The 57671-nt window shown below is 42.3% G+C and carries 52 protein-coding genes and 1 pseudogene (1 of these 53 only partly in view); 27 read left to right on the top strand and 26 right to left on the bottom strand.

Translation table 11 applies throughout. The features are described from left to right. Nucleotides 1-404 precede the first annotated feature (404 nt). Nucleotides 405-3035 (top strand): valine--tRNA ligase, encoded by a 2631-nt coding sequence (locus D0T57_RS05520; RefSeq protein WP_163271697.1) that lies wholly within the window; start codon nucleotides 405-407, stop codon nucleotides 3033-3035. A gap of 124 nt (nucleotides 3036-3159) precedes the next feature. Here the strand turns inward: D0T57_RS05520 and D0T57_RS05515 are convergent, their stop codons facing one another. From D0T57_RS05515 to D0T57_RS05495, 5 genes are all read right to left on the bottom strand, one after another. Further along, nucleotides 3160-4392 (bottom strand): sialate O-acetylesterase, encoded by a 1233-nt coding sequence (locus tag D0T57_RS05515; protein ID WP_163271695.1) that lies wholly within the window; start codon nucleotides 4390-4392, stop codon nucleotides 3160-3162. Nucleotides 4393-4484: 92 nt separating this feature from the next. Continuing rightward, nucleotides 4485-5174: a DKNYY domain-containing protein gene (locus tag D0T57_RS05510; RefSeq protein ID WP_255490510.1), complete on the bottom strand. Its 690-nt coding sequence runs from the start codon at nucleotides 5172-5174 to the stop codon at nucleotides 4485-4487. After that, entirely contained in the window at nucleotides 5158-7740 is a 2583-nt protein-coding gene (mutS, locus tag D0T57_RS05505; RefSeq protein WP_185154636.1) for a DNA mismatch repair protein MutS, read from the bottom strand. Before mutS ends, D0T57_RS05510 begins: the two co-directional genes overlap by 17 nt. A gap of 307 nt (nucleotides 7741-8047) precedes the next feature. Continuing rightward, a complete protein-coding gene (locus D0T57_RS05500; RefSeq protein ID WP_221412289.1) occupies nucleotides 8048-8815 on the bottom strand; it encodes a hypothetical protein in 768 nt (255 codons plus the stop codon). A 148-nt stretch (nucleotides 8816-8963) separates the two neighbouring features. Next, a complete protein-coding gene (locus D0T57_RS05495) occupies nucleotides 8964-9158 on the bottom strand; it encodes a hypothetical protein (protein ID WP_163271687.1) in 195 nt (64 codons plus the stop codon). Between the two features lie 78 nt (nucleotides 9159-9236). On the opposite strand from D0T57_RS05495, the gene D0T57_RS05490 reads away from it, so the two are divergent. Continuing rightward, nucleotides 9237-11339, top strand: a complete 2103-nt coding sequence (locus D0T57_RS05490; RefSeq protein WP_163271685.1) for a hypothetical protein — start codon at nucleotides 9237-9239, stop codon at nucleotides 11337-11339. A gap of 52 nt (nucleotides 11340-11391) precedes the next feature. On the opposite strand, the gene D0T57_RS05485 is transcribed toward D0T57_RS05490, so the two are convergent. Further along, complete coding sequence (locus D0T57_RS05485) at nucleotides 11392-12171, bottom strand: hypothetical protein (RefSeq protein ID WP_163271683.1); 780 nt, start codon at nucleotides 12169-12171, stop codon at nucleotides 11392-11394. Nucleotides 12172-12391: 220 nt separating this feature from the next. Here D0T57_RS05485 and D0T57_RS05480 point away from each other — a divergent pair, with 220 nt between their 5' ends. Then, the gene (locus tag D0T57_RS05480; RefSeq protein WP_163271681.1) at nucleotides 12392-14689 is read left to right on the top strand and encodes a BamA/TamA family outer membrane protein; all 2298 of its coding nucleotides are present in this window, start codon (nucleotides 12392-12394) and stop codon (nucleotides 14687-14689) included. Between the two features lie 252 nt (nucleotides 14690-14941). On the opposite strand, the gene D0T57_RS05475 is transcribed toward D0T57_RS05480, so the two are convergent. The 7 genes from D0T57_RS05475 to D0T57_RS05445 all read right to left on the bottom strand — a co-directional run bounded on the left by D0T57_RS05475 (nucleotide 14942) and on the right by D0T57_RS05445 (nucleotide 22627). Continuing rightward, the gene (locus D0T57_RS05475; protein WP_163271679.1) at nucleotides 14942-16153 is read right to left on the bottom strand and encodes a cofactor-independent phosphoglycerate mutase; all 1212 of its coding nucleotides are present in this window, start codon (nucleotides 16151-16153) and stop codon (nucleotides 14942-14944) included. 12 nt (nucleotides 16154-16165) lie between these two features. Next, on the bottom strand, nucleotides 16166-17242 hold the full coding sequence (locus tag D0T57_RS05470) for an acyltransferase family protein (RefSeq protein ID WP_163271677.1): 1077 nt from the start codon (nucleotides 17240-17242) through the stop codon (nucleotides 16166-16168). A gap of 20 nt (nucleotides 17243-17262) precedes the next feature. Then, nucleotides 17263-17625 carry a hypothetical protein gene (locus D0T57_RS05465; RefSeq protein ID WP_163271675.1) on the bottom strand — a complete coding sequence of 121 codons (363 nt, stop codon included), beginning with the start codon at nucleotides 17623-17625 and terminating at the stop codon, nucleotides 17263-17265. 3 nt (nucleotides 17626-17628) lie between these two features. Next, nucleotides 17629-20070, bottom strand: coding sequence for a bifunctional aspartate kinase/homoserine dehydrogenase I (thrA, locus tag D0T57_RS05460; RefSeq protein ID WP_163271673.1), 2442 nt, complete (start codon nucleotides 20068-20070; stop codon nucleotides 17629-17631). Nucleotides 20071-20091: 21 nt separating this feature from the next. Next, entirely contained in the window at nucleotides 20092-21615 is a 1524-nt protein-coding gene (locus tag D0T57_RS05455; protein ID WP_163271671.1) for a S41 family peptidase, read from the bottom strand. Between the two features lie 91 nt (nucleotides 21616-21706). After that, complete coding sequence (locus tag D0T57_RS05450; protein ID WP_163271669.1) at nucleotides 21707-22315, bottom strand: L-threonylcarbamoyladenylate synthase; 609 nt, start codon at nucleotides 22313-22315, stop codon at nucleotides 21707-21709. A gap of 6 nt (nucleotides 22316-22321) precedes the next feature. Then, nucleotides 22322-22627 (bottom strand): hypothetical protein, encoded by a 306-nt coding sequence (locus tag D0T57_RS05445; protein ID WP_163271667.1) that lies wholly within the window; start codon nucleotides 22625-22627, stop codon nucleotides 22322-22324. 15 nt (nucleotides 22628-22642) lie between these two features. Here D0T57_RS05445 and D0T57_RS05440 point away from each other — a divergent pair, with 15 nt between their 5' ends. From D0T57_RS05440 to ubiE, 4 genes are all read left to right on the top strand, one after another. After that, nucleotides 22643-23482 carry a hypothetical protein gene (locus tag D0T57_RS05440; RefSeq protein WP_163271665.1) on the top strand — a complete coding sequence of 280 codons (840 nt, stop codon included), beginning with the start codon at nucleotides 22643-22645 and terminating at the stop codon, nucleotides 23480-23482. A 230-nt stretch (nucleotides 23483-23712) separates the two neighbouring features. Continuing rightward, complete coding sequence (locus D0T57_RS05435; protein ID WP_163271663.1) at nucleotides 23713-24660, top strand: phosphoribosylaminoimidazolesuccinocarboxamide synthase; 948 nt, start codon at nucleotides 23713-23715, stop codon at nucleotides 24658-24660. Between the two features lie 35 nt (nucleotides 24661-24695). After that, entirely contained in the window at nucleotides 24696-25292 is a 597-nt protein-coding gene (locus D0T57_RS05430) for a zeta toxin family protein (protein ID WP_163271661.1), read from the top strand. Between the two features lies 1 nt (nucleotide 25293). Then, entirely contained in the window at nucleotides 25294-26031 is a 738-nt protein-coding gene (ubiE, locus tag D0T57_RS05425; protein ID WP_163271659.1) for a bifunctional demethylmenaquinone methyltransferase/2-methoxy-6-polyprenyl-1,4-benzoquinol methylase UbiE, read from the top strand. A gap of 105 nt (nucleotides 26032-26136) precedes the next feature. Here ubiE and D0T57_RS05420 read toward each other — a convergent pair whose 3' ends face one another. Next, nucleotides 26137-27486 (bottom strand): DUF6056 family protein, encoded by a 1350-nt coding sequence (locus D0T57_RS05420; RefSeq protein WP_163271657.1) that lies wholly within the window; start codon nucleotides 27484-27486, stop codon nucleotides 26137-26139. A gap of 443 nt (nucleotides 27487-27929) precedes the next feature. Then, complete coding sequence (gene ffh, locus D0T57_RS05415; protein ID WP_163271655.1) at nucleotides 27930-29252, bottom strand: signal recognition particle protein; 1323 nt, start codon at nucleotides 29250-29252, stop codon at nucleotides 27930-27932. 605 nt (nucleotides 29253-29857) lie between these two features. On the opposite strand from ffh, the gene D0T57_RS05410 reads away from it, so the two are divergent. The 11 genes from D0T57_RS05410 (at nucleotide 29858) to D0T57_RS05360 (ending at nucleotide 37277) form a co-directional block, all read left to right on the top strand. Beyond that, nucleotides 29858-30391 carry a hypothetical protein gene (locus D0T57_RS05410; protein ID WP_163271653.1) on the top strand — a complete coding sequence of 178 codons (534 nt, stop codon included), beginning with the start codon at nucleotides 29858-29860 and terminating at the stop codon, nucleotides 30389-30391. Nucleotides 30392-30446: 55 nt separating this feature from the next. After that, nucleotides 30447-30920 (top strand): hypothetical protein, encoded by a 474-nt coding sequence (locus D0T57_RS05405; protein ID WP_163271651.1) that lies wholly within the window; start codon nucleotides 30447-30449, stop codon nucleotides 30918-30920. A 217-nt stretch (nucleotides 30921-31137) separates the two neighbouring features. Beyond that, nucleotides 31138-31512 (top strand): carboxypeptidase-like regulatory domain-containing protein, encoded by a 375-nt coding sequence (locus D0T57_RS05400; protein ID WP_163271649.1) that lies wholly within the window; start codon nucleotides 31138-31140, stop codon nucleotides 31510-31512. 18 nt (nucleotides 31513-31530) lie between these two features. Then, nucleotides 31531-32586 (top strand): TIGR04133 family radical SAM/SPASM protein, encoded by a 1056-nt coding sequence (locus D0T57_RS05395; RefSeq protein ID WP_163271646.1) that lies wholly within the window; start codon nucleotides 31531-31533, stop codon nucleotides 32584-32586. Nucleotides 32587-32671: 85 nt separating this feature from the next. After that, the gene (locus D0T57_RS05390) at nucleotides 32672-33265 is read left to right on the top strand and encodes a sugar O-acetyltransferase (protein WP_163271644.1); all 594 of its coding nucleotides are present in this window, start codon (nucleotides 32672-32674) and stop codon (nucleotides 33263-33265) included. Nucleotides 33266-33291: 26 nt separating this feature from the next. After that, nucleotides 33292-33429 carry an energy transducer TonB gene (locus D0T57_RS05385; RefSeq protein WP_163271643.1) on the top strand — a complete coding sequence of 46 codons (138 nt, stop codon included), beginning with the start codon at nucleotides 33292-33294 and terminating at the stop codon, nucleotides 33427-33429. A 496-nt stretch (nucleotides 33430-33925) separates the two neighbouring features. Then, nucleotides 33926-34666 carry a DUF5131 family protein gene (locus tag D0T57_RS05380; protein ID WP_163271641.1) on the top strand — a complete coding sequence of 247 codons (741 nt, stop codon included), beginning with the start codon at nucleotides 33926-33928 and terminating at the stop codon, nucleotides 34664-34666. Nucleotides 34667-34775: 109 nt separating this feature from the next. Further along, a complete protein-coding gene (locus D0T57_RS05375; RefSeq protein WP_163271639.1) occupies nucleotides 34776-35351 on the top strand; it encodes a DUF5063 domain-containing protein in 576 nt (191 codons plus the stop codon). After that, nucleotides 35345-35935 (top strand): 3'-5' exonuclease, encoded by a 591-nt coding sequence (locus D0T57_RS05370; protein WP_163271637.1) that lies wholly within the window; start codon nucleotides 35345-35347, stop codon nucleotides 35933-35935. Before D0T57_RS05375 ends, D0T57_RS05370 begins: the two co-directional genes overlap by 7 nt. A 105-nt stretch (nucleotides 35936-36040) precedes the next feature. Further along, nucleotides 36041-36964 (top strand): DnaJ C-terminal domain-containing protein, encoded by a 924-nt coding sequence (locus D0T57_RS05365; protein ID WP_163271635.1) that lies wholly within the window; start codon nucleotides 36041-36043, stop codon nucleotides 36962-36964. A 22-nt stretch (nucleotides 36965-36986) separates the two neighbouring features. Next, a complete protein-coding gene (locus tag D0T57_RS05360; RefSeq protein ID WP_163271634.1) occupies nucleotides 36987-37277 on the top strand; it encodes a chaperone modulator CbpM in 291 nt (96 codons plus the stop codon). A 5-nt stretch (nucleotides 37278-37282) separates the two neighbouring features. On the opposite strand, the gene D0T57_RS05355 is transcribed toward D0T57_RS05360, so the two are convergent. The 3 genes from D0T57_RS05355 to uvrA are packed head-to-tail and all read right to left on the bottom strand — an operon-like array spanning nucleotide 37283 to nucleotide 41103. Then, nucleotides 37283-37774 (bottom strand): low molecular weight protein-tyrosine-phosphatase, encoded by a 492-nt coding sequence (locus D0T57_RS05355; RefSeq protein WP_185154633.1) that lies wholly within the window; start codon nucleotides 37772-37774, stop codon nucleotides 37283-37285. Continuing rightward, the gene (locus D0T57_RS05350; protein WP_163271632.1) at nucleotides 37764-38288 is read right to left on the bottom strand and encodes an endonuclease V; all 525 of its coding nucleotides are present in this window, start codon (nucleotides 38286-38288) and stop codon (nucleotides 37764-37766) included. The genes D0T57_RS05355 and D0T57_RS05350 overlap by 11 nt, the downstream gene beginning before the upstream one ends. 28 nt (nucleotides 38289-38316) lie before the next feature. Then, on the bottom strand, nucleotides 38317-41103 hold the full coding sequence (gene uvrA, locus D0T57_RS05345) for an excinuclease ABC subunit UvrA (RefSeq protein ID WP_163271630.1): 2787 nt from the start codon (nucleotides 41101-41103) through the stop codon (nucleotides 38317-38319). Nucleotides 41104-41659: 556 nt separating this feature from the next. On the opposite strand from uvrA, the gene D0T57_RS05340 reads away from it, so the two are divergent. From D0T57_RS05340 to D0T57_RS05330, 3 genes are all read left to right on the top strand, one after another. Continuing rightward, the gene (locus D0T57_RS05340) at nucleotides 41660-43423 is read left to right on the top strand and encodes a glycosyltransferase family 39 protein (protein WP_163271628.1); all 1764 of its coding nucleotides are present in this window, start codon (nucleotides 41660-41662) and stop codon (nucleotides 43421-43423) included. Nucleotides 43424-43458: 35 nt separating this feature from the next. Then, nucleotides 43459-43938, top strand: a complete 480-nt coding sequence (locus D0T57_RS05335; RefSeq protein ID WP_163271626.1) for a GtrA family protein — start codon at nucleotides 43459-43461, stop codon at nucleotides 43936-43938. Nucleotides 43939-44079: 141 nt separating this feature from the next. After that, nucleotides 44080-45207, top strand: coding sequence for a hypothetical protein (locus tag D0T57_RS05330; protein ID WP_163271624.1), 1128 nt, complete (start codon nucleotides 44080-44082; stop codon nucleotides 45205-45207). On the opposite strand, the gene D0T57_RS05325 is transcribed toward D0T57_RS05330, so the two are convergent. Further along, on the bottom strand, nucleotides 45204-46106 hold the full coding sequence (locus D0T57_RS05325; RefSeq protein ID WP_255490506.1) for a transporter: 903 nt from the start codon (nucleotides 46104-46106) through the stop codon (nucleotides 45204-45206). The genes D0T57_RS05330 and D0T57_RS05325 overlap by 4 nt on opposite strands. A 100-nt stretch (nucleotides 46107-46206) precedes the next feature. Further along, a complete protein-coding gene (locus D0T57_RS05320; RefSeq protein WP_163271622.1) occupies nucleotides 46207-46458 on the bottom strand; it encodes a hypothetical protein in 252 nt (83 codons plus the stop codon). Between the two features lie 381 nt (nucleotides 46459-46839). On the opposite strand from D0T57_RS05320, the gene D0T57_RS05315 reads away from it, so the two are divergent. Then, nucleotides 46840-48303: a hypothetical protein gene (locus D0T57_RS05315; RefSeq protein WP_163271620.1), complete on the top strand. Its 1464-nt coding sequence runs from the start codon at nucleotides 46840-46842 to the stop codon at nucleotides 48301-48303. On the opposite strand, the gene D0T57_RS15800 is transcribed toward D0T57_RS05315, so the two are convergent. Further along, the gene (locus tag D0T57_RS15800; RefSeq protein WP_255490505.1) at nucleotides 48300-48422 is read right to left on the bottom strand and encodes a hypothetical protein; all 123 of its coding nucleotides are present in this window, start codon (nucleotides 48420-48422) and stop codon (nucleotides 48300-48302) included. The genes D0T57_RS05315 and D0T57_RS15800 overlap by 4 nt on opposite strands. A gap of 100 nt (nucleotides 48423-48522) precedes the next feature. Here D0T57_RS15800 and D0T57_RS05310 point away from each other — a divergent pair, with 100 nt between their 5' ends. Together D0T57_RS05310 and D0T57_RS05305 are read left to right on the top strand one after the other, a co-directional pair. Continuing rightward, entirely contained in the window at nucleotides 48523-49521 is a 999-nt protein-coding gene (locus D0T57_RS05310; protein WP_163271618.1) for an acyltransferase family protein, read from the top strand. A gap of 205 nt (nucleotides 49522-49726) precedes the next feature. Then, the gene (locus tag D0T57_RS05305) at nucleotides 49727-50866 is read left to right on the top strand and encodes an ROK family protein (protein WP_163271616.1); all 1140 of its coding nucleotides are present in this window, start codon (nucleotides 49727-49729) and stop codon (nucleotides 50864-50866) included. A 70-nt stretch (nucleotides 50867-50936) separates the two neighbouring features. Here the strand turns inward: D0T57_RS05305 and D0T57_RS05300 are convergent, their stop codons facing one another. From D0T57_RS05300 to dacB, 3 genes are all read right to left on the bottom strand, one after another. Next, nucleotides 50937-51266: a zinc ribbon domain-containing protein YjdM gene (locus D0T57_RS05300; RefSeq protein ID WP_163271614.1), complete on the bottom strand. Its 330-nt coding sequence runs from the start codon at nucleotides 51264-51266 to the stop codon at nucleotides 50937-50939. A 206-nt stretch (nucleotides 51267-51472) separates the two neighbouring features. After that, nucleotides 51473-52507: a UDP-glucose 4-epimerase GalE gene (gene galE, locus D0T57_RS05295; protein WP_163271612.1), complete on the bottom strand. Its 1035-nt coding sequence runs from the start codon at nucleotides 52505-52507 to the stop codon at nucleotides 51473-51475. Nucleotides 52508-52604: 97 nt separating this feature from the next. Continuing rightward, the gene (dacB, locus tag D0T57_RS05290; RefSeq protein ID WP_163271610.1) at nucleotides 52605-54056 is read right to left on the bottom strand and encodes a D-alanyl-D-alanine carboxypeptidase/D-alanyl-D-alanine-endopeptidase; all 1452 of its coding nucleotides are present in this window, start codon (nucleotides 54054-54056) and stop codon (nucleotides 52605-52607) included. An 80-nt stretch (nucleotides 54057-54136) separates the two neighbouring features. On the opposite strand from dacB, the gene D0T57_RS05285 reads away from it, so the two are divergent. Further along, the gene (locus tag D0T57_RS05285) at nucleotides 54137-55276 is read left to right on the top strand and encodes an AI-2E family transporter (RefSeq protein ID WP_163271608.1); all 1140 of its coding nucleotides are present in this window, start codon (nucleotides 54137-54139) and stop codon (nucleotides 55274-55276) included. On the opposite strand, the gene D0T57_RS05280 is transcribed toward D0T57_RS05285, so the two are convergent. Both D0T57_RS05280 and D0T57_RS05275 read right to left on the bottom strand, forming a co-directional pair. Further along, nucleotides 55273-55812: an acyltransferase family protein gene (locus D0T57_RS05280; RefSeq protein ID WP_163271606.1), complete on the bottom strand. Its 540-nt coding sequence runs from the start codon at nucleotides 55810-55812 to the stop codon at nucleotides 55273-55275. The two genes, D0T57_RS05285 and D0T57_RS05280, sit on opposite strands and share 4 nt — an antisense overlap. Nucleotide 55813: 1 nt before the next feature. Further along, the gene (locus tag D0T57_RS05275; protein WP_163271604.1) at nucleotides 55814-56260 is read right to left on the bottom strand and encodes an acyltransferase family protein; all 447 of its coding nucleotides are present in this window, start codon (nucleotides 56258-56260) and stop codon (nucleotides 55814-55816) included. Nucleotides 56261-56427: 167 nt separating this feature from the next. Here D0T57_RS05275 and D0T57_RS05270 point away from each other — a divergent pair, with 167 nt between their 5' ends. Both D0T57_RS05270 and D0T57_RS05265 read left to right on the top strand, forming a co-directional pair. Continuing rightward, nucleotides 56428-56802 (top strand): DUF3127 domain-containing protein, encoded by a 375-nt coding sequence (locus tag D0T57_RS05270; RefSeq protein ID WP_163271602.1) that lies wholly within the window; start codon nucleotides 56428-56430, stop codon nucleotides 56800-56802. Nucleotides 56803-56875: 73 nt separating this feature from the next. Further along, nucleotides 56876-57671, top strand: a pseudogene (locus D0T57_RS05265) (DNA polymerase III subunit gamma/tau) (it continues 948 nt past the right edge of the window).

Below are 57671 nucleotides of genomic sequence, written 5' to 3'. Positions count from 1 at the left end.
TTAGTAATGCTTTTTTGTGATGGAGAAGGGTGGGGATGTGTTAAAATGGGGGATTCACTCTGTTTTTATAAAAGTTATTGGGTTATCATTTTTATAAATAATTATTTTCTATTTATCTATTATAAGCCCCTATAACCAGAACTTAACAGCACCCCCTTTTAGAGAGATACAAGGTACCAGTAGACGAGTAAACGAGTTGGTTCTTGATAAAATATGAACTCGTGTCTCGTATCTTGTTTACTTGTATCTAAAGATATTGTTGACTGATAACTGAAAAAGAGTTACTTTTTAACTAAATAGCCTGGCTATACAATAGAATTTTGCACGAGCGTATTAATAAACAGGAGCAAATAGAAAACTATTTCGTATTTTTGTTCCCTCAAAAACGATAATGAACTATTAATATGGAAATTGCAAGTAAGTACAATCCTGCCGAAGTAGAGGACAAATGGTACAAATACTGGCTCGAAAAGAAATTCTTTCACTCCGAGCCCGATAGTCGCGAACCTTATACAATCGTGATCCCGCCGCCAAACGTCACCGGCGTCCTGCACATGGGACATATGCTCAACAACACTATACAGGATATACTTGTACGCCGCGCCCGTATGCAAGGCAAGAATGCCTGCTGGGTTCCCGGCACCGACCACGCTTCTATCGCCACCGAAGCAAAAGTTGTGGCAAAGCTTGCTTCCGAAGGTATCAACAAGAACGACCTTACCCGCGAGGAGTTTCTCAAGCATGCTTGGGACTGGACTCACAAGCATGGCGGCATCATCCTCGAACAGCTAAAAAAACTAGGTGCTTCGTGCGACTGGGATCGTACCTGTTTCACGATGGACGAGAAGCGTTCCGAAAGCGTTATCAAGGTTTTTGTCGATTTATACAACAAGGGGCTTATCTATCGCGGCATCCGTATGGTCAATTGGGATCCTGCTGCAAAGACCGCAGTATCGGACGAAGAGGTTATCCATAAGGAAGAACACGGAAAGCTGTATTATGTAAGGTATGAAATAGCCCCCCCGACCCCCCAAGGGGGGAGTACATACATTGTAGTTGCCACTACCCGACCCGAAACCATCTTTGGCGATATAGCCGTATGTATCAATCCTAACGATCCGAAAACAGCTCATATGAAAGGCAAGAAGGTGATAGTGCCTATCGCCAACCGCGTAGTGCCTATCATAGAAGACGAATATGTGGATATGGAATTTGGTACGGGATTCCTGAAAGTGACCCCTGCCCACGATGTAAACGACTATATGCTGGGGCAGAAGCACAACCTCGAAGGAATTGATATACTCAACGACGATGGCACACTCAACGAGCATGGACTGCAATATGCAGGAATGGATCGTTTCGAAGTGCGTAAGAAGATAGAGAAAGACCTCGATGAACTGGGATTGCTCGAAAAAGTAGAAGCTTATACCAACAGTGTAGGTTATTCGGAGCGTACACATGTACCTATCGAGCCGAAACTGTCGATGCAATGGTTCCTCAAAATGGAGAATCTGGCAAAGCCTGCGCTCGATGCAGTAGAAAGCGATACTATAAAGTTCCATCCTGCCAAGTTCAAAAACATGTACCGTCACTGGATGGAAAATATCAAGGACTGGAATATCAGCCGCCAGCTATGGTGGGGACATCAAATACCTGCATATTATCTGCCGGAAGGTGGATTTGTAGTAGGTGAAACGCCTGAGAAAGCATTGGAAGAAGCACATAAGATAAATCCCAATCTCAAGATGGAAGATCTCCGTCAGGATGAAGATTGCCTCGACACATGGTTTTCATCGTGGCTATGGCCTATCTCTGTTTTCGATGGCATCAATAACCCAGACAACGAAGATATCAGCTATTACTATCCTACCAACGACCTGGTGACTGCCCCTGAAATCATATTCTTCTGGGTGGCGCGCATGATTATGGCGGGATATGAATACCGTGGCGAGGCTTGTTTCCACAATGTATATTTCACAGGTATTGTACGCGACAAGCAGGGACGCAAGATGTCGAAATCGCTCGGCAACTCGCCCGACCCTATCGAACTGATGGAGAAATATGGTGCAGACGGCGTGCGTATGGGTATGCTGTTGACTTCGCCTGCCGGAAACGACTTGCCATTCGACGAAGGGCTTTGCGAACAGGGACGTAATTTCAATAACAAGATATGGAATGCTTTCCGCTTGGTGAAAGGCTGGGAAGTAAGCGACAGTATAGCGCAACCCGAATCGGCAAAGATAGCTATCGACTGGTTCGAAAACGTATTGGCTAAGACACTCGGTGAAATGGACGACTTGTTTGGCAAATACCGTCTGTCGGAAGCCCTGATGGCAGTATATAAGCTTTTCTGGGACGAGTTTTCGTCGTGGTATCTTGAGATGGTGAAACCTGCTTACCAACAGCCGATAGACAGGAAAACCTACGAAGCTACACTTGGCTTCTTCGATTCGTTGCTTCGTTTGCTTCATCCGTTTATGCCGTTCATCACCGAAGAACTATGGCAGGCACTGACCGAAAGGAAAGACGGTGAAAGCATTATGATATCGGCAATGCCAAAAGATATAACATTTGATAGCAGTTTGCTCGATGCCTTCGAGAAAGTGAAAGAGACTATTGCCGGAGTACGCACAATACGCCTGCAAAAGAATATTCCTAACAAGGAGCAGCTAGGGCTCGATGTTATCGGTGAATACAACAATGCATTCGATAGCGTCATTGCCAAGATGGCAAACCTATCGGAGATTAAATCCGTGAGCGAAAAGGATGCGACAGCAGCTTCGTTTCTTGTAGGTACAACCGAGTTCTCCGTTCCATTGGGCAATAACATTGATATTGAGGCAGAATTGAAGAAGCTCAACGAAGAACTTATCTACCTCGAAGGCTTCTTAAAATCGGTAGCGAAGAAGCTAAGCAACGAGAAGTTTGTGGCCAATGCCAAGCCTGAGATCGTAGAAAACGAACGCAAGAAACAAGCGGATGCCGAAAGCAAGATAAAGACTATAAAGGAGAGTATAGCTAATCTGAGCAAGTAGATCTATATAAAGCAAGAAGGTGTCCTAAAAGTAATAAAGGACACCTTTCTTTTTTGTGTTGAATTTGATAAAAATGCTCCAATATGTATAGCCGATAAAACAGCGATATTACAGCATAAACGGGCTACAACTTATACTCGAAGATGGAGCACCAGTTATACATACTGAAAGTAGTCCCGCCAATTTTCATTTTCACACTACTACTGTCATGCAGTTCCCCGGCATTCCGGTTATTAGTATTAGAAAATCCGTATGTCACGGTCACATCCCTTGGCGTATCCACACATTCTATCTTGATGGTATTGTCAGATACTATAATAACAAACTTTATTAGTTCTTTTCCTTCGCTGTTCTTTACAGAAAATCCATGATTTGGTATATTTTCCGTCAGATAATCTGGTTTGCTGAATGCCAAGCCTCCCTTATTAAAAACAAGCAGGATATTATCTCCACTTACCGTATGAGAAACCGGTCGCAGCGGCTCCCATTCATTTCCTGATAAGATCTCGCTCAGGACATGTCCATAATAAGCACCCAACAACTTAGAACTTACATTCACCAGATGCCACTTGTCAAAATATTGCATATGATAGATAGGCGTTGCCATATAAAAACCATTGCCGGCTTCAATACCAAGTTCGTACAGAGCAAGCCCTATATCCGGATAAGACTTACCTGCCGAATAAGATGACGAAACCTGGTAAGTAATAAATGGCAATTTAGAATAGTCCTCTCCTGTTATGACTTCAACATCGGCAATTAAATCGGCTCTCAGTTGCTTTAATTTTGTTTTGTAATACTCAATACCATTACCATAATCATATTCTCCCTGAGACCATGTAACAGCCAAAAGCTTGTATGATTTACCCTGCTCATCTGCCAGCCTCTTTGCATTTGTCACATCAGCCAACATATTATTATACCATTCGGAACCCTTAGACAACTGAGCGATAGTTGTTGACCCTTTTGCACAACACGATGATAAAATGTAAGCTTCTCCGGGCTTATAGTCTATGATGAATTTTTGAGCTGTACCGGCAGCAGGAGTCTCCCCGTTTTCTTCGTTAAGCTGTTCTATATGAGGTACGAAAAAACGATACATGGGATTTAAACCATAATGGGTCTTTATGCCATGATTAAACATCAATGCATTATCAGCAAAAGGACTTGTCGTTAAAACGGGACTGCTGTGCGAACCCTCGCCTAGCGATTGTCCATAAGTGATAATATGGTTAATATCTGCAAGTTCAAATTTAGCAGGCTCTTCGGGTACTTCGTTGTTATCGTTATCGTCGCCTCCACAAGAATAGAATGCCATTATTGCAAAGCTCGCAAATAAGGCTAAAATCTTTTTCATAAAATTACTCTCCTTAAAGTTTTGTCTGGTTTAGTGAATAGTTTGTAATTCAGAATTTGCCAACCTTTAATTTTAATTGTATTTCAATTATTCTATTTTCTATTTTTTTCTATTTCAGTTCTGGCTTTATTCACTTCTGCCCCTTTGAGTAAATCGCTCCCTGCATAAAAGTTTTCGCCATCAGTACTAAAAATATCAACATTTATCCATGTAGCCGGATTTGCATTTTTCAACTTCCTCCCATTCCAAAATACAGAATTTTTATCTTTACCAAAGTCATGGTCAACGACAACAAAAGAATCAAAATCCGCATCTTTCAAAATCTGCGTTTTGCCACCATAAGCATAATGAAAAATATGATTTTTGTCTCTACCAAATCCGGTAGGTGCAATCCATACATACCTTAAATAGCCATCATCCAATACCTCAAAAGTGTTAGGGTCTGCATCTTTTAATATTCCTCTGTTGGTATATACATGATTCCTGTCTTTGGCAAAAGCCCAGTTGAGGACTTCGAAGGTTTCGGGATCAGCTTTTTTAAAAGCAGAGCCTTCAAAATAGCATCGATTCTTGTCTTTAGCAAACCAACCTGTATAGAGTGTGAATGATTTGATATCGGCTTTTTTAATTATAAAATCTGGTCCAGCATAGAAAATGTTTGCCCCATCTGTCCAATAACGTATGTCCATGTCGTAAGTTTGGGGTATTTGTATCTCATTCATGTTCCGTTTGTAATTTATGAAAACTTCCTTATTTAAATATGTCTTATTTCCCCTTAACAATCTTCTTTATCTCGTTCAACTTATTCAAAGCCTCCATAGGAGTAAGATTGTCGATATCCAGCGATTTTATTTCGTCGCGCACCTGACTGAGCACCGGGTCGTCCAACTGGAAGAAGTTTAGTTGATATCCTTCCCTATTCTCTTGTATATCAGTTATAGGCTTCGCGATTCCCTGTTTGCGATTGTCCGATTCCAGTTGCTTAAGTATGCTATTCGCACGCTTGACAATGCTCTGCGGCATACCTGCCATCTTGGCTACGTGGATACCGAAGCTGTGTTCGCTACCGCCTTTTACAAGCTTGCGCAGGAAGATCACCTTATTGTCTACTTCTTTTACCGAAACGTTGTAATTCTTTATCCGTTTGAAGGATTTCTCCATCTCATTCAGTTCGTGGTAGTGGGTGGCAAACAGCGTTTTGGCATTCGCCTTCGGATGTTCGTGTATGTATTCTACTATTGCCCATGCTATGGAGATGCCATCGTAGGTACTTGTGCCGCGTCCCAGCTCGTCGAAGAGTACAAGGCTTTTGGGCGATAGGTTGTTGAGTATATCGGCAGCCTCGTTCATTTCCACCATAAAGGTAGATTCGCCCAGCGATATATTGTCGGAAGCCCCTACACGGGTGAATATCTTGTCTACCAGCCCTATCTGTGCAGCTTCGGCCGGTACAAAACAGCCTGCCTGAGCCATCAGGGTGATAAGTGCCGTTTGGCGGAGCAATGCGGACTTACCCGCCATATTAGGCCCGGTAATCATAATTATCTGTTGCGAATCGCTGTCAAGATATACATCATTGGTTATATACTGTTCGCCCGGAGGCAGTTGCTTTTCGATTACAGGATGCCGTCCGGCCTTGATATTCAGCACATCGGTGTCGTTGATTTCGGGGCGGATATACTTGTTCTCTTTTGCTATTTTGGCATACGACAGCAGGCAGTCTACCTGCGCTATCAGGTTTGCATTCAACTGTATGGTAGGGATATAGTCTACCAGGCTGATTACAAGATCGTTGAATATATTTGTTTCCAGTGCTAATATCTTCTCTTCGGCTCCCAGTATCTTCTCTTCGTACTCCTTCAATTCCTGCGTAATGTAGCGTTCGGCATTTACAAGGGTCTGCTTACGTATCCAGTCGGCAGGCACTTTATCTTTATGCGTATTGCGCACTTCTATGTAGTAGCCAAACACGTTGTTGAAGCTGATTTTGAGTGACGAAATGCCCGTAGCGTCCATCTCACGCTGTTGCAGCTTCACCAGGTAGTCTTTTCCCGAATAGGCAATTTCCCTCAACTCGTCGAGTTCGGTGTTCACTCCTTTGTTGATTACATTGCCCCTGTTGAGCAATGAAGGCGGATCGGCCTGCACTTCTTTTTCTATCCTGTCGCGGATTACAGGGCAGGGGTTCAGTTTCTCGCCTATCTCCCTGAGGCTCATCTCGTCGGAAGCGAGGAAGGCTTCGCGAATGGGGTCTATTGCTTTCAGTGCTACCTTTAGTTGCATTACCTCGCGGGGCGAAATACGCCCTACTGCCACTTTAGAGATGATACGTTCAAGATCGCCAATCAGCGAAAGCTGTTCTTCGAGCCGGTTTTTGAGTTCTATGTCTTTGAAGAAATACTCTACTACCGACAGGCGGTTGTTGATGGGTTTCACATCTTTCAGTGGGAATACAAGCCAGCGGCGCAACATGCGCGCACCCATAGGCGACACGGTGCGGTCTATAATATCCAAGAGGCTTTTGCCGCCCTCGTTCATAGTGGATATGAGTTCGAGGCTGCGTACCGTAAACTTGTCGAGGCGCACATATTTGTCTTCTTCTATGCGCGACAGCGAGGTTATATGCCCTATCTGCGTATGCTGTGTGATGTCGAGGTAATGCAATATGGTTCCTGCTGCTATAACGCCATTGTTGAGATGCTGCACGCCGAAGCCTTTCAGGTTCTTTGTCTCGAAATGTTTTAGCAGGCGGTCGCGGGCGGTATCTTCGGTAAATACCCAGTCTTCGAGTTCGAAGACGAAGAAGCGCGGGCCGAAGTATTCTTCAAACTGCTTTTTCTTGCTTCTTTCTATCAGCACTTCCTTGGGCGAAAAGTTAGCCAGCAACTTGTCGATATACTCCTTCGCACCTTCGGCCACAAGAAATTCGCCTGTGGAAATATCGAGCAACGATATGCCGCAAACTCCTTTGGCAAAGTGTATTGCGCACAGGAAATTATTTTCTTTGTGGTTTAGTATATTGTCGTTGATAGATACTCCGGGAGTAACCAGTTCGGTGATGCCCCTTTTTACCAGAGTTTTGGTTTGCTTGGGATCTTCGAGTTGGTCGCAAATGGCAACCCTCTTGCCTGCACGCACCAGTTTGGGCAGGTAGGTATCGAGCGCATGGTGGGGAAATCCTGCAAGTTCGACCGACTGGGCACTGCCGTTTGCCCTGCGGGTGAGCGTGATGCCCAGTATTTCGGATGTATCAATGGCATCTTGCAGGAAGGTTTCGTAGAAATCGCCTACACGAAACAGGAGTATGGCATCAGGGTGCTTGCCCTTGATTTCGAAGTACTGTTTCATTAAAGGGGTTTCGGCTACTTTTTTCGACACGGCTTTTTCTTATTTTGATAGATTGTTACTTATTTTTCAAATTTCACTGTATTGCTTATACATTTTCAGTCAACAGTTATCAGTTAACAATATCTTTAGATACAAGCAAACAAGATACGAGGCCGGAGCAAATTTGTATAAGCAAACAAAGATAGGAAAAAATTCGGCGGGGAAATTAACAGTTTTCATTTAACAAAGAAAACTTACGATTCGTTAAGGGAAAGGGGGGCTTGTCTGGTCAATAGCTATAGGTCAACTTTTTTATTGGTAATAATTTTTACCTATAAAAAATCTTTCTTTTTGTTATTCTGGTTCTGTGATTGCTATCATCTTTCATCATACACTCTATCCAGTTACCTTTTTCATCAGTCTTGTAAGTATATATTTCATGACTGATGCCAAGACCGGTTCCTTTAAAAGTTTCTTCTACAATTAAGTTGTTCGCATCATACCTGCTTTTTGATGTTGTATAGCTTTTATCATCTGCTGATACACTTGTTAATATATTTCCTTTGTTATCGAAGGTTAACCGTTTTTCTAAATTATGTCTTTTGTTTGTTATGATCATTATATTTCGGGTATATTCTGTATATGTAGTGTCGGTACCCATGTCTGGATTATCTTCATATTTTAAGACTCCCATTAATTTGTTTTTTTCAATTTCGAAATAATATTCAGTAGCTTTTCCAAAATCTTTACTATGAGACATTATGGATGTAATATATTTTCCATTTTCGGATACATAGCTTGCAGTCGATTCCCAATCGCCTTCACTATCATACTCCTTCGCTGTATATACTATATTTCGATCGGGTGCAAAATGATAAGAACAAGTCCAATCTATGTTCATCCGGTCATTTTTATCGATGCTATAGAGGGAACAATATATGGAATCGACTTCTCCTGATATTGTTGTCGCATTGGCAGGCAAAATAATGCGGTAATAGTCATCTTCAGGCTTTTCTTTTCCTTGTAGTTTATTTTTACAACCTGTTAATATTAAAGCCATAAGGAAAAAATAAGTCATTCGCTTTAGCATCATCATTTTGTTAAATTTTATTCGTTAAAGTCAATCAAAAGTACAAAAGTTTATCTATAGAATAAAATTATGGCAAATGAGGAAAATACGATAAAGGTAAACGGAGTAGAGCAAAGTATAAAGAGTACTGAAAGGATAGGGAAACGGATAAATTTTAATTTTTCTTTATTTTCTTCTCTACAACGATAATTTTTTCTTCTCCCGTTTCTTTATCCTTTACTTTATATTCTTCTTTTTCGTATTTATCTGGTTCTAAGAAAGTTTCACCAAAGCTGGCAAGAGTTTCGCATCCTGAAAATATGAATAAGCAGGAAAAGGATAATGTTATAATTACAAATCTTTTTTTCATGGTTTTTCTTTTTTAACATTTTTGCGAATGTAAGGAATAAATTAAAAATAAAAAAATTATCTATAGAATAAAAACATTATGGCAAATAAAGAATTAAAATTTGAAGTTAAAAGTGTTGGTTTTGAGCCTCTTTACAAAAACTTAAATAAAGTAAATGATAGATCGAAAGAATTAGTCGATAATTATAAAAAAATCAACGATGCCTTTAAATCTGTGCTTAATCCGGCAGCAAAGAGTATAGAAAGTGTTGATAAACTTTTAAAAGCCTCAGTAAAACATATTTTACCGAATATGGAAAAAATCGCCCAGCTTAATGAGAAGATGGCGAAATCAGATTTGGAAACCAATGCTTTGAAAAATAAGAACCTATCAGTTGAAATAGCAGGGTTGGAACAAAAGAAAACGGTTATGTCTCAATTATATGAGTATTATGACAATGAAGAAAAAAAAATATTAGAAAAAGGAAAGAAACGGCAAAAAGAGCAATTAAAAGGAATAGATAATTATATTATCGCCCAGAAAGCGGCAGGAAAAGATACGACTGAAGCTGAAAAAGATAGGGCTGAATTTATAAAAAATTCAGACAATGCTATTTTAAATGCTGTAAAGGCGAATAATGAAAAGCGCAAGGAAGCTATAACTGCATCAGTAAAAGAAACATCGAAAAGTATAACTGAGATGTACACAAAACAAAAAGCTCTTATTCTGGAAGCAGCAGAGCTAGAAAGACAAAAGGCTCGCAATACATATGATACTGCTATTGAACAAGCTAAGACCGATGAAGAACGTATAGCATTAGAATCATCAAAGTCTGAGCGCATCAAGGCTATTGATGAAGATATGAATAATCAGCTGGCAGCAAACTCTAAAACTCAACTGGATGCTACAACAAAATTTGTAGATGATGCTATAAAACAAGTAACTGACAGGGTTGCAGAAAATAAGAAAAATGGAAATGGAATTACTGACATTGTTATGACCAAGGAGAATATAGCAGCATCTAAAGAACAGTTAGAGGAATATAAGAAAATGCTTGAGGACTCGCGAAATGCTGCTATCCTACATTATGCCGCTTTAGAAGCGGCAAATAAAGATGATGCCAGCAAGCTAAAACAGATACAGGCTGAAAAGGCTAAAACAATGGCTACTTACACCGACGGAATAAGTAAGATTGATAAGGCAATGACCGAAACCTCCCAAAAAGAGAATGGTTTAAGGACACAACAAATAAAAGATTTTGTCAACGTTGCAGAAAAATCACTAAAAGAACATAAAAAATCATTGGATAAATTAAAGGAATACAAAGAAAAATTTAATGAAGGTGCAGATTGGCTTGCCGATAAATTCATTCCCAAAGTAGAAGATATAGAAGGCGAAATTAAAAAGCTAGATGAAAAGCAGGCAGAAGTAGCAAAAAATAGAGAAAGTTATTCTGACGAACTCAAAATGCTAAGATACAAACAAGCTGATAATAGCCAACAAATGACAGATTATGAAATAGAACAATTAAAAAAATTGGAAGATGCCGAACAGGAAAATTTGAAAAAAGAACAGGAAATAGAAAAAGAGAAAGAAAAAAAGAAAAAAGAAAAAGAAAAAGCAGAGAGAGATAGGAAAAAGGTTGAATTAGGGAAAAAAATAGTGGAGGCAACAGCCGATGTAGCAGCTAGTGTTGCAAAAGCTCTTACGGCAGGCCCTTTTATCGGGCAGGCTATAGCAGCAATATATGCTGCTTATGGCACTGTTCAAATTGGCATTATGACAAAACAGTTATCTAAACTCGAAGACGGCGGCCTCCTCCGTGGCAAACGTCACTCGCAAGGCGGCATGCGCATAGAAGGCACAAATATAGAAGTGGAAGGCGGCGAATATGTTATCAACCGCGAATCGACAAGCAAAAACCTGGGACTAGTGCGCTATATCAATTCGCAGCGCAAAGCACTTACGCGATCAGACCTTAGCGGCTTTTTTTCTTCCGTGCCCTATAATTACGAGATGCCCTTTAGCCGCGAGTTTGCAGCAGGGCGCGAATTACCTGCGATAGAAGCCCCCGACACGGCTGATAATAAAGGGTTGTTGGATGCTATAAAATCTATCCGCATAGAGCCCAAAGTGGCAGTAACGGATATCCTTCGCGTGCAGGACGAAATGGTACAGGTGGATAGGTGGTCGGGGATATGATATTAATTGCTATTCGTTTACCAGAGACTACAAGATTCTGGTAAACGAGTTTTTATTTATATACCTTTCCAGTATATAAATCACCATTAAGCGAAGAAAAGGAAAGGTCATACAATAAAGTATTACCTACATAGACTTTACCAGTATACAAATCACCATTAAGCGAAGAAAAAGAAAGATCATACAATAAAGTATTATCTACATAGACTTTACCAGTATATAAATCACCATTAAGCGAAGAAAAGGAAAGGTCATACAATAAAGTATTACCTACATAGGCTTTACCAGTATATAAATCACCATTAAGCGAAGAAAAAGAAAAGTCATACAATAAAGTATTACCTACATAGGCTTTACCAGCATACAAATCACCATTAAGCGAAGAAAATGTCATTAAATAAATCACGTTATTATACCTATCCTTTCCCCCTCTTACATACTCCCCCTCTATATTAAAAACAATATCCCCTGTTGCAGTCGCCCCAGCGCGTATATAATTATCGTCGATATTGAAAACCACATCGCCCGATTTCTCTTTTCCTGCGCGGATAAGGTTGCCGTCACGATTGAAAACGATGTCACCGGTCTTGCTGCCGCCCGCACGTATATAGTCGCCATCGATATTGAAAACTGCATCGCCAGTCTTCAATTTTCCGGCACGCACCAGGTTGCCATCGATATTGAAAACGATATTGTCTGTTACCACAGGTGGGGTAGGAGGCTTGGGTGCGGGTTCGGGTATTATGGGTTCGTCATCGCCACAGGCCGCAAGGAGCAGGCAGAATATCAATAAACATCCGTATTTGTGTAAGGTATTCGATAGCGTTTTCATAATCGTTTTATTTTATACTTACCCGCCGCGCTGGAATGCAGCTGAAGAACAGTAGAAATCATATCTACAAATATAGACTAAATGATTTAACAAATGGTTTAATTTACCCTTTGAAAAAGTTAGGATAAGCGCAAAATAAAGTGGCAGTTATTAAGTTTCTTTCTATAAAGATCAGGCAGTTTGTTAAACATTGTATATTTGCAATCTGTTTATATTCCGTATGAAAAAACTTAACTATACCCTCGCCACATCATTGCTGTTTGCTTTTATAGCATGCAGCACTACAAAAAACATCCCCGAAGGCAAATACCTGCTCGATGAAATTGAGATAAAACACGATACAAAAAATGCCACTGCCGACCTCGAAGACTATGTGCGTCAGCAGCCCAACTCCAGTTTGCCCCTGTTGGGCAAATTCAGGTTGAAAATATACAATATGGCCGGCCAAGACACTGCCAGGTGGATGACCAGGGCTATCCGCAAAATAGGGCAGGCTCCTGTCGTTTTCAGCAATTCGCAAACAGCCATTTCGGCAACACAACTCCGCAAACAGCTCAATAACCAGGGATACCTGAATGCAGAGGTAGACACTGCCTTGCAAATAAAAGGCAAGAAGATATCCGTAACATACAACCTCAAAGGGAACGAACCATATAAGATACGGAACTATACCTATGCCATTTCCGACACCACCATTGCGCGCATTATGGGGCGCATCCCTATGGAGCCACTGCTGAAGCAAGGCGATTTCTACGATAAGGATATGCTCGAAGAAGAGCGCATCCGCGTGAACAATATAATGCGCAATGTGGGATATTACAATTTTTCGAAAGAATTTGTCTATTTCAAAGTAGACAGTACGCTCAACTCGCATCAGGCAGACTTGTATCTCGATGTCTATCCCCGCAGAGACAGCCTGCCTTATTCGCGCTACAGGATCAACGACATTACGGTAGTTTCGGGTATAAACACCATGACCAGTACCACCGACCGCGACCAACGCCGTACACGGTGGTTTTTCCGCAATGCCGATACTACAGAATACCACGGCATGAAAATCATACGGGGAAGGAATAAATTCCTTCGAAACTCGTCTGTTGCCCGCAACAATTTCCTTCGCAAAGGCTCTTACTACTCCGATCTCGCACAAAGCTATACCTATCAGGCATATACGAAGATGAGCGCGGTAAAACAGGTGAATATTGCCTTCAGCCAGTCGCCTGCCGACAGCACCAAGCTCGATGCCACCATTATCCTTTTGCCTGCCAACGCCCACTGGTTCAAGGCAGGGCTCGACGGCACAAACTCTGCCGGGGATATCGGTATTGCGCCAAGCGTTTCGTACAGCCATCAGAATTTGTTCAATGGTTCCGAGCAGTTGAATATACGGTTGAAAGGCGCATATGAGTTTGTTTCGGGCGATAAGTCCGACCTCTTGAGCCAGAATTTCTACGAGTACGGGGTAGAAACCAGCCTTACCTTTCCTATGTTCCTTTTCCCGTGGCTCAAAAAAAGCTGGCGCGAACAGCCGTCTGCTACTACACGTATCTCTTTGGGGCTTACCAATCAGCATCGGAAAGAGTACGACCGCCAGTTTTTCAATGCCGCTATCAATTATGGATGGGTGAGCAAGCGGGGGCGTATGACACATAGCCTCGATTTTCTCGATATCAACTATATACGTATGCCGTGGGTTTCCGAGCAATTCGACAGCCTTTACCTCAGCAATAACAACAATCCCATCCTGCGCGAAAGCTACAGGGATCAGCTGGTTGCCCGCACGGGATATACAATAACACTGACAAACAGAAGGCGTATCAATGCACTTTACCCTACATACAGCCTGCGCGGTTCTGTCGAGGTTTCGGGTGCTTTGCCTCGCCTTGTCACTACCCTCAACGGAGCAGATAGGGACCAGTTTGGGCAGAAGAAAATAGTGGGTGTTGCCTATGCCGAATATCTGAAAGGAACGATCGATTATGCCCGTACGTTCTATTTGTCGAAGAAGCATTCGCTGGCATATCACGTAGGGCTGGGCTTGGCTCACCCTTATGGCAACTCGGATGTTTTGCCGTTCGAAAGGCGTTTTTTTGCAGGAGGAACCAACAGTATCCGGGGCTGGTCTACACGTTCGCTCGGTCCGGGTTCGTACAGGCGAAAAACCGGAGGAAGCGACTTTGTAAACCAGACAGGCGATATGAAGTTCGAATTTAGTGTCGAAAACCGTATGAAAATAAGTCCCCTATTCGAATTTGCCCAATTCATCGATGCCGGTAATATCTGGACACTAAAAGATTATCCCGACCAGGAAGGCGGGCAGTTTAAGTTCAATTCCTTCTATAAGGAGCTGGCAGTAGCTTATGGAGTAGGGCTTCGCCTCGACCTCAGTTTCCTTCTCCTCCGCTTCGATGTAGGTGCGCGGGCTTATGACCCCGAAGAAGGCTCCCGCCATTTTGTGCTTTTCAGGCCGGCATGGAAACGGGCTGCATTTCACTTTGGTATAGGCTATCCATTTTGATAAGAGAGGCGGCTATCGCAAAAAAATAACAGGAAACCGCGACCTGTTTGCTTCAGGGCAAACGTATGAAATCTATCCGAACTCAATTCTGAGTTTTGTAGGGGCGAATTATCATTCGCCCGAAATAGAAAAAACCTGCGGGCGAATGATAATTCGCCCCTACAGTAGTCAAAACTGGAATATCATTTTTTCATGCGTTTGCCCTGCTGTTTGCTTGTTGTAGCTTCCTGTTGTTTTGTATAATCAGGCTGTTTATTTGTTATTAAACAATAATTCCATAAACTCCCTGCCTTTGATTAAACCATATGTTCCTTTTGGAGACTCGAATTCATCGTAAACCTGTACATTGTCGCTTTCTCCATCCGGACGGTATATCAGGAAGGGAACAGGCTTGCTGGTATGCGTTTTTATCGCACATGGCGTAGGATGGTCGGGCAGGATGGCGATAGTAACCGGTTCGTCCCAGTCTTTTGTTGCCTCATAGATTGTACGTACTACGCGATTGTCGAGATATTCGATAGTTTTCACCTTCAATTCGTAATCGCCTTCGTGACCGGCTTCGTCGCTGGCTTCTATGTGCAGATAGACGAAATCATCGGTTTTTAAGGCGTCGATGGCGGCCTGAGCCTTTCCTTCGTAATTGGTATCATAAAGCCCTGTCGCGCCTTCTACATGTATTTGTTTCAGCCCGGCATAAACGCCGATACCCATAATCAGGTCGACAGCCGAAATGACCGATCCGCTTTTTACCCCGAACAATTCCTGCAAGGTTTGCATTTGCGGACGATAGCCCGGCGACCAGGGCCAAATACTGTTGGCAGGGTCTTTGCCTTCTGCCATACGCTTGAGGTTTACCGGATGGTCTTTCAGTAGTTCCTGCGATTTCAATATCAGGCTGTTCAGGTAATCGGCAGTTTCCTGTGCTTCGGGTGTTTCGGCCTTTATCATCACATCGCCGAATGGCGTACCTATTTCGTCGTGCGGAGCGGCACAGTCGATATTCTTATTGCCTCCTTTTAGTTTCAGCAGGTGGCGGTACGATACTCCGGGGTAGAAACTTACCTTTCCATCGTTCAATTTCTCATCCAGAAAGCGGATAAGCTCGGCAGCTTCTTCATTCGAAATATGCCCTGCCGAATGGTTTTTTATCTTACCATCTTTGATACAGATAATATTGCAACGCATCGCCATTTCACCGGGAAGAATATCTACCCCCATACTGGCTGCTTCGAGCGAACCACGTCCTTCGAACACTTTGGGCACATCGTATCCCAATACCGACAAGTTGGCTATCTCGCTACCCGGTTTAAATCCGGGAGGGATAGTATCCAGTTCGCCACTCTTCCCTTTTGCTGCCAGCATATCAATATATGGCTTTTTTGCCGCTTGCAGGGGAGTTTTCCCCCCTAGTGCTGCGATGGGTTCGTCTGCTGCGCCATCGGCTAGTATTATGATTGTTTTCATGTTTAATTATTATTATTTAATATAAGCTGTTAGTTTATCTATAAATTTACTGAAATATATGTCTAAATTCATTTTAGCAATTAATCGTTCGATAGGGTCGGTTATCAGCATTCTTACTTTGTCTATTAAGATGCAGGTTATTACGATAAAAGCAGCTAAAAAGAATAAGAAAATAACATAAAGCCATTCACTTTCGATAACTGGAGCCAGTCTGCCGGTCAATTGGTGTATATATTGTGAAATATGGCTGTTTTCGTGAATCAGGTAAATAGGGAGGCAAGATGAAGCCGCCCAGTTTACTGTTTTGCTGCTGAAACGAAATTTCCTAAAAAACAGAAAAAAAGAGATTGCAGCAACTATAATAAACGGATTGTTGTAGGAGAGAGCGAATTGCCTCACCCACCTGATTCCGGTATCGAAATGAATGCCAAGTGCCATAAAGTGATATATTGCAAGCCCGATACCTGCCGTTATCAGGGAGAATAGGATATACATACCCATGTAAAATGCCCGCGATTTATTCCCGGCTATATACAGGGCTATAAACCTGCCAATCAGGTAGAGGAAGATAAAATTCACGGCATTGTAACCGCTTACATTAATCCCCTCGTTCCAAAAATAGCCGAAGTAGAATGTTACGATGCCCCATGCTCCAAGAAGTATTACAAACTCCCTTTTTGTGCAATTATCTACCACCTTATTCAGCATGGGAGATAACAGAAAGAGGATAATGTAGCTGGTAACAAACCACATGCCCGATCGCGAAAACGGGAAGAAGCTATAGATAATGGATTTGATGTCATACTCATTATTGCAAACGGAGAATATAATTAGTATGGCCAAAGAATAGAACACGCAAGTAAGGTACAGCTTGAAAAAGCCTTTGAATGTAGCACGGATGCCGAAAAAGCCGGATATAAGGATAAAACAATTTACAGCGATGAATAGAAAACTGCTGATGAATATTCCCGAGGCATTCATGCCATGCATCGGGCTGGAAGCAACCAGGTGAAGCAGCACGATAAGAAACATACAAACCAGCCTCAGTAGTTCGAAATTTGATTGTCTTGGTTTAGATATCTTATTCATAGCCTCTTTTCAATTAATCCTTAATGCGATGATGTTGCAGAATGCGGTTCGACAAAGGTACCTCTCAGTGTATCGAGGGGTAGCAACGCGCCTATCGGCACTGTATCGAATACTTCCTTTTTTGCAAAAAACTCGAGCGTGTCGTTTTCATCCGATATTACATAGAGTACCCATCTGTTGGGATAGGCTACCCTTCGTGTAACATTGTATTCTGTTACAACCGAATAGTTCCGCCTTACCTGTGTCTTAGTCCGCTTTTCTATCTTAGTTCCTTTCTTAGCCTTGCGAAACTCCTTCTTATAGACAATTCCCTCTTTGGGGTAATTTCCGGAGCAACAGGTGAGCAATAGTCCGGTGATAGCCAAAACCAAGAAATTTCTCATCGCTTACCGCACATTGGCTATACTGATAATATCGGAGAATACGCCTGCTGCCGTAACGCTGGCGCCGGCTCCGTATCCTTTTATTATCATCGGGTATTCGTTGTACCTTTCGGTAGTGATCTGAATAATATTGTTGCTGCCTTCGAGGTCGTAGAACGGATGGTTTTGTCCTACTTCCTGCAATCCTACTTCACATTTCCCGTTTTCGTATTTGGCAACAAAGCGCAAGTGTTTATGTTCTGCCTCCAGTTTCTTCCTTCTCGACTCAAATTCACCGTCCATTTCATCTATTGTCTGCCAAAACTCATCGAGCGAACCGTCGAAGTATTTCTTCGGTATAAACAGGTTTTTTACCACATCCTGCTGCTCTACGCAGTAGCCGGCTTCGCGGGTGAGTATAACCAACTTCCTTACCACATCCATACCGCTGAGGTCGATACGCGGGTCGGGTTCGGCATAGCCGTATTCTTTGGCCAGATGGATGGCTTTGCTGAATGGGATTTCGGCACTGATGGTATTGAAGATAAAATTCAGTGTTCCGGACAATACGGCTTCTATTTTCACGATTTTATCGCCGGAGTTAACCAGAGAGTTCATTGTGTTTATAATAGGCAATCCTGCCCCTACATTCGTTTCGAACAGGAACTTTATATTGCGTTCGCGCGCTGTATTTTTCAGTTTCAGGTAATTGTCGTACGACGACGAAGCAGCTACCTTATTTGCCGTAACCACCGATATATTGTTTGCCATCAGGTCGCCGTATATCTTTGCCACATCTTCGCTGGCTGTACAATCTACAAATACGGCGTTGAATATATTCATATTGACAATATTATCTCTCAATATCGCAGGGCTGCTGTCAATGCCTTTTGCATTGAGCTCTTCCCTGTAGTTGTCAAGGTTCAGCCCCTCGCGGCAGAATAAAGCTTTGCGTCCGCGTGCGATGCCTACTACATTCAGCTTCAAGCCGTATTGTTCCATAAGTTTTGGTTGCTGATGTTTGATTTGCCCGATGAGATCGTTGCCTACTGTACCGATACCTGTGATGAAAAGGTTCAGTGCTTTATAATCTGAAAGGAAAAAAGAATCGTGTATCGAGTTCAACGCTTTGCGCAGATGCTTATTCTTGATTACAAAAGAAATATTCACCTCCGATGCCCCTTGTGCGCAGGCAATGACGCTGATACCGCTTTTGCCAAGCGTTTCGAACAATTTACCGGCGATGCCCGGTGTATATTTCATATTCTCGCCTACGATGGCGACAGTTGCCAGTTCGGTTTCGAGCAATACCCGGTTGATGCTGCCCAGCGCAATCTCTTTCTCAAATTCTTCTTCGAGTACATGCACTGCCAGTTCGGCGTCTACCGAACGTACACCGATAGATGTACTGTTTTCGGACGATGCCTGCGAAACAAGGAATACGCTGATGCCATTCTTTGCCAAAGCGCGGAATATACGGAAGTTTACGCCGATGATACCAACCATACCCAGCCCTTGCACTGTTATCAGGCACGAGTCGGCAATAGAAGATATACCCTTTATCAACGCCTTGCTTTTTTTCTGCTCGCCGTTGTGTGATATATATGTACCCGGTGCATCGGGGCGGAATGTATTTTTTATCCTGATAGGGATGTTTTTGTGATAGACAGGGAAAATTGTCGGTGGATAGATAATTTTTGCCCCGAAGTTGCAAAGTTCGGTAGCCTCGGTAAACGATAAGGTTTCTATGACGTGTGCGCCGTTTATCACTTTTGGGTCGGCCGACATAAAACCGTCTACATCTGTCCATATCTCCAGTATATTTGCATCGAGCGCCGAAGCAAATATGGCGGCAGTATAATCGGAACCTCCACGTCCGAGGTTGGTTATCTCGCCTGTAGTTTTACAGGTGGAGATAAATCCTGCGACAAGTATCTTTTGGGAAGAAGACCGGAAAGCATCCTGAATCAATTTGTTCGACAATTCTATATCAGGTGTATGCTTGCCGAAAGCCGAATCGGTCTTTATCAGTTGTGCCGCATCCATTAGTTCGAGTTCATCGAAGGCATAACTGATGATGAGCGAAGACAGCCGCTCGCCGTAACTGACGATCTTATCGGATGTTTTAGGCGACAGGTCGTTGATAAGGAATACTCCTTTGAATATATTGCTGAGCTCTTCGAGCAGCTTGTTTACTTCTTTTTCGAGCATCTGTTTCTTATCGTCCGGCATGTCGAGCTTGCCTACTACCGTAATGTGCTGTTCTACTATCTCGCGAAATTCACGTTCGTACGAATAATCGCCGGCAGCAGCCATTTGCGAGGTGAGCAGCAGTTTGTCCGTTATACCTTTGAAAGCTGAAACAACAATCACTATAGGAGCTTTTACTTCTCCTATTATTTTTTTTACATTGGCTATATTAGCGGCCGAACCAATAGAGGTGCCGCCAAATTTCATTACTTTCATCGGTATATATTCTCTAGCTTGTTAAAATTGTGAGTCTATTAATTGTTGGACTTTATTGTCGTTAATTACCATATCGTACGCTCCCGGTTTCAATCCGAAGGAAGATCCTATCTGCCGGGCAGGAGGTAGGGCGGCGGCCGACTTCAATGTTGCCGATTTTGCTTTTCCGGTTATCATGCTGAGGGCATAGGCGAGCAATGTTTCGTTTTCGTCGCCCAATGGCTTCAGCCCGTTTTCCATAATGCCGGCAAACTCGTTTACTAATGCGCCTTGCACTTGTTTGCCCGGCGTAAATCCTCCTCCGTATTCGGAATCATCGTCGCTGTTGTACGAGCGGGAGACAATCGGCTGAATGCCCCACTTATTACGGTTGTCGTTTTCGCGGTATAGTGTTACCGAACCTACATTCTTGCCATATGTAGTAGCGCCGATCAGCACCATTTTATCGCTCATGTAGGGGATAAGCCCGTTTATAATCAGTTCGCTGGCAGAAGCAGAGTTAGCACCTACCAATATATAAAGCTTATTGATTTTATCGCCAAAATTAGGGATACGGTCGGCAATGGTTACTTTTCCGCGCGAGTTTAGCATTTCGATATTGTCTTTGAAATAATCGTTTACAAAAGTATCATAGTCGCTTCCAAGCTCTTCTTTCGCATAAGCATCGAATACAGAGTTGTAGTCTTTGTAGAAGAAGACATTGCTTGTATTCCTGTTTGGCACAAGTGCGCTACCTATGTTTACAACGCACGAAACATATCCGCCGCCGTTGTAACGGAGGTCGAGGATAACATCTTTTACCCCTTCCGATTCGAACCGCGAGAAAATGCTGTTTATCTGCTTGTCGTAACTGTACGACCCGTCGCCATTGTCCATCGTAAACTGGTTGTACACAATGTAGCCGATAGGGGTGTTATAGCCTGCTATGTTGTAAGTACGGTCGAGGTAGATAGGATTTTCGGCATAAGTGCCTGTTGGTTCTACGGTGATTACCCCGTCGAAGTTGGGGCCTTCGAGCCGGTACGATGATTTGTTTTGATAGAGGGCTGCCGACCAGTTAGATTCGGTGAGGTCTACGCCATCTACTTTCCAGATTATATCGCCGCGTTTGAGCCCCGAGCTCTCAGCTTTCGTTCCTTTCTTGACATATACGACTACAAATTCGGCTTCCGAGCCTGTTTCCGCCCTCATATATGGAATATACTCAAACCCGATCTCCTTTGACGAAACCCCGCTGAGGGAGTTTAGCAAATCGACATAACTCTCCTGTATCCACGAAAAGCGGTCGCCATCGTAGGTACTGGTATTGTAAGCAAATTTCAGCTTTTCGAAGAAATTTTTTGGTGCTAGATTCTTATCGAGGCTTGCATACGAGGGCATCTTATCGCGCCAGTAATAATAGAAATCCATATTTTCGTAAACCCATTTGTTTACGTACTCGTTATTTGTATTACCACGTCCTCCGTCCGAATCTTTATCTTCGCAGGAATAAAGCAATACTAATAATATTGTCATTGATAATAAAAAGAACAATTTTGCTTTCATATGGATTGTTTTTAAGTTTGAAACAGTGATTTTTGATACCTTAAAATGACTATTTCAAAGATGTTTGCAAATATATGGATTAAATATACTTCTACAAAATTAATTCACCCTTGCCCTGACGCACTATTTCAGGCTCGCTGTCTGTGCAATCGACTATCGTAGAGGCTTCTATGCCGCCATATCCTCCGTCGATCACTATGTCTACCTGGCTTTCGTATTTTTCATATATCAGTTCGGGGTCGGTAGTATATTCTATTACTTCGTCGTCGTCTTTCACCGAGGTGGTCAGTACGGGATTGCCCAACACACGGACTATTTCGCGGATAATATTATTGTCGGGAATTCGGATCCCCACCGTTTTCTTGTTCTTGTATATCTTAGGCAGCGAAGAAGTAGTGGGCAGGATGAAGGTAAATGCTCCCGGCAGGTTTTTCTTCATCAGTTTGAAGGTGGCATTGTCTACTTTTGCATATTCGCTGATATTGCTCAGGTCGTAGCAGATGATCGACAGGTTGCTCTTTGCCGGATTTATATTTTTCATCTTGCAGATAGCTTCTACTGCACGTACGTTGAGGGCATCGCACCCAATGGCATATACCGTATCGGTGGGGTAGATAACAAGTCCGCCGTTTTGCAGCACTTCCACCACCTTATCCACCTCTTTGGGGTTGGGATTTTCTTCGTATAGTTTTACAAGCATATCGTACTAGTTTAGAATCTCAAATTTAGTGATTTTAATTTGTGCTTGTTGGATATTTGGTGTTTTTGTTTTGAGAAGCGGGTAAATTGTTGCCGGAATGGCTATGCCATTAATTACGTGGCAGTGAGGGGGGAAGTCAGAAAACAAAAAAGACAAAACAGTTACTAAGATTCTATCTGGTACTGCCAGCAATCCAGAAACTTTGCCAGCAGGTAAAGAGTAATATCGAGATTGTTGCTCTCTAAATGCACCCTTTTCTTCTTGTTGGCTATCGTTATTTCTATTAACTTGCCACTGGTTTTTAATATTCACCTGAAACAATAACTTATGAAACTCAAAACATTGATCTGTTTAGCTTTAACCGGCTCATCATTAGTTGCAAACGTATATTCTTGCAGTTTTCCGAAAGATGAGACAAAGCAGGCTTCCATCCGAAACAGTTATGTAAAAACAACCGACCTCAAAAAAGAAAACCTGAAGGGAAGTGTCAGCCGTGTAGAGGAAAAGGTGGTTTGGGAAAACCATATATATAATAGTACATACTCGTATAATGAGCAGGGCATGCTTCTTCGTTCCGACCAAGATGAATTGGGGACTGTTGTTTGCGAATACGACCACAAGGGCATGCTGGTGAAGAGAAGCATACAGCCGCTGGAAAAGGAAGATGGTTCTTTTTCCGAGATGGAGATTGATGGAAGATCTTTCTTTAGTCCGGCAATCCAAACATTCAGGTATGATGAAAACGATAGGCTGACCGAAAGCTATATCGGGGATGCAAAGACCTCTTATGGGTATTCGAATAAGGGGTTGTTGTCAAAAAGTGTAGACGAGTATAACAGTGTAATTTCATTTTTGTACGATGACAAGGGTAACCTCACAAAAGAATGGAGGGAAGAGGGATTGGAACGTCCCTACCGTTTGGTGAAATATGACGAAAACGAACAGGTTATATTCGAAATGAATCCCGAAGCACGGCTGCATTTCAAATACAATGACAAAGGGGACGTTATTCACATCGAATACTTTACCGCCTGGGACGAAGAAGGTACGGTATTGCTGTTCGAATACGAATACGACCACAATGGCAACTGGATAATCCGCAGGCGCACAAAGCCGGAAGGAGGGCTCGATAATGTGGCGGTGCGGAAGATAGAGTATTATGAGTGAGAAGGTGATGTGTTGTGTACATAGGCAGAATGTTAGAAATATGCTGGGAAAAGATAGGCTGTTTTATTAAATGAAAATTTTTACCATCGCGGGTAATTTTACTCTGTTTCGCCTCTATTTCATCAGATTTATAATCGGAAAATAGATGTTAATTGTATTTTAAGCAACTTTAGTGTAACTTTGGGTGTGCTTTTTTGTTATATAAACAAAACAAATAACAATATATAAAAATGAAGAATACTTTAGTAAGAACCGATTTCAATTTCGCAGGCCAGACAGATGTATATCACGGCAAAGTAAGGGATGTTTATTCCATTGGCGACGACCTGTTGCTGATGATAGCTTCCGACCGCATTTCGGCATTCGATGTTGTTCTGCCTCAGGGCATACCATACAAAGGACAAGTACTGAACCAGATTGCAGCAAAGTTTTTGGATGCTACAGCCGACATCGTTCCCAACTGGAAACTGGCTACTCCCGACCCTATGGTTACAGCAGGATTGCGTTGCGAACAATATAAAGTAGAAATGGTAATCCGCGGATATCTTACCGGAAGTGCATGGCGCGAATATAAGGCCGGAGCAAGAACTCTGTGCGGAGTGCCGCTGCCCGAAGGGATGAAAGAAAATGAAAAGTTCCCTACACCTATCATTACCCCTACCACAAAAGAAGACGTGGGGCACGACGAGAATATATCGAAAGAGGAAATAATATCGCAAGGGTTGGTGAGCAAGGAAGAATACGAGCAATTGGAAAAATATACCTACGCCTTGTTCCAACGCGGTACGGAGATGGCTGCGCAAAAGAACCTGATTCTTGTAGATACCAAATACGAGTTTGGTAAAAAAGACGGTAAAATCTACCTGATAGACGAAATACATACGCCCGATTCTTCGCGTTATTTCTATGCAGATACCTATCAGGAATTGTTCGAAAAAGGAGAAGAGCAACGCCAGCTATCGAAAGAGTTTGTGCGCAAATGGCTTATGGATAACGGATTTCAAGGGAAAGAAGGACAACAAGTACCCGAAATGACCGAGGAATATTGCAACAGCGTATCCGAACGTTATATCGAACTGTACGAGAAAATAGTGGGCGAAAAGTTTGTAAAAGCTGAGGCCGGCGACGTGTTGGCACGTATAGAGAAGAATATAAATGATTATCTGAAACTGAGATAAATACTGTTAACTGTTGACTGTTAACTGACATCAATATGCCGAATCTCTACATCATATCAGGGTGCAATGGTGCGGGAAAAACAACCGCATCGTATGCCATGTTCCCTAAAATGCTCGACTGTAAGGAATTTATCAATGCCGACGAGATAGCTAAAGGCTTGTCTCCATTCCAACCCGAATCGGTGTCGATAGAAGCCGGGCGCATTATGATTATGCGTATGAATGAAATGCTCCACCTACAGGAAGATTTTGCTGTGGAAACGACCTTGGCTACCAAGTCGTATGCCAACTTTATCAGGAGGGCACAAGAACAAGGCTATTTTGTGACACTGATCTATTTCTGGCTCGAATCGCCCGAACTGGCCATCCACAGGGTTGAGCAACGGGTACGTTTCGGTGGGCACTATGTTCCCGAAAATGTCGTGCGCCGCAGGTATTTCGCAGGTATGAAAAACCTGTTTTCCATGTTTGTGCCTATCTGCGATTATTGGCTGTTGGTAGACAATTCTACTGACCCGTTCCAGATGATAGCCGAGGGCAACAAGACTAAGGTGACTGAGATCTACGATGATGAATTATTCGAATATTTGAGATATTTCGGCAAAGAACCCACCTATTACGAGGAAGAATAATATGACATACAATGTAGAAAAGATAGTCCCTTATTCGGGCGATGAAAACAAAGGCGCACAAGTAGAGCGTATGTTCGATTCCATTGCCGAAAATTACGATACGCTGAACCGTACCATGTCAATAGGCTTCGATATAGGGTGGCGCAAGAAAGGGCTGTCTATGCTCAGCAAGCAAAATCCTCAAACGATACTTGATATAGCAACAGGCACGGGCGACCTGGCAATACAGGCATACGATACGCTAAAGCCTCAGTCTATTCTCGGTATCGACATATCGGAAGGCATGATGGATGTGGGCCGTCAGAAAGTAGAGAAGGCAGGGCTGTCGGAGTTTATATTCTTCGATAAACAGGACTGTATGGCTCTCGACTTGCCCGACGATTCGTTCGATGCCGCAATGGTAGCATTCGGCATACGCAATTTCGAAGACCTGGACAAGGGGCTGAAAGAGATTCTTCGGGTATTGAAACCGGGAGGACAACTGATGATACTCGAATTGTCTACTCCGCGCCATTTTCCCATGAAGCAGGGGTACTGGCTTTATTCACGCTTGTTCATTCCTACTATCGGGCGGTTGATATCGAAAGATAAAACAGCGTATTCCTATCTTCCGAAGTCGATAGAGGCATTTATACAAGGCAAGGATATGGTAGCCGCCTTGTTGAAAAACGGCTTCTCTGAGGCTTTTTATAAGACTTATACGATGGGGGTATGTTCGATGTATCTGGCGAGGAAGTAGAGGTTTCCTGATGCTCTATGATGCCTGGAGATATGTGAAACGGGGCGATGGGAGGAGAATAAAAAAAGGGTTGCTTTTGTAAACAACCCTTAACTTGTCTGCAAGTTATTCGTTACTATTGGATTCTATTCTTATAGAATTAATTCCTCTGTATTTTGCATATTGAGGGTTGGGATATTTTAGATGGTCATCACTAAAATCTTTAAACCATATATTTTTCATATTTTTTTCATACGGACTAGCTGGTACAATAATATCTAAATTCCCTTTTTTTATTTCTTCGTCTATCAGTAGCTCTCTATAATTAGCAAATTCGTTAATTTTTATCAAAGAACTAAATATAGTATAATATTTAAGGCAGAAAAGTAGAAAAAGAATACCAATAACACACACACTTATTCTTTTTATGCATATACTATAATTAAATAAAGAATTAAAAATTATACCTATAGCAATAATTGTAGTTATTACTGAGAAAAAGAAGGCAGAATGTTCAGGAAACATAGGTGAAAACAAAAGTGAAATATTTGAAATACAACCAAATGTAAAAAAGGAAATAGAAGAATATATTATTTTCCGATTTGTCTTTTTAGCATAAGCGTATAAAAGATATAATACATAAATCAAATAGAATAAATAAAGTTTAAATGAGTATATAGTATATAATGTAGCTTTTAGGTTATAAAATATACTATTTTTAGCACCAATTAATTCAGCCCTAACAAAATTTCCAGGAGCAAACATCATTAGCAATGCGCCAATAAAAAATGTAAATATTCCTAATATGGCCCATTTCGGAATTCTATTCTTATTTTTTATCTGATAAAAACAATACATAAAAATTACAGCAATTGTAGCACATACTGACGCTTCGTTAGTCCATCCAGCAATTAGACCTAATATAGGGAAAAATATATAGTAATATTTATTAGCAGATATAGGTTTAAAAAAGACGGATTTATAATAAGGATATAAAAATAGCAAAAGGATAAGCGTCCCCCATAAATAATTGGCACTACCTGTAGTCCAAAATATAACACATGATAGATATGGAGTAAAAATCCAAAGTAAAGCTATAATAAGAACTGTCAAATATATATTAAAAGGTTTATTCACATTACAATAGCGATATATTAATGCGACAAAGGCCGCAAAGGCCAAAGAGTTCAGAGAAATCCGCCAGAAAGCAGGTATGGCAAGAAGAACCTGGTCTATAACATGTACAACTGTCCGGCCTCCCCAGTTCATATAATGATTATATTGAGAGGTTATAATGTCTCCTATACTCGAAATCCGATGAGTTGAATACTCTGCTCCTCCAGGACCTTCTATAAAAACGCAAGAATATATCCAATCATCGCCATATAAAGGATAAAAATAATAAATAGCAAAAGCTGATAAGAATATCAGAATAAAGCTGATAACAGGAGGTGCAATTGTTAAATAATTTTTCATTTAGTATAGTTTTAAGGATTCATAGATAGAGATTAGGGAATACTTGTTTTGTAATGGAAAAAATCTGCCCACCAGATATAACGACTCCTTCCACCTGATTAGTAGAAAAAATGAAATACTTTGTTTTTGAGGAAAATTGTTTTACTTTTAGTGATAAAAAAGTAAAATATACCATATTGATATAAGTGGTATATGTATACAAAAAAAGCATATATAAATGATTATATATACTTATTTGAAAAGGGCAGGATTTGTCCTTATTTATTATTAGATTATGCTCTCTCTCTAGTAAAAACAAGCTAACCTCCAAATATTCAGAGGTAAAACACCCGTTTTCTATTGATCTATTTTTGCTAAATTTCATTATGTACTAACTCTTATAGAAAGAGGACTAATTACAAATTAAATAATTATTTTCTGTAATAAAAATCTTAAAGTAAATTTTACCTCCTCTTCATCTTCGGCATCTTACCACCCTTCATCTGCGTCATCATCTTCATCATCTTGCGGGTGTCGTCAAATTGCTTTATCAGCTTATTTACCTCCTGGATAGAAGTTCCGCTACCTTTGGCGATACGTTGGCGGCGGCTGCCATTCAATATTTCAGGGTTCGAACGCTCCTTTGGAGTCATAGAGTAGATGATAGCCTCAATACTTTTGAAAGCATCATCATCTATATCAAGGTCTTTAATTGCCTTGCCCACTCCTGGAATCATGGAAGCCAGTTCCTTGAGGTTACCCATCTTCTTTATCTGCTGTATCTGCCCGATAAAGTCGTTGAAGTCGAACTGGTTCTTGGCTATTTTCTTTTGCAGGCGGCGTGCTTCTTCTTCGTCGTATTGCTCTTGCGCCCTTTCCACGAGTGAAACGATATCACCCATGCCGAGGATACGGTCGGCCATACGTTCAGGATGGAAGACATCAATTGCCTCCATTTTCTCGCCTGTACCCACAAACTTGATAGGCTTGTCTACAACCGAGCGGATAGACAGTGCGGCACCACCACGGGTATCACCATCGAGCTTGGTAAGCACCACCCCATCAAAATTGAGACGGTCGTTAAATTCCTTGGCGGTGTTTACAGCATCCTGTCCCGTCATAGAATCTACCACAAACAATATTTCGTCAGGGTTGACAGCAGCTTTTATTGCAGCTATCTCCTTCATCATCTCCTCGTCTACGGCAAGGCGTCCGGCGGTATCGATAATGACAAGGTCGTTGCCATTTTGTTTCGCCTGCTTAATACCGTTTTGTGCAATCTGTACAGGATTCTTATTATCCTCTTCGAAATATACAGGAACATCGATCTGTGTACCCAGTATTTTCAACTGTTCGATAGCTGCAGGACGGTAAACGTCGCCTGCTACCAGCAACGGGTTTTTGCCTCTCTTCGACTTGAGCATCCTGGCAAGCTTACCCGAAAAGGTAGTCTTACCCGATCCTTGAAGACCCGACATCAGTATAATGGCAGGGCTACCTTTCAGGTTGATGTCTGTAGCCTGTCCGCCCATCAGGCCGGCAAGTTCGTCGTGTACTATTTTTACCATCAATTGCTCAGGCTTCACTGCTGTAAGCACATTCTGGCCCATCGCTTTTTCCTTGACGGTTTCGGTAAACTGCTTCGCTGTTTTATAGTTGACATCGGCGTCGAGCAATGCACGGCGTACGTCTTTGAGGGTTTCCGCAACGTTTATTTCGGTGATCTTACCTTCACCTTTCAGTATCTTAAACGAGCGTTCTAATCTGTTACTTAAACTTTCAAACATATTGTAAGGTTGTTATTATATTCAAAATACAGGAGCACAAAGATATAAACTTTTGGTAGAAAGTAGAAATAGCTTTTCTTATTTCTAGGCTAAATGCATGAAATTTATCTCAATTCAATTCTGGGCTTTGTGCAGGCGAATGATAATTGACTCCGTTGGTTTTTTCAATTCGTCACTACAGTACCAAAACAGTAATATCATTTTTCATGTGTTTACTCTGGTTTGTGCGGGTGTGGCTAATACTATTTTAAAAAAAATACTATTTTTGTAACGAACTCAATTTCTTTTGCCTATGAAATAAAAAGTATCAAGTAATTACATACATTTTAAAATATTAGAAAAAGCGTCTAGCTTTTATTCTGGTTCATGAAACTTCGACAATTTCAAGTCCGCCAAGAGTAAAGTGCTGATGCTCACGCTATATGGCGTGGGCTTTACTCATCTTATTTGGCGGAAAGGTAGTCGAAGACCTCATGAACAGATAATTTAGTATTGTCCGCGCTTTTTTATGTATGTATATCAACGAAAAAAGGACAGTGAGAACCAAATTTATAAAAATATTGCTCCGGAATACCGGCGTAATGGATAACCAAAACAAACAAATTATGAAAAAAATCATTTTACTAAGCCTATTGATACTATCTTTTTTCTCATGCTCGAGCGACGACGAATTGACTGGAAGAGTTACTTATAAAATAGTAAAACCGGAAAGTGTGGTCAGCCGTCCCGAAAATATAACTGTCGAATTTACCGATTTCTTCGATGTATCGGTAACATACAAAGATGCAAGCGGAAAAATGATCACAGAAAACCAAGTGACCCTGCCATGGGAAAAGTCGTTCACTGTAGTTGCCCCATATACGGCAAATGCAAAGATGTCGGTTTCGCTGAAAGCAGGCGTAACGCTTACCAATGAGGTGTGTAATCCGACAGGGAGCGACCTGTTGAGGTTGTATGTAGAATCGGAGGGCACAAAGATGAGCCCCAACAAGATCGGTTACGAAATCACAGGCTCGGGTACACTGTTGTCGAAGCCTGAGAATATAGAATACCTGATCAATAGGTTGCAAAGCAACTACTCGTTCGACTTCAACAGGGAAAACCTTGACTGGTGGAAAAAGGGATCGGGAGCAAACTAAAAATACGTTGCGATTGATTTGATATCCATAAAATTAAAAAGAAAAACATTGACGCATGACAAAAATTTGTAAACTGTTATTATCTGTATTGTCTGCCTGTATCCTGTCTGCCTGTTCAGGTTCATCATCTCCCGAAGATGTTGCCGTGGATACAGTGACCTATATATTTGAGGGGAAATTTGAAAAGGCAATTGAAAATGTACATATACCAAGCGATTTGAAAACAGAAGAAGAAATCAGAAATTTCAAACTGAGTGGTATGAAAGTAGTAATGGAAAACATGACTGACGATTATGGCTATTTTGCCCGGGTAAACAAGAAGATAAAAGAAAACGGAGGATTTAAGAAAGTGAAAGCGATACCTTACGACGACAGCCGTTTTGTTTACTATACCAACTGGTATGGAGACGATGATGAGGTAATAAAAGGCGCATTGGTAAAATTGGTCGTTGTATGCAAAAATGGAGAAGAAATAGAGATGGACACCCAATCGCTGAGGATGGATAACGGGAAGTGGAAGATTAAATAAATAGTTGGTAAATATCCTCCGGATGTTATGTGTAAACGGTTTCAATTTAGATAGTTGAAGCCGTTTACTATTTTATGCCACCTCTCTCCAAAAGAGGAAGCCGCAACGCCATGACGAGAGTGAAAGCAAAAGGCTTTTTGCCGGACTCTATCCCGCACATGAAAAAGATTCACCATTCTCATATATTTTCGTATATTTGAAAAAAATACAAAGCTATATGAAAACTCCTTTTTTCTCCCGCAAATGGGCTATGCGCCTTTTCAAAGGCTTTTCGCTTACGGCAGTTGCCTTTGCTTTTCAGGCATGTTACGGTGTGCCGCGCGATTATGGTTTAGATAGGTATATAGGAGGCAGGGTGGTCGATGCAGAAGGAAAGCCCCTGAAAGATGTTGTTGTGTGGCTTAACGACTCTATCCAATATACGCTAACCGACGAGCTAGGAGGCTTCTATATCTATACAAGGGCAAGAGGAGAGCATAAACTTTCGTTTACCGCACCCGGAAAGAATACTTCATACCTGAAAAAAGACACCTTGATACTTACCTCGACAGACTCTTCGAGCCTTGTCATCACTTTGGAAGAGAAAAAATAACAAGCCCCACCGTATTTTATGATACTCAAATCGCTAAAGCAAGCCGTCTTCCTGCGCCAAAGGGAAGCGACATACCGCAAGCATAGCCTTTTCTACCTGTTTTGGGAATGTACGCAGCGTTGCAACCTTTCGTGCCTGCATTGCGGTAGCGATTGTATTTCCGACAGCCGCCACAGGGATATGCCAAAGGAAGATTTTCTGAAAGTGCTGGACAATATCAACGAATATCCGCACGAGGAGACAACAGTGGTAATAACCGGTGGCGAGCCCCTGCTGAGGAAGGATCTCGAAGAATGTGGATACGCCATTCGCAAACGTGGGTTTCGCTGGGGAATGGTTACCAATGGTTATGCTTATACAAAGGAAAGGCATATATCGCTGCTCAACGCAGGTATGGGTTCTATCACCCTTAGCTTCGACGGGTTGGAGGATAACCACAACTGGCTGCGCAACAGCCCACGGAGCTTCGACAGGGCTTTGAATGCCTTGCAGCTTATCTCTTCTTACGGGCAATTGACATACGATGTAGTTACCTGCGTCAACAAGCGCAATATCCATCAACTGGAAGATATTTACCGCCTCTTGCTCAACAATGGTTGTTCTGCATGGAGACTGTTCACTATCACACCGATAGGTAGAGCGAAGGATAGTAATGAGATGCTGTTGGATGCCCCTGCGTTTACTTTCCTGATGGATTTTATAAAAGGGAAACGCTGCAAGGGAAAGATGGATGTAAAATTCAGCTGCGAAGGCTATGTGGGCAGGTACGAAGGAGATGTGCGCGACGGGTTTTTCTTTTGCCGCGCGGGTATCAATGTAGCCTCCGTTCTGATAGACGGCAGCATAGGCGCTTGCCCGAATGTAGACCGCAGCTTTGTACAGGGCAATATCTACGAAGATACATTCATGGATGTATGGAACAACCGCTATGATCCGTATCGCAACCGCGACTGGACAAGGGTAGGGCCGTGTGCTTCGTGCAATGAGTATAAGCTATGTAAGGGCAACGGTATGCACTATTGGACTGGCGACAGGCAAAATGTGCTGACCTGCCATCGTCGTATGATAGAATAGGGCGTATGTCATCGGCTTGATTAAAGTTTCTTATTTTTGATACTCTTTCTGGTTTGTGGGAGAGGAAAAATAAATTATATACCTAATGGCAAAAACAGAAAAAGAAAAAATGCTTGCCGGCGAATTTTACGAAGGAAGCGGCAAAGAGCTATCCGACCGCTGGCATCTGGCTAAAAAGCTGATGAAAGAGTACTACCTCGCCGATTCCTCCGATAGAGATTTGTTGGATAGCATACTCGACCGCCTGATTGGCTCGCGTGGCAAAAATGTATGGATATCAGCCCCTATCTATGTAGATTATGGCGAAAATATCCATATCGGTAACGACTGCGAGATAAATATGAACTGTACGTTTCTCGATTGCAACAAAATCACCATTGGCGACAATACCGGTATAGGGCCTAATGTGCAGATATATGCAGTCTCCCATCCCGTAAAACCCGGTGAACGCCTTTCGCACAACGAAGAAAACAACGGGTTTCCATCCTTCTGGAAAACTTATTCCGCGCCCGTCACCATCGGTTCGAATGTGTGGATAGGAGGAGGTGCGATCGTATTGGCAGGTGTTACCATTGGCGATGGCTCTACAGTAGCAGCGGGTAGTGTGGTTACGAAAGATGTACCGCCAAACTGCCTTGTGGCGGGTAATCCGGCGAAGGTGATAAAATATTTTGATTAATTACTTTCTTTTCGTCTATTGAAATTTTGCAAAGCGTTTCTTATGGCATCGACAAAGAAGCCAAAAGGATAGTAAGAACAATGCCTAAATGGAATCCGGGTATAAAAGACGGCGAGCCGGTAGATGTATGGTTTACCTTGCCGATAGTATTCCGATTGAAATAGAAAAACTTTATCTATATAGGCTCTCCCTCTCTAAAGGGAAGCCCCCTAATCCCCCTTGGGGGACTTATGAGCGAAGCTGCGCAAGGAGGAGGAAAAGTAACAGTGAAAAAGTGAAGAAAATGTGTTACAAGTGTTACTTTTTAGAGAGATACAAGATACCAGTAGACGAGTTAACGAGTTAGTTTTCGATAAAATATGAACTTGTATCTCGTATCTTGTCTACTTGTATCTAAAGAGAGGGTAACAATAAAAAAAAGAGTAAAATGTGTTACAAGTGCATCGTATATGACAAAAATTTGAATCATTGTAATATCAGCTTTGTAGGGGCGAATTATCTTCGCCCGGAATAGTAAAAGTCTTCGGGCGAATGATAATTGACTCTGTCGATTTTCAATTTGCCCCTACAGTAGACAAAACAGTAATTTTATTTTTCATGCGTTTACCCTGTCCTTGCGACTATCCTGCAGGATAGTTTCAGACATAAACCGACACAACTATGGCTTCTCTATGGAATCCCTGGCATGGATGCCACAAATTGAGCGAAGGCTGCAAACATTGCTATGTATATCGTGGTGATGCCAGACGCGGTATCGACAGTACGATAGTAGCACAAACCAAAAACTTCGATGTCCCCATCCGGAAGAAAAAGAGGAGCGGTGAATACAAAATACCATCGGGAACCAATGTCTATACTTGTTTCACATCCGACTTTTTTATAGATGCCGCCGACCAGTGGCGCGCCCAAGCATGGAAGATGATGAAAGAGCGCAGCGACCTCCATTTCCTGATGATAACCAAGCGGATAGACCGCTTTAGCCAGTGTATTCCCGATGATTGGGGCGACGGGTACGATAATGTGACCATATGCTGCACTGTAGAAAATCAGGATAGAGCCGACTATCGCCTCCCCATATACAGGGAAGCCCCGATAAAACACAAAATGATTATGTGCGAACCGCTTCTCGAACGGATAGACTTGCGCCCTTACAATATCGGAGAATGGGTAGAACACGTCACAGCGGGAGGCGAATCGGGAAAAGACGCCCGCGTATGCCACTTCGACTGGATAATGGAAATACGCGACTTGTGTGTAGAAAACGACATCCCTTTCTGGTTTAAGCAAACAGGGGCAAGGCTCGTAAAAGGCGGGAAATTATACAACATACCGCGCCGTTTGCAACATTCGCAGGCAAGGAAAGCAAACATCAATTACAAATACAGAAGCCTGACAAAATGATATCTCATATTTAAAGAATACTAAATATCATTATATCTTGTATAACACTTAACAAATAATACCCTAAATTTGTTATTGCAACATTAATAATACTACTAACTCCTATCCGATGGAAGAACAATTGAAAGAAATAGTCTATTCGCGAAACACTATAGAATTTGTGACGGTTGCTGTTCAATATTGCGATTTTCTCGAAAATCTGGAAAGTACGACAGAAGACGAACTGACTGATAAACTGACCAAACTACTCCCCTTGTTGTACCTCAAAACGGCTCTTGTGCCCGAAACAGAGATGGTAAACGATGAGGACGAGCCTGAAGTAGCAGTTACAGAAACCAGCTACAATTATATCATGTCTAAAATATACGATATATATCTCAACAACGATACATATCTCGAAGTCTTCATGCAGGACATGAAATACAGCGATAGCCCTATTGCAGCAAGCATAAGCGAAGACCTTGCAGATATCTATCAGGATTTGAAGAACTTTGCTGCCATATTCGAACGCGGGATTACCGAGAACATGAACGATGCCCTGTATGTATGTATGGAAAACTTCAAAACGTATTGGGGACAAAAACTTGTTAACGTATTGCGTGCTCTGCATTCGCTGAAATATAACACAATAGAGATGTCGTCTGACGATGAAGAGTCTCCCGATGAAATCGATGAACTATGGTAAGCACTATAACTAAAGACGAACTGGCCACCATGCCCCGCGAGGTATTCGGGGGAAGAATAATAACTATACAATCCGATAGCGAAGCCGAAAAAGCATGCGAATACCTTAGCTCTTGCAAGGTAATAGGGTTCGATACCGAAACCCGTCCGGCCTTTAAGAAAGGGATAATACATAAGGTAGCTTTGATGCAGCTATCTACCGACGATACTTGTTTCCTGTTCAGGCTCAATCTTATAGGCATTCCTCAGTGCCTTGAGGATATCCTTGTAAATCCGGCTATAAAGAAAATAGGGCTATCGTTGAAAGACGATTTTTCGGCTATGCATAAACGGTCGAGGCTGGCTCCTTCAAACTTTGTGGAACTGCAATCGTTTGTCAAACAATACGGAATAGAAGATACCGGCTTGCAACGTATTTATGGCATACTTTTTGAAAAACGGATATCGAAGGGGCAACGCCTGTCGAACTGGGAAGCCGAAGTCTTGTCGGACGCTCAAAAGATGTATGCGGCGATTGATGCGTGGGCATGCTTTAAGATATACGACGAGCTGAAAGACCGGGAAAAGGTAAAGACTACAAAATAGCAAGCTTCCCTTCATACTGAGATTAAACAAGATGTAAGGTACAGGTGTTCAATATATGATCCTGTACCTTCACTGTCTTTATTATGGATATCAAAATATAATAATATGGCATTTATAGATTATTACAGCATTCTGGGGATACCCAAAACAGCCAATGCCGATGAGATAAAGAAAGCTTACCGGAAGTTGGCTCGCAAACACCACCCGGATATTAACCCAAACGATGAGGAGGCCAAACGCAAATTCCAGCAAGTGAACGAAGCCAACGAAGTATTGTCTGATCCCGACAAAAGGAAGAAATACGATGAATACGGCGAAAACTGGAAGCATGCCGAAGAATACGAGAAAGCCCGCCAGCAACAGTCTCAAAACGGAGGCTTTGCCGATTATGCAAACTTCGGCGGCGGCTTTGGAGGCAGTACATCGTACAGTTTTGGAGGCGATGAAGGCGGATTTTCCGACTTCTTCGAATCTCTTTTCGGCAATATGGGCGGTTCGTCGGGAAGGCGTTCTGCCAGAGGATTCAGAGGGCAGGATTATTCGTCCGAACTGCATCTCAGCCTTCGCGATGTTTACCAAACCCATAAGCGCACCATCTCCATCAACGGCAAGAACCTGCGCATTACTATTCCTGCCGGAGCATCGGACGGGCAGGTAATAAAGCTTGCCGGGCAAGGTGGGCCGGGAAGCAATGGTGGACCCGACGGTGATTTATACATTACGTTTGTAATCAGCGAAGATCCCGACTTCAAAAGGGTAGGGAACGACCTTTATACCACTGTCGGCCTAAACCTATACACTGCTGTATTAGGTGGCGAAGAAATGGTGAATACCTTTACCGGAAAGGTCAAGCTGAAGGTTGCCGCAGGTACACAAAACGGGACGAAGGTGCGGCTCAAAGGCAAAGGTTTTCCCATATATAAGAAAGACGGGCAATTTGGCGACCTCATCATAACTTATTCGGTGCAGATACCGGCAAACTTAACTGACGGGCAAAGAGAGCTGTTCGAGCAGTTGGCAAAGTCTTAATAACCTTAAAAGTATTGGAATTATGAAACCGGATATGATTATTATAAGAGAATACTGCACACAGAGCCAGATAGAACCCGACTTTATCTTCCAGCTGGAAGAAGAAGGCCTTATCGAACTCTACATGGAAGAGAATGAGCCATATATACATCATTCGCAGTTGAAAGAAATAGAGCAGTATGCCCGCTGGTATTACGACCTGTCCATCAATGTGGCCGGGATAGACGTCATCCACAACCTACTAGATAGGATGGAGGAAATGCAGGCAGAGATACAAAGTATGAAAGAACGCCTGAGATTGTTCGAAAGATAAGCTATCTACACTTTACCATCCCTTATCTGTTCGAGCAGGCCGTTACAGCCATCTTCCAAGAGGTCGAGAACCAATTCGAAGCCGTCTGCCCCTGAGTAATAAGGATCGGGAACATGGTCGTGGCTGTACTTCTGTAAGAAATCGACCATACGATATACCTTTCTCTCGGATTCGATATCGGGTGCGAGCCGCATAATGTTGGCATAGTTGCTGTCGTCCATAGCCAGAATGATATCGAAGTCGTCGAAATCATGCACCGTGAATTTCCGCGACAGGCTATCGAATTTATAGCCCCTGCGTGCACCATGTTGCCGCATACGCGAGTCGGGCAGTTCGCCATTATGATAGCCGGAAGTGCCGGCAGAATCGGCGATTATCTTATCTCCAAGCTTGTTTTCTTCGACAAGTTTCTTGAAAATGCCTTCGGCAGCCGGAGAACGGCAGATATTGCCGAGGCAGACAAAGAGGACTTTGTATAATTTAGTGTTATCTTTCATATTCTGAATTATCTTTTGTTAATCTATCCAGTTCCTTTAACAATGTTGGCATCCTGTACTTACCATCCATACTCTTTATTTTTTCGGTAGCGATATCCAAATTTATTCCTATAGATGTTATGTAAAGAGGCCTTTTACTTTCGCCCCGCAACAATTCCCGTTTATTGTGGACTATTGTCGCAAAATTACTTTTTGCAACACCTATAATAGGTATCTCGCCATTTAAAGCTTCGTGCAGGTATCCGCCCAATCCCCATTTATTATTATCATCTAAATAGATAAATCCATCTACAATAATTGTATCTATGTTAACATCTGCTGCATTTATCTTATGCAATAGACTCAATATACAAGGAAGTTCCCTTTTGTAAAACTCGCCCGGAATATAATCGTTTACATTATCTATCGTTTCGGAGAAAACATCGAATTTGTCCTTCTCATCCCAATTTTGGAATGCAAGGCAAACGGTCTTTGCTTTATTATCGAAGTAATATGTATCGAAAGCCAGAATCATATAGGCATTGGTATTTCTTTGATAGATATTACAACTTCTCTTTCAGAAAACGCCCCGTATGCGATCCTTTGCATTTGGCTATTGTCTCGGGGGTACCCTCGCAAACGATACGGCCACCCTGTTTTCCTCCTTCGGGACCTATGTCGATAATATGGTCGGCACATTTTATCACATCCATGTTGTGTTCGATGATAATGATTGTATGCCCGCGCTCAATGAGTGAATTGAAGGCTTTCAGCAAGGTTTTTATATCGTGGAAGTGAAGCCCTGTTGTCGGTTCGTCGAAGATAAACAAAGTAGGCTGAGGCTTTTCGTCAGCCAGATGGAACGCGAGCTTCACACGCTGGTTTTCACCACCCGAAAGCGATGATGAAGACTGCCCAAGCTTCACATAGCCCAACCCTACATCCTGTAAAGGTTTCAGGCGTTTGACTATCTTTTTCTCGGTGCTTCCTTTTCCGGCTTCGAAAAATTCGATAGCCTGGTCGATGGTCATTTCCAACACATCGTATATACTTGCTCCGCGATACTGCACATCGAGTATATCCTGTTTGAAACGCTTGCCTTTACAAACTTCGCATTCTAACAGTACATCGGCCATGAACTGCATTTCAACCAGAATCTTACCTTCTCCTGCGCACTCTTCGCAGCGGCCGCCTTCTACATTGAACGAGAAATAAGCCGGGGTAAAATGCATTTGCTTAGCCAATGCCTGTTCTGCAAACAGCTTACGTATCTCATCGTATGCCTTGATGTAAGTCACCGGATTGGAACGCGACGACTTACCGATAGGGTTCTGGTCTACCATCTCAATCTCTTTGATAAGGTTGAGGTCGCCCTCAAGGCTGCTGAATTGCACGATCTGGTCGCCCTTATCCTTATAGTGACGCTGCAAGGCTGTGTAAAGCACATCGCAGATAAGCGATGATTTACCCGAACCGCTGACACCTGTTACCACAGTCATTATGTTCAGCGGGAACTTGACATTGAGGTTTTTCAGGTTGTTCTGCCTTGCCCCTTTTATCTCTATATAGTTGTTCCATTTGCGGCGTATCTTGGGCACTTCTATCTTTTCCTCACCATTCAGATAACGCACCGTATAGCTATCTGTGTGCATCCTCAGTCCGGCTACATCTCCCTGATAGATCACTTCTCCACCCAGCCGTCCGGCTTTTGGCCCCATGTCGATAATATAGTCGGCGGCACGGATTATCTCTTCATCGTGTTCCACTACAACCACGGTATTACCTATATTTTTGAGATCGCGCAGTACTTTTATCAGCAGGTCGGTATCGCGCGAGTGAAGCCCGATACTTGGTTCATCTAAAATATAAAGTGAACCTACAAGGCTGCTGCCCAACGAGGTGGCAAGGTTTATACGCTGGCTTTCCCCTCCCGAAAGCGTATTGGAAATACGATTGAGCGTAAGGTATCCCAATCCTACATTTATCAGGTATTGGATACGGATATTTATATCGGTGAGGAGACGCTTGGCAATAGCAGCATCTGTCTCGTTGAGTTCGAGGCTGTTGAAAAAATCCTGCAACTCGGTAATAGGCATCTGCACAAGGCCGGCAATATTCTTACCGCCTACATGCACATAAAGAGCTTGTGGTTTTAGCCGTGCACCTTTACACGCCGGGCAGGTAGTCTTTCCCCGGTAGCGAGCCTGCATTACACGGTATTGTATTTTATAGAGGTTTTCCTCTACCATCTTGAAGAAATCGTCGATACCATGCAATCCTTTTGCCCCGTGCCACAATAGGTCGCGTTCCTTATTCGTCAGTTCGAAATAAGGGCGGTGGATAGGGAAATCGTATTTGGAGGCTGAGCGGACAAATTCGTTTTTCCATTCGCTCATCTTTTCGCCTTTCCAGCACACTACAGCGTCTTCGTAAACAGATAGGCCTTTGTTGGGAACAACCAGGTCTTCGTCTATACCCATCACTTTACCAAACCCTTCGCATACGGGGCAAGCTCCCACAGGGCTGTTGAAGCTGAACATCATATCGGTAGGTTCTTCAAACTCGATGCCGTCGGCTTCGAAATGGCGCGAATATTCGAAAGATTCTACTTTGTCGCCAACATAAAAGCGCACTGTACAATCGCCTCCCCCCTCGTAATAAGCGGTTTCGATAGATTCCGAAAAGCGGCTGATATTTGCCCCGTCGCGGTCGCAGGTCAGGCGGTCGATAAGCAGCAGCATATCATCGGGACGGTATTCTTTTTTCGATGACAGGATCGTATCTATCTGTTCAAACTTACCATCCAGTTCTACACGCGAGAAACCTTCTTTGGCAAGGATATCGAGTTGCTCGTTCAGTTTGCGTCCGTCTCGTAGTATTATCCTCGTCAGGATGGCTAGCCGTGTGTCTTCGGGATACTCGTGCATCTTGGCGACGATATCGCTTACCTGATGCTTCTTCACCTCCTGCCCCGATACGGGCGATATGGTTTTCCCGATGCGGGCAAACAGCAGGCGCAGGTATTCGTAGATCTCGGTCGATGTACCTACAGTAGAACGCGGATTGCGTGCAGCTACGCGCTGTTCGATAGCGATGGCAGGGGGAATACCCTTGATGTAGTCGCTTTCGGGCTTGTTCATCCGCCCAAGGAACTGGCGGGCATAGGACGAAAGGCTTTCTACATAGCGGCGTTGACCTTCTGCATACAATGTATCGAAGGCAAGGGACGATTTTCCCGAACCCGACAAGCCTGTGATAACTACAAATTTATTGCGGGGTATCTCTACATCTATGTTTTTGAGATTGTTTACTCTTGCCCCCTTGATAAATATATTTTTTTCTTCTGACATACTTTTGTGAAAAATGGATACAAAAATACGAAATAGTTTTCTTAGAGCCTCATAAAGAGACCGACAAGAAAGTAAAATCAATGTGACAATTAGTTAATAATATTTTTAGATACAAGTAAACGAGATACGAGATACAAGTTCATATTTTATCAAGAACCAACTTGTTAACTCGTCTACCGGTATCTTGTATCTCCCTAAAAAGTAACACTTGTAACACATTTTGCTCTTTTTTTATTGTTGCTTTTCCTCTCCCTTGTCGTGGCTTGCAGCCCTCTCTCCCTTTGGAGAGAGCGGGGAGTGAGGTGGCAAAAAGTAACACTTGTAACACATTTTCATTACTTTTTCACTGTTACTTTTCCTCTCTCGTCGCAGCTTCGCTCATAAGTCCCCCTTGGGGGATTAGGGGGCTTCCCCTTGTCGAGAGCGGGGAGGTACAGCTTTTTATTATAGATAAACCTATGGCGATAATATTGCGGGATGTGCCTCTTTTTTGCAGATATAATAATTATGCAATAAGAAATAAATTATCTTTGCAAAAATATTTAATTGCCTACATATGAAGAAGTCCCATTTTCTGCAAACTCTCTATTTGCAAAAACCCCTTCTGCTGATTTTACTCATAGCCACTATTTCCACCTTACCCTGGATAGGTTTGGGTGAGTTTTACACCAAAGGAGAGCCGCGCGAAGCCGTACTTGCGATTTCGATGATAGAAAAAGGAGAATGGGTGATTCCTTCAAACTATGCAGACGAATTTGCATATAAGCCACCACTCAGCCATTGGATGATTGCCGGGCTTTCGCTGGCACTGAACAATGGCGAAGTTACACCGTTTACATCGCGGTTACCCTCTACATTGGCCTTCATAGCCATGATAGGGGTTTGTTTTATGTTTCTGGCCCGCCGTCGCCCCGTACTCGAAGCTTTTGTATCGTGCCTTATAGTCATCACCTGCTTCGAGATACATCGCGCTGCCATGACTGCGCGGGTAGATATGGTACTTACCTTCTTCCTTGTGGCAGGGATGATACAGATGTACACATGGTACGAGAAACGGCGCGTAGGACAGATGATATCAGTATGGTTCCTGCTCAGCATGGCTACCCTGACCAAAGGGCCTGTAGGAATATTGCTGCCGTGTATGATATTTGGTACTTACCTGCTCTTGCAAAAAGAAAATTTCATGAAAGCTACTTTGAAGTGCCTGAAGCTGGGGCTGCCGGCATTGGTTATTCCCTTCGTTTGGTATTACGCTGCTTACCAGATACAGGGCGAAGCATTTTTCAACCTGGCTTTTTATGAAAACTTCGGGCGGTTTCTCCACCTGAAAGTTGCCGGGATGAGCACGGAGTATATGCTGGGGCACGAAGCACCTTTCTGGATATATGCTGTATATCTGCTATCGGGCTTGCTGCCGTGGACTATCTTGCTTGCGATATCGTTGTTCTTCATTAAGTACAGCATGCCTAAGGGATCGCTAAAAGAAACACTGTCGGCATTATGGAAGCGTATATTGTCGATGGACAAGGTGTTGCTGTTCAGCCTTTGTGTTGTTGTAATATCGCTTGTGTTTTATTCCATCCCTGTTTCCAAACGGAGCGTATATATCATGCTGGTATATCCGTTCATAGCCATATTTATAGCACGCTTCTTTATCTATATAGCCGAATATAAATCTGCTGCCGTAAGGATATCTACATGGATATTGGTCGGTATCAGCATCCTTGTACTGGTAATTGTGGGGCTGGCATATACAGGACTGATCGATGTAGAGGAAATCTCGCACAGCCTTTCGAAGCGTGAACGCACATTGCATGATATAAAGATATTTTCCGGCTTGTTTGTCCGTCCCGGCATATACGGGCTGTTGTCTGTTGTCGTATTGCTGTGGGCTGTGGTAAACAGTATATACCTGCTCAGGAAGAAGATGAATATAAAGATACTGATGGCGGGATTTGGTGTTATGCTGGCAATAAATATATTTCTGGATGCTTATCTTCTACAAGGTTTCAAAGATGCGTATTCGTCGAAGCCTTTTGCCACGAAACTATCGGAAAAGTATGAACTCAGGGGCAATGTGTATGTGACTAACGACCTGAGGAAATACCAAAACCTGTACGGATTAAATTTTTATCTGAAGAACATATTTAAAAATATAGATATAGATAAACCCGAAAAGGGATTTTTTATAACTTTGCGCCACTCCTCCGACCAGGTGAAAGAAGAGTACAGCGATTATGAGTTTACATTGCTGGAAACAAGTGACAAATGGAATGATGCAAAAGACGAAATGCTTTTCTATAAAATAGAGAAGAAATAACAGGAAAACAGGAGTAATATCTTATCAGGAAACGGATGAAAGGCAAACTTATAAAACTGTCGAAAAACAAATCTTTCAGGCAACTGGTAAAATACGGCATGGTAGGGGCTGTAGGGGCTGTAATAGACTTGGGTGTGTTCTATATACTGGCAGTAAAACTGTCTGTGCATTATCCGTCCACTGCCTATGTTGGCGAATTGCTGAACAATAGATTTCCCATAGATATTATCGACACCGATACGTCCCATATTATAAGCAATGTGCTGGCAATAATAAATAACTTCGTACTGAACAGTTATTTTACATTCAGGGTAACCGACAACAAGCTGAAACGCTTCGGGTCTTTTGTTGGCATTGCAGCTATAGGGTTGGTTATAAGTACAACTTTGATGACTATATTTATCGGACAGATGGGTATGCCCGAAATGGTGGCGAAAATATTATCCATCGGAATTGTTGCGGCAATGCAATTTATTATAAATAAACTATTTACATTTAAAGAGAGTAAAGCCTGAATATTAATTCCTTTTTTTGTTGCAAAAACCTTAAATAACTATAAACAATATAGCAGGTTAATTGTTCTATCTTTGTCGACAAACTTAATAACTATATCTATAGGCTACAAACTACCTAACTATGAATAACTTTTAACAAAAATGCTAAGTAGAGGAATAAAGAAATATATATCGAATCCGGTCATCGGGCTCTTGCCATTTGTGCTGTTCGTAATATTGCGCTTATTTGGGATGACGGTCGGAACCTGCCTGGTAGTTTCATTGGTGTTTGCCATTGCCGGAGATACTATCCTTAAGTTCTATAATAAAACGAGAGAGCCTAACGTCACATTCTATATCTCCATTATTTCCATCATCATTACACTCATCGTTTGGTTCTTTACCAATAAAATACTGACGCACCAGTTTACCTACATCGTAATTTTAGAGGCGATGATCGTTTGCCTTTTCATGCTGTTGCGCGCCAGCCAGACATATATTACCATTCATTTCTTCAGGAAGAAAAGCCTGCTGCAAAAAACACTGCTGAAAGAGTTTTTCGATTCGTCGGTGCTGATACAATACGGGCTTACCCTGCATATATTCAGCATATTGCTCTACCGTCAGTTCAGGCTATATGCCGAAAATATTCATTTCTACGACATTGTCATATTTGCTATAGTGCCGGCTCTTATAATAATAGTTATAGGTGTTTACCATATGCTGAAAATAAGATACCAGGCGGGCAAACTGCGAAACGAAGAATGGCTGCCTATAGTAAACGAAAAGGGTGAAGTGACCGGTAAAATAGCCAAGAGTGTTTCGCTGAATATGAAAAACAGGTTCTTGCATCCGGTAGTCAGGGTGGCGCTTGTTTCCAATTCGAAGATCTACCTGCAACCCCGCCCTCAGAGTGATATCCTCGATCCGGGTAAACTCGATTACCCTTTCGAAAAATATATGCTCTACAGCCACGAGATAAACCTTGCCGCCCGCAACAGCATTCACCGGATGATAGGGAGCGATATAGACTTCAACCTCAAATTTATATTGAAATATGTTTTCGACAACGATAATACCAAGCGTCTTATCTTCCTGTTTGTGGCCTATGTAGATGACGAGCATTCGATAAAAAGAGAGGGGGGCATCAATGGCAAATTCTGGTCGATAAAACAAATGGAAGAAGGCTTTGCCGACGATATATTCAGCGAATGCTTCCAACTGGAATTTGAGTACCTGAAAAACATGGTGCTCGAACCTACCGATATAATGAGGAAACCTTTAGCCTAAAGGTTCTTCCTGTTGCGCCACACCTGGTAAGAGTTTACAAGGTTTTGCCACAATACATATGTTCCGGGGCCGATAGACGAAACCGGATTCAAGAACGTTTGTGCCATCCAGATAGCCAGGATGGTATTTTTTTGTCCCAATCCCTGCCCTCCGGCAACCGTATCGTTGTAGATGCGCCCCAATCGCCGCCCTGTGGCAAACTGCGTGATACATATAAGCAACGCAGCCACCGAAATGCCGATTTCAACTATATAATTAGAACTATCCTGCTCGGTGATAAACTGTACGGTCTTTCCTGTGATAATAACCAAGGCCACCGACCACAGGTAGAAAGATACAGACTTAGCCTTCTGGATTTGTGAATGCACTCTTGGCAACAATTTCTTGAGCAACAAAGCTGCAAAGAATGGTGTGAGAAGGAGTAAAAATACCTTTTGGAATACCACCCACAGCGATGCCACGAAAGACGATGCCTCTACCTCTCCCACAAATGCAAATATAATCGGTGCGGCAACTACTATTACAAGGTTGCAAAGCAATGTGTAGGTAGTCAGGCTGGCAACATTTCCGCCCAGCATGCCGGCTATTACGGGAGCCGAGGTGGCGGTGGGTGCAAGTATGCAGATCATAGCACCTTGCGCCAGTAGCGGATGCACAGGAAGCAGCAACAGGTAAACCCCGATACTTGCCACAAGCTGTATGAGGATAAGCCATAGGTGAAGCCGCGAAAACCGCAGGTCGGAAAACGAAATATTACAGTAAGTAACAAACAGCATCAGGATGATAAGGTAGGGGGTAAGAAAAGATAGTTGCCCTACATACTGATAGGATACAATGCCCGCAGTCATTGCAATGGGCATCATATACGACTTTATTGTGCTTGCTATTCTATTTGCCATTTTCGGGTTTGGTAAAAAACGCTTAAAGGTACGGTTTTTTTAGAGCTAAGTTGTGTTACCTTCTCTTTAGATACGAGTAAACAAGATACGAGACACAAGTTCATATTTTACCAGAAACCAACTCGTTTACTGGCATCTTGTATTTCTCTAAAAAAGTTCTGGTTATATACTCTCTGTCGTAATCAAGGATATACTCATCTTCCAGTTTTTCATTTCTTTCTCCTGTTTTATTGTCTATGTCTACATTAAATACAGAAATTTTTACCGGCAGTTTCTTTATCGCAGGCTCGTCTTGTGCAGTTAAACTAAAGATAAATGTTGAGAAAAAGAATATCAGTATATAATGTTTCATTCTATGGTGGTTTTGACCCAAAATCAAATAATATGCTTAAGTGAACGGAGTTACACGCCCCCAAAGATATAAAAAACCGGAATAAGAAATATACCTGTCTCTTACTTCGGCTTTTAGTAACTGTTCAAATTTTAGCGAAAATATTTCTTATAGGTTCTTTAGTATAGTTCTTAGCAACTTTTTTATGCTCTTTTTAGCGTATTTTCCACATTTTCCTCTCGGTTTAGCCCGCTAAACCAGCAAGTAAAATACATAAAATCCATCTAAAAACAGCTATAAAAAAGATTTGCCATAAAATTTAAACAGACTCTAAAACAGAACTTCAATGAATTGCTAATTCCCCTTTCTTTTAATAGCTTTGTAAACAGCAACGTAAATAGTATGATTGATACAGAAGTAAAAGTACACGATAATTTTGCATTGGAGTTTAAAATCGGTTTCATCACCAACAACAAGGAGGAAGATGTAAACGAATTTAAAATCAATACATGGATATTTGTGCCCAATAGTCTCGATATCAACCGTTCGACATACAGCAAAGGTGATTTCTATAAAGATGTAAAAAACAACCTTCGCCTTATAACTCCCGTTTATTCGCTCGAAGAGATACTTAAAGCCGGCCGCGGCCCTATTCCCCGCTTGCAAAAGGCAATAGACAGCCTTGTTGCCAATCCTTCCGATGAAATCGAGGTAGAGAGCTATATCTATCAGGTGAAAATGCTCGTTTGTATTGTAAAAAGTGCCTTGCGCCGCCATGTGCAACTGATATATAAGGCGCCATCCGACGATGAGGCGGTTTCCCTTGTCGAATCCTATCTGCGCGATGTTAATGAAATAGCATCCCGTTACAGGGCCGAATTGAATAAGCTGACAGGTGCCGGCATCTCGATGAAGCAAAGGGAGTATTTCTTGTTTGGAGACGATTTTCTCGGCAATATCATCGAGCAATATACATTCCAGATTATAAAGTTTTTCAAGGATAAACCTGTTTTCATCGAAATAAAAGAAGGTCTTAACAGGCTTTTGGAGGAAGAGGCAAACCATAAGAAAAAAAGAGGCTTTATGCTACTCAAGAGAGGGGACGAAAGGCACAACAGCCTTGTGATCACGCAACGCAATGTGCTTAAAAAATTCGTTGAAAGCGACCTTTTCTTGCAAACTCTGAAAAAAAAGGACGGGCTGTTTGTCGAACAATTCTATTATAGTGTCGCAGCCGGTATAGCAATGATATTTGCCACGGTGATTTCGTTCTTTGCTACGCAACGGTTCGGCAATTTTACGACCGACCTTTTTCTTATCCTGGTCTTTAGTTATATGTTCAAAGACCGGATAAAAGAACTGATGCGCTATTACTTTTCGTCGCAGTTGAGCAAAAAATATTTCGATACCAAACTCAAATTAAGCATCCGCAAGCAGGAAATAGGTTGGATAAAAGAAGCATTCGACTACATAGAAGAGAAGAAACTGCCGGAAGAAGTGCGTAATTTCCGTGCCCGCAGCCCTCTGGTAGAAGCCGAAAACCAGATATACGACGAAAAAATAATGCTTTACCGCAAATGGGTGAAACTGTCGAAAGAAGAAATAGAGAAGTATAAAGAATACCGCCTGTCGGGAATAAACGATATCACCCGGTTCAATCTTGTAAACCTTACCCGCAAGATGGATAACCCGTATATTCCTCTTTATATGCCCAACAAAGAGAGTGGTTATGAGAGCCTGACAGGGAATAAGATGTATTCACTGTATTTTATTCTACAGTGCAAATCGGAAGAAGGAGAGTATTATAAAAAATACCGTATATTGTTCAACCGCAACGGAATCAGCGATGTAATAGAACTGGCCTAAACAAAATTGATGGGCATAATCTTACGCCTTCTTTGCTTTTTCCTATTTTGTACATAAGCATATACGGCAACGCTGCTGACAGCTGCTACCAATGTAATGGCTAATACCTTTTTTGTCATATTGCAGAAGTTTTGTTTTATTCGTACTTTTACAGTAAAGATAATAACAAAATTTTAGACCTTGCCTAAATTCTTGGCGAATATTGATTTGTATTTTAAAATGGCTGAACAAAGGATAAATTGGGTAGATTGGGCAAAAGTGATTACGATAATTCTCGTTGTCTTTGGGCATTGCTCTTTTTGGGGAGAAGCTGTCTTTTTCCAGAATTTAGTGTATAGTTTCCATGTGCCGTTGTTTTTTCTTCTGTCGGGTTATTTGCATAAAGATTCATCTGATTTTAAATCGTATATATCGAAAAATGTAAAGTCGCTGGTTGTTCCTTATCTCTTATTGAACATCTTGGTGCTATGTTGTGTAATCCTTCCGGGGATGATTCTCCATAATAATTTTATGCACTTCGAATATTATATAACCTGCATCCTGATAGGATATGGGCATGCACCGGCAGGGCCATGCTGGTTTTTAGTTTGTTTATTCCTTGTGAAAATATACGCTTATGCGATATTGAAATCGAAATTGCCCCTGCAAATTGCTGTAATGGTCGTCGCCCCTCTGATCGCAATTTTTGTGTTGGTGGTAGTCAGCAACGAATCGGTTAACTTTTTATTGAGCAATCCATTATATTCTTTTTGTGCCATTCCGTTCTTCATTGTAGGATATCATTTAAAGAAGGTAGACCTGCCCACTATTCTTACAAGACGGCTTGCAGTATTTATTGCTCTCGTTGCTTTGGCCTTTTTAGTCGCTTTAAACGAGGTTCAAGGATTTGCAGGTCTTGGAGCATTCGGTAGATATCCCCTACTGTATTATCCCGCAGCATTTATCGGTTGCATACTGGTTATATGCGTATGCTTGTTGCTGAATAATAAGCAAAACAAGATGATTATTACTTTATCTTCGGGCACGATACTTATACTGGCCTTACACCCTGTTCTTTATAAAATATTTGCTAAGTTCGGGCAGATGCCCCATAGTGCTTTACCCAATATTGTTGTCTCAATATTGATAACTATATTGCTTTATTATCCCATTGTTATAGTTCAGAAATATATTCCGGTATTGATAGGCAGGCGGAAGATTAAAATAAATCAACCTTGATAATGTGATAGATTTGTTTCTTCAAAACCTTATATTCCCATATTTTTTAAATAAGTTTGTAAGTAACTGTTAGAAAATATCTCGTTCCAATTTTCAGGATTGTTTTTGAGATAGTTTTTTCTTCTGCGAAGCGATGATAGCGGGCTATCTGAGCCTGAGTGTTACTAAGACAACGGACTAATATTAATTTATAAAACACGAATTTATGGAAAACAAGTATGTAGTAGGTATTGATATCGGCGGGCAAGGCAGCACTATTGGCATTGTGGATAAGCGCGGAGAGGTTATACTCTGTAGAGGAGGACAAGGTTTTCTCGCCCCTTGGGATCACAGGGAACAACAAGTGTATGTAGATGCATTATGCAAGGCTTTGGAAGAAATGTTTGCTGATGAGAAAATAGGAGGAAAAGAGAATATTGCCGGGATAGGCATTGGTGCGCCTAGCAGTTCGTACCTTACCGGAAAGATAGAAAAAGCACCGAATCTACCGCCGGAATGGGATAATTTTGAGATTACGAAAATGGTGAGTAAAAAAATAAATCTCGACAATGTTTTTCTTGATAACGATGCAAACGCAGCAATGCTTGGGGAGTGGGCTTATGGAGGAGCTAAAGATACAAACCATTGTATTATGATTACTCTTGGTACGGGTTTAGGAAGTGGCATTGTTGCCGAAGGAAGACTAATAAGAGGCAAGCATGGCTTGGGTGGTGAATTAGGACATACCAGAGCTTATCATTGTGGCGACAGAATTTGTGGCTGTGGCAGAATAGACTGTCTGGAAAGGTATGCCTCGGCTACAGGAATGGCATTTACTGCTGTTCAGTTTGTAAAACAAAAGCAGACTGGTATTTTATATGAAAAATATAAAGAGCGGATAGCTGAAATAAGAGCTGAACTATTGGATAAAAATATCAAACTGAATAGCGAAAAGGATGAAGAAGAGATAAAGAACCTGAAAGCGCAAATCACTGAATTAGAAAGAAAGTATGAATTGCCAATCAGTTCGAAAGATGTTTGTGATGCCGCAGAGAAGAATGATCCTCTAGCGCTTGAAATCTTTGCATTCACCGGCAAAATACTAGGAGAATCCCTCGCTAATTTTGTCGCATTCTCCGATCCGAATAAGATATTTTTATTCGGTGGATTAGCTAAATCCGGTAAATATATATTAGAGCCAACAAGGAAAGCGATGGAGGTTAATTTGCTGAAAAATTATAAAGGATATGATGACGAAGGTAATAAAAAAGTAGACGTCTATCTTTCGGAACTGAACAATAATGCCGATGCCGCCATATTAGGAGCCAGTGCACTGGTTTGGGAAAAGATCAAGTCGGGCAATTAGAAGTCATAGAATAATAAAAATGGTGTGCCTTTCAGCAAAGGCACACCATTTTTTTATACTCATTATCGTATTATTTTTTCAAGAAGCAGGTCTTCAATACAATGCTCGATCCGTCTATCTTGCAGTCTACCTCAGTTGGTTCTTCGGTCAGTCGGATGCTTTTCACCTTTGTGCCGCGTTTGATAACCATCGACGAGCCTTTTACTTTCAGGTCTTTGATTACTGTTACAGCATCGCCGTCGAAGAGTTCCGCACCGTTGCTGTCGCGTGGTGTTGTATCCTCTGTTTCGGCGGTGGCTTCGCCTGTCCATTCGTGGAAACAGTCGGGGCAGACATATGCAGTTCCGTCAAAATAAGTGTTACCCATATCGCAGGCAGGGCAGTTTGGCATTTCTTCCATCAGTAGTTCTTTTATTTATTTATGTTTCAAATTATTTGATGCAAAGATAGGGTAAATATCGGATGGATACAAAAAAAGAAGATGTCTCAAAAGTGATTAGATGCGAAGCCACTCACTTTTTGAACACTCCACAACAGAAACACAAAGAAGGTGTCCTTTATCATTTTCGGGACACCTTCCTTTTATATATGCTGTAGACGGGCGTATTACATTATTCCTTTCTCGCGAAGCTTAAGCTGCCAGTTCCAAGCCGAAAGCATAGTGTCGTCGATATTTTCTTTGGCAGTCCATCCCAGCACAGTGTTGGCATGCTTAGGCTCGGCCCATATCTTCTCTATATCACCTTCGCGGCGTCCTACTATTTTGTAGTTGAGTTTCTTGCCCGATACTTTTTCAAATACATTGATAAGTTCGAGAACCGAAACCCCGCGGCCGGTTCCCAGGTTGAAAACCTCCACTTTATCGGCAGATTTCTCTCCCAACATGCGGTCTATTGCTATTACATGGGCTTTTGCCAAGTCTACCACATTGATAAAGTCGCGGATGCAAGAGCCGTCGGGAGTATTGTAGTCGTCGCCGAAAACGCTCAGTTGCTCGCGCACACCCATAGCCGTTTGTGTGATATACGGCACAAGGTTTTGAGGCACACCATTAGGCAGCTCTCCTATTTCTGCCGATGGATGCGCACCAATCGGGTTGAAGTAGCGGAGTATGATACTGTTTATATCTGCCCCCGAACGAACGAAGTCTTTTATAATCTCTTCGTTTATCTGCTTGGTATTTCCGTAAGGCGATTCTGCCGGTTTCACCGGAGCCGATTCGTCTATCGGGTTGTGGTCGGGCTCGCCATAAACAGTACACGATGACGAGAATACAATGTTTTTGATACCAAACTCAGGCATCAGGTCGAGCAGGTTGATAAGCGAGTTCAGGTTGTTCCTGTAATACAACAATGGTTTTTGTACCGATTCGCCAACAGCCTTGCTTGCTGCAAAATGGATGATCCCTTTGATGTCGGAGTGCTTTTGAAAGAGGTTGCGCAGGCCATCGAGGTCGTTGCAATCGAGTTTTTCGAAAGCAGGCCTTATACCTGTGATACGTTCAACTCCATCGATGGAATCGGTGTTTGAGTTCGATAAATTGTCGATAACGACTACCGAATAGCCGGCATTCTGCAATTCTACTACTGTGTGCGAACCGATGTATCCGGTTCCGCCTGTTACTAGGATTTTGCCTTTCATCTTTAGGTTTTTTAGATTGAGATACAAAGATACAAAATCGTAGAACACAATGGCTTATTGTGTTGCTAAATTCACCAAAATTTAGCAAAAAGGATAATCAGAATAAAGATAATAGCAAATCGTCAATCGCCTTATTTACCTGTGCGGTCGTACCGTTGTATTTATTGACCATCACGGTAAAGGCATACTTTTTCGCACCCTCTACATAATAACCGGAGAAACAGCGTACACCGAATATGCTTCCGCTTTTCATATATACTTTTCCGGCGAGCCTTGTGCCACGCAGGCGGTAGCGTACGGTGCCCTCTTTCCCTGCTTTGGGCAGCGATTCGAGGAAGGCTTTTGCATTTTTGCTTTTTGCCTGCATATAGACCAGCAGTTCGCACATAAAGGCAGGGCTTACAGCATTCGATGGCGAAAGCCCGCTGCCGTCGAACATGGTGAGGGGTTCGGTATTCAGCCCGCGCAGTTTCCACAGGGTTTTGGTTTTGCTGATGCCTTCGTCCAAAGCAGAAGAATAGATGTCGGCGTTTTTTGTCCTTCCTATCGTGCGTATTACATGTTCGGCATAGTGGTTGTTGCTGCGGTAGTTTATGTCTTTTACGATCTCCTTCATCGGATACGATTTGTGACTATAAAATACCTCTTCGTCAAATGCATCCTTTTTCTTGCTGTGCATCTGTTGGCGGTAGCGTTCGAGTGTGGTGTGGGTTGTCGCTATATTATATCCGTTGCTTTTTAATTGGGTGGCTACTACATCAGCCAGCAGTTGCCCCGGATTGGGGATATCGCCTTTTAGGCTGAACCAGGTTTTTCCGCTAGGGATATTACCGGTGAGCAACCTTTCGTTCGATAAGGGTACACCGTGTATATATCCGTTGTCTTTGCCTGTCTTGTTTATTGTTAAAGTATTATGGAAATTCAGGCTTTTTATTTCGGGCTTTGTCCCCCTGATTACCGGGCAGGTATCGGGGCGGGTGGTGTCGAAATAGACTTTGTACAGGTTGTCGTATATGCTGATGCCATAAGTTGCCGCCCCGTAATGGTTGCCTATATCCTGGTAAGTCCAGCGTTGGGCGATGCCATCGTAGCCGAAGTAATTGTCGATTACGGTTATGTCTAATGTGTTGGATGAATCTATGTTGCTTTTTATTGCATTTGTCCAAGCCGGCAGGAATGCTTCGGGTGTGTTGTCCAGGTATTCGGTTCCCAATGTAGGGTCGCCGTAACCATGTATAAGCAAGTGGTTGTTTTTGCCTCTTTCTTTTGCCAGGGTCGTGCGGTATGTATATTCGCTGCCCAGCACTTCCAATGCGGTGGCAGTAGTAATTATCTTGAGGATGGATGCAGGTGTCAGGGCTTTATCCATATTGTGGGAGGCTATGGTCTTGCCTGTCATGTCTTTTACACATACGCCCACCGAGGCATGTTTCAGGGCGGGATTTTTCACAAAAGTGCTGATTGCCGATTGTTGTTTTGTTTGTGCTGCGAGCAGGTAAGGCGTTAAAATGAAGATTATTAGCCAATAGCGGATGTTTATTTTTATCATTACTTATAATATTCTGAATAATTGGAAGAATAAATTATCTTTGTGTAAAGATATATCAAATATTTTAACTTTGATCAAAGATGTCAACAGGACAACCATTCGAACGCCCCTTTACTTTCGACAGGACGATACGCCTGCTTATTAGTGTCTTGGCAATCGGTGGAGCATTATATTTCCTTTATATACTGAGAAATGTGTTACTGCCTTTCCTCATAGCATGGCTGATAGCCTATATGCTGAATCCATTGGTGCGTTTTTTTCAGCGGCGGTTGAAGATGGCGCATTCGCTTGCCGTCATTTTCACTCTGTTGAGTGTAGCGGGGATATTGACCTTGCTCGGGTTTATCCTTGTGCCGATTATCGAAAACGAGATCTGGCAGATAAACAACCTGATCGCTTCTTACGATCTTAGTTCGATAAGCCGCAGCGATGGGGTTCTGCACATAACAGTCACAGAACTTATTGCCGAATATGTCGATTATAAAGCAATACAGCAGAGTTTGTCGAAGGATAATATTATAGAATTGGTGCAATACCTTAGCCCTGCAGTAAAAACATTGCTGTCGAATACTGTTTCCGCCATTTTCGGGCTCGCAGTCATTTTTGTCGTTATTCTTTATATCATATTCATCCTGCTCGACTACGACAAGATTAACGAGCTGTGGCGGTTTCTCATCCCTCCTAAATACCGGCCGGTAGTAGGACGCATCACATTGGATGTAGAAACCAGCATGAACAAGTATTTCCGGCATCAGGCTTTCATCTGCCTTATATTGGCAGGGTTGTATGCAATAGGATTTCAGATTATAGGGCTACCGTTGGCCATACTGTTCGGTATAATCGTCGGTCTGGTTCACATGATTCCTTATCTGCAGGTTATAACGTTCCCTCCGGCAATATTGCTTTGCTGGCTGCATGCTTCGCAAACAAACGATAGCTTCTGGGTGATGATAGGGCTTGTGGCTTTGGTATATGTAATCGTGCAATGTATCATGGACCTGTTTCTTGTGCCACGCATAATGGGTAAGGCAATGGGGCTCAATCCTGCAATTATCCTTCTCTCTTTGTCGGTATGGGGTGCCCTTCTCGGTATTGTCGGTATGATAATTGCAATACCTCTTACAACGCTGTTGTTGTCATACTATAAGCAGTTTATAACTTCGGAAGAAAAGTTGCAGGCAGCTGAAGCCCGCGAACCGCGAATACCTTTCGATAGTTAAGGCAGAGGATGTGAATTGTTTAGCTTCCAATATTTATTTAATATAGCGGCAACCATATTTTGCCATATATATGAGAGGACTATGGAAAAAACAAGGTAGCTTATCGTTGCCAGCAATCTGTTTTCGAAAAAGAAAGTTGCTAAAACCAATACGCGGAAATGGATTATATATATGCACAAGCTGTAATTGCCAAGCATGGTAAGGAACGGGAATTTGTAATTCTGCACCAGTGAAAATAACTTGGATACGAGCAGGCAGGCAGGTGGTACAAGGAAAAAGAAAGCTGTATAGTTGGTATAATATTCCCAAACCTTATTGCCTGTAATTTCGAACCAGTAGTTTATCGCCAGTAGTACAATACCTATAGCTACCGGGATAATCAGATACAGTTTCTTTATCTTCTTCTTGTGCGCCAGTATATCTCCAGCTATGAGCCCCAAGCAATAGAGAGGGAAACGGGATAGCATAATGGTATTGTTGTCTCTGTAAAAAAACAATATGATGAGGGTATAGCAAATCAGGAAAATTGCAAGCAATTTAGGAAAAGGATTTTTTCGACAGGAATTTTATCAATAGGGGGCTTATCAGGTAGAAAAACAATATGACAGGGACAAACCAGTTGTATAAGAAGCCTGCTATCAAGTAATCGAAAAGGGTGATAATCTGGATAAACTCAAACAGGTTTACTTCTCCGAGGTAAAAGAGTGCGATTCCGGTGACCAATATAACTGGGTAAACATAAGGCAGGATACGACGTATGCGCCTCAGGTAAAATTCTTTCAGGTTGTTACGTCTCTTAGTATATGCAAAATATACGCCGAAGCCCGATAGAAAAAGGAATGTATCGCTTCCGAAATAGAAATAATGTTTAATAAGGCTTAAAGGAAAATCGACATGATACCACTCGTGAGGAATATGATATAACAGGATAGAGAGGATAGCTATACCCATCAGTTGGGCGCGATAACGGCTTAATTGTTCCATAAAGGTGTTAATGTCAATTTTTTTCGGAATGCAAGTATACTATATTTACTTAATTTGTGCAATTATTTCCTTTGTAAATAGGGTATAACTGCAGGCGGTATATTGAAAAACAAATTGTATTTTTGTACCTTTATACCTCTTAAAGAAACAAGAAACATATATATAATATGCAATTAACAGCTAAATTGATTCAAGTGATGCCTATACAAACAGGCATGGGAAAAAATGGAGAGTGGAGAAAACAAAACATCATACTCGAAACCGACGGTATGTACCCTAAAAAAGTATGTATTACACTTTGGGGTGACAAAATCAACGAATCTGTTTTACAGATAGGCAATATGCTCGATGTACAGTTCGATATAGAAAGCCGCGAATACAATGGCAACTGGTACACCGACCTGCGCGCATGGAAGATCGACATAATGGGTGCCGGTGGACAAACGCCGCCTCCCGCCTATGGGGCACAACCGCAACCAGTGCAACCAGCCGCTCCTGTAGACTTTACAAGTGGTGACGATGCTGACGATTTGCCATTCTGATTTTCATTTATCCCGAAAGGCTTGTAACTCGTAACTGCCCGAAAGGGCTGCGTAACTTGTAACTAAAAACAATATGAACAATTATATAGTTTCGGCTCGTAAATACCGTCCTGCCTCTTTCATGTCGGTAGTAGGGCAAAGGGCGTTGACCACCACCCTCAAGAATGCGATAGCTTCGGGTAAGCTGGCTCATGCTTATCTCTTCTGCGGTCCTCGTGGAGTGGGGAAAACGACTTGTGCCCGTATCTTCGCCAAAACTATAAATTGCCTTACCCCTACTGCCGAAGGCGAGGCCTGCAACCAATGCGAGTCGTGCGTAGCCTTCAACGAACAACGGTCGTTTAATATACACGAACTCGATGCTGCTTCGAACAATTCGGTCGACGATATCCGTTCGCTGATAGAGCAGGTTCGCATACCGCCGCAGATAGGGAAATACAAAGTATATATCATCGACGAGGTGCATATGCTCTCACAAGCTGCTTTCAACGCTTTCCTCAAGACTTTGGAAGAGCCGCCTCATCATGCCATCTTTGTGCTTGCCACTACCGAGAAGCATAAGATATTGCCTACTATACTTTCGCGTTGCCAGATATACGATTTCAGCCGTATCACCATCAAAGATATTGTAGAACACCTGCAATATGTGGCTTCTCAGGAAAACGTAAAAACCGAACCCGAAGCCTTGAACGTCTTGGCTCAAAAGGCTGATGGCGGTATGCGCGATGCACTTTCCATCTTCGACCAGGTAGTGAGCTTTACGGGTGGCAACGTAACCTATAAGGCTGTTATCGAAAACCTGAATGTACTCGATTATGAGTATTACTTCAAGTTGACAGATCATATCCTTGCTAATAACATAGTCGAAT

The organism is Dysgonomonas sp. 511, assembly GCF_010501105.1.
GTDB lineage: Bacteria > Bacteroidota > Bacteroidia > Bacteroidales > Dysgonomonadaceae > Dysgonomonas.
The sequence above is the reverse complement of the archived record's forward strand: the minus strand, read 5'-3'. Positions and strand labels throughout refer to the sequence as shown.

Coding starts and splice junctions, on each gene's coding strand:
- D0T57_RS05430 (WP_163271661.1), top strand. CDS start 24,696: ATGCCGAATCTCTACATCATATCAGGGTGCAATGGTGCGGGAAAAACA.
- D0T57_RS05455 (WP_163271671.1), bottom strand. CDS start 21,615: ATGAAAGCAAAATTGTTCTTTTTATTATCAATGACAATATTATTAGTA.
- ffh (WP_163271655.1), bottom strand. CDS start 29,252: ATGTTTGAAAGTTTAAGTAACAGATTAGAACGCTCGTTTAAGATACTG.
- mutS (WP_185154636.1), bottom strand. CDS start 7,740: ATGAAACAGTACTTCGAAATCAAGGGCAAGCACCCTGATGCCATACTC.
- dacB (WP_163271610.1), bottom strand. CDS start 54,056: ATGATAAAAATAAACATCCGCTATTGGCTAATAATCTTCATTTTAACG.
- D0T57_RS05340 (WP_163271628.1), top strand. CDS start 41,660: ATGAAGAAGTCCCATTTTCTGCAAACTCTCTATTTGCAAAAACCCCTT.
- D0T57_RS05470 (WP_163271677.1), bottom strand. CDS start 17,242: ATGAATAAGATATCTAAACCAAGACAATCAAATTTCGAACTACTGAGG.
- D0T57_RS05315 (WP_163271620.1), top strand. CDS start 46,840: ATGATTGATACAGAAGTAAAAGTACACGATAATTTTGCATTGGAGTTT.
- D0T57_RS05405 (WP_163271651.1), top strand. CDS start 30,447: ATGACAAAAATTTGTAAACTGTTATTATCTGTATTGTCTGCCTGTATC.
- D0T57_RS05310 (WP_163271618.1), top strand. CDS start 48,523: ATGGCTGAACAAAGGATAAATTGGGTAGATTGGGCAAAAGTGATTACG.
- D0T57_RS05320 (WP_163271622.1), bottom strand. CDS start 46,458: ATGAAACATTATATACTGATATTCTTTTTCTCAACATTTATCTTTAGT.
- D0T57_RS05520 (WP_163271697.1), top strand. CDS start 405: ATGGAAATTGCAAGTAAGTACAATCCTGCCGAAGTAGAGGACAAATGG.
- D0T57_RS05500 (WP_221412289.1), bottom strand. CDS start 8,815: ATGATGATGCTAAAGCGAATGACTTATTTTTTCCTTATGGCTTTAATA.
- D0T57_RS05335 (WP_163271626.1), top strand. CDS start 43,459: ATGAAAGGCAAACTTATAAAACTGTCGAAAAACAAATCTTTCAGGCAA.
- D0T57_RS05370 (WP_163271637.1), top strand. CDS start 35,345: ATGGTAAGCACTATAACTAAAGACGAACTGGCCACCATGCCCCGCGAG.
- D0T57_RS05375 (WP_163271639.1), top strand. CDS start 34,776: ATGGAAGAACAATTGAAAGAAATAGTCTATTCGCGAAACACTATAGAA.
- D0T57_RS05410 (WP_163271653.1), top strand. CDS start 29,858: ATGAAAAAAATCATTTTACTAAGCCTATTGATACTATCTTTTTTCTCA.
- D0T57_RS05400 (WP_163271649.1), top strand. CDS start 31,138: ATGAAAACTCCTTTTTTCTCCCGCAAATGGGCTATGCGCCTTTTCAAA.
- D0T57_RS05490 (WP_163271685.1), top strand. CDS start 9,237: ATGGCAAATAAAGAATTAAAATTTGAAGTTAAAAGTGTTGGTTTTGAG.
- D0T57_RS05475 (WP_163271679.1), bottom strand. CDS start 16,153: ATGAAAACAATCATAATACTAGCCGATGGCGCAGCAGACGAACCCATC.
- D0T57_RS05485 (WP_163271683.1), bottom strand. CDS start 12,171: ATGAAAACGCTATCGAATACCTTACACAAATACGGATGTTTATTGATA.
- D0T57_RS05450 (WP_163271669.1), bottom strand. CDS start 22,315: ATGCTTGTAAAACTATACGAAGAAAATCCCAACCCCAAAGAGGTGGAT.
- D0T57_RS05495 (WP_163271687.1), bottom strand. CDS start 9,158: ATGAAAAAAAGATTTGTAATTATAACATTATCCTTTTCCTGCTTATTC.
- D0T57_RS05515 (WP_163271695.1), bottom strand. CDS start 4,392: ATGAAAAAGATTTTAGCCTTATTTGCGAGCTTTGCAATAATGGCATTC.
- D0T57_RS05435 (WP_163271663.1), top strand. CDS start 23,713: ATGAAGAATACTTTAGTAAGAACCGATTTCAATTTCGCAGGCCAGACA.
- D0T57_RS05325 (WP_255490506.1), bottom strand. CDS start 46,106: ATGGCAAATAGAATAGCAAGCACAATAAAGTCGTATATGATGCCCATT.
- D0T57_RS05360 (WP_163271634.1), top strand. CDS start 36,987: ATGAAACCGGATATGATTATTATAAGAGAATACTGCACACAGAGCCAG.
- galE (WP_163271612.1), bottom strand. CDS start 52,507: ATGAAAGGCAAAATCCTAGTAACAGGCGGAACCGGATACATCGGTTCG.
- D0T57_RS05330 (WP_163271624.1), top strand. CDS start 44,080: ATGCTAAGTAGAGGAATAAAGAAATATATATCGAATCCGGTCATCGGG.
- D0T57_RS05270 (WP_163271602.1), top strand. CDS start 56,428: ATGCAATTAACAGCTAAATTGATTCAAGTGATGCCTATACAAACAGGC.
- D0T57_RS05390 (WP_163271644.1), top strand. CDS start 32,672: ATGGCAAAAACAGAAAAAGAAAAAATGCTTGCCGGCGAATTTTACGAA.
- uvrA (WP_163271630.1), bottom strand. CDS start 41,103: ATGTCAGAAGAAAAAAATATATTTATCAAGGGGGCAAGAGTAAACAAT.
- D0T57_RS05480 (WP_163271681.1), top strand. CDS start 12,392: ATGAAAAAACTTAACTATACCCTCGCCACATCATTGCTGTTTGCTTTT.
- D0T57_RS05440 (WP_163271665.1), top strand. CDS start 22,643: ATGAAACTCAAAACATTGATCTGTTTAGCTTTAACCGGCTCATCATTA.
- D0T57_RS05285 (WP_163271608.1), top strand. CDS start 54,137: ATGTCAACAGGACAACCATTCGAACGCCCCTTTACTTTCGACAGGACG.
- D0T57_RS15800 (WP_255490505.1), bottom strand. CDS start 48,422: ATGACAAAAAAGGTATTAGCCATTACATTGGTAGCAGCTGTCAGCAGC.
- D0T57_RS05275 (WP_163271604.1), bottom strand. CDS start 56,260: ATGGAACAATTAAGCCGTTATCGCGCCCAACTGATGGGTATAGCTATC.
- D0T57_RS05380 (WP_163271641.1), top strand. CDS start 33,926: ATGGCTTCTCTATGGAATCCCTGGCATGGATGCCACAAATTGAGCGAA.
- D0T57_RS05300 (WP_163271614.1), bottom strand. CDS start 51,266: ATGGAAGAAATGCCAAACTGCCCTGCCTGCGATATGGGTAACACTTAT.
- D0T57_RS05420 (WP_163271657.1), bottom strand. CDS start 27,486: ATGAAAAATTATTTAACAATTGCACCTCCTGTTATCAGCTTTATTCTG.
- D0T57_RS05465 (WP_163271675.1), bottom strand. CDS start 17,625: ATGAGAAATTTCTTGGTTTTGGCTATCACCGGACTATTGCTCACCTGT.
- thrA (WP_163271673.1), bottom strand. CDS start 20,070: ATGAAAGTAATGAAATTTGGCGGCACCTCTATTGGTTCGGCCGCTAAT.
- D0T57_RS05350 (WP_163271632.1), bottom strand. CDS start 38,288: ATGATTCTGGCTTTCGATACATATTACTTCGATAATAAAGCAAAGACC.
- ubiE (WP_163271659.1), top strand. CDS start 25,294: ATGACATACAATGTAGAAAAGATAGTCCCTTATTCGGGCGATGAAAAC.
- D0T57_RS05395 (WP_163271646.1), top strand. CDS start 31,531: ATGATACTCAAATCGCTAAAGCAAGCCGTCTTCCTGCGCCAAAGGGAA.
- D0T57_RS05305 (WP_163271616.1), top strand. CDS start 49,727: ATGGAAAACAAGTATGTAGTAGGTATTGATATCGGCGGGCAAGGCAGC.
- D0T57_RS05365 (WP_163271635.1), top strand. CDS start 36,041: ATGGCATTTATAGATTATTACAGCATTCTGGGGATACCCAAAACAGCC.
- D0T57_RS05355 (WP_185154633.1), bottom strand. CDS start 37,774: ATGAAAGATAACACTAAATTATACAAAGTCCTCTTTGTCTGCCTCGGC.